The sequence below is a fragment of the Pseudomonas sp. lyk4-R2A-10 genome, assembly GCF_030209075.1.
GTDB classification, from domain to species: domain Bacteria; phylum Pseudomonadota; class Gammaproteobacteria; order Pseudomonadales; family Pseudomonadaceae; genus Aquipseudomonas; species Aquipseudomonas glycinae.
Map to the genome: position 1 here is coordinate 173015 of NZ_JARVSR010000004.1, position 55695 is coordinate 228709.

General features: G+C 59.5%; 55 protein-coding genes (2 of these 55 only partly in view). 28 read left to right on the plus strand and 27 right to left on the minus strand.

Annotation, left to right across the window (positions count from 1 at the left end; translation table 11 throughout):
• From QRN46_RS08290 to QRN46_RS08310, 5 genes are all read right to left on the minus strand, one after another.
• Positions 1-810: the 5' portion of a hypothetical protein gene (locus QRN46_RS08290; protein WP_285354515.1), read on the minus strand. 339 nt of this gene lie to the left of the window's left edge; only the first 810 of its 1149 coding nucleotides appear in the window; the start codon lies at positions 808-810; its stop codon lies off the left edge, out of view.
• A 442-nt stretch (positions 811-1252) separates the two neighbouring features.
• Complete coding sequence (locus QRN46_RS08295; RefSeq protein ID WP_285354516.1) at positions 1253-3112, minus strand: DUF3732 domain-containing protein; 1860 nt, start codon at positions 3110-3112, stop codon at positions 1253-1255.
• Positions 3109-3567, minus strand: coding sequence for a three component ABC system middle component (locus QRN46_RS08300; RefSeq protein ID WP_285354517.1), 459 nt, complete (start codon positions 3565-3567; stop codon positions 3109-3111). The genes QRN46_RS08295 and QRN46_RS08300 overlap by 4 nt, the downstream gene beginning before the upstream one ends.
• Positions 3568-3569: 2 nt before the next feature.
• Positions 3570-4784 carry a dsDNA nuclease domain-containing protein gene (locus QRN46_RS08305; RefSeq protein WP_285354518.1) on the minus strand — a complete coding sequence of 405 codons (1215 nt, stop codon included), beginning with the start codon at positions 4782-4784 and terminating at the stop codon, positions 3570-3572.
• A gap of 502 nt (positions 4785-5286) precedes the next feature.
• The gene (locus QRN46_RS08310) at positions 5287-5718 is read right to left on the minus strand and encodes a type II secretion system protein N (RefSeq protein ID WP_285354519.1); all 432 of its coding nucleotides are present in this window, start codon (positions 5716-5718) and stop codon (positions 5287-5289) included.
• Between the two features lie 133 nt (positions 5719-5851).
• Between QRN46_RS08310 and gspH the strand changes: the two genes are divergently transcribed.
• Both gspH and QRN46_RS08320 read left to right on the plus strand, forming a co-directional pair.
• A complete protein-coding gene (gspH, locus tag QRN46_RS08315) occupies positions 5852-6304 on the plus strand; it encodes a type II secretion system minor pseudopilin GspH (protein ID WP_011334577.1) in 453 nt (150 codons plus the stop codon).
• Positions 6301-6909, plus strand: a complete 609-nt coding sequence (locus QRN46_RS08320) for a type II secretion system protein GspJ (protein ID WP_285354520.1) — start codon at positions 6301-6303, stop codon at positions 6907-6909. Before gspH ends, QRN46_RS08320 begins: the two co-directional genes overlap by 4 nt.
• Here QRN46_RS08320 and QRN46_RS08325 read toward each other — a convergent pair whose 3' ends face one another.
• From QRN46_RS08325 to QRN46_RS08335, 3 genes are read right to left on the minus strand one after another with little or no spacing between them, the layout of a single operon-like run.
• Positions 6910-7848, minus strand: coding sequence for a FecR family protein (locus QRN46_RS08325; RefSeq protein ID WP_163975562.1), 939 nt, complete (start codon positions 7846-7848; stop codon positions 6910-6912).
• Positions 7849-7881: 33 nt separating this feature from the next.
• Positions 7882-8433 carry an RNA polymerase sigma factor gene (locus tag QRN46_RS08330; RefSeq protein ID WP_011334580.1) on the minus strand — a complete coding sequence of 184 codons (552 nt, stop codon included), beginning with the start codon at positions 8431-8433 and terminating at the stop codon, positions 7882-7884.
• The gene (locus tag QRN46_RS08335; RefSeq protein WP_221614976.1) at positions 8430-9104 is read right to left on the minus strand and encodes an STN domain-containing protein; all 675 of its coding nucleotides are present in this window, start codon (positions 9102-9104) and stop codon (positions 8430-8432) included. Before QRN46_RS08335 ends, QRN46_RS08330 begins: the two co-directional genes overlap by 4 nt.
• A gap of 195 nt (positions 9105-9299) precedes the next feature.
• Here QRN46_RS08335 and QRN46_RS08340 point away from each other — a divergent pair, with 195 nt between their 5' ends.
• Complete coding sequence (locus tag QRN46_RS08340) at positions 9300-9614, plus strand: hypothetical protein (RefSeq protein WP_085703559.1); 315 nt, start codon at positions 9300-9302, stop codon at positions 9612-9614.
• Positions 9615-9690: 76 nt separating this feature from the next.
• On the opposite strand, the gene QRN46_RS08345 is transcribed toward QRN46_RS08340, so the two are convergent.
• On the minus strand, positions 9691-10131 hold the full coding sequence (locus QRN46_RS08345) for a carboxymuconolactone decarboxylase family protein (protein ID WP_007959341.1): 441 nt from the start codon (positions 10129-10131) through the stop codon (positions 9691-9693).
• Positions 10132-10329: 198 nt separating this feature from the next.
• Between QRN46_RS08345 and pdxR the strand changes: the two genes are divergently transcribed.
• The 4 genes from pdxR to QRN46_RS08365 all read left to right on the plus strand — a co-directional run bounded on the left by pdxR (position 10330) and on the right by QRN46_RS08365 (position 13784).
• On the plus strand, positions 10330-11766 hold the full coding sequence (gene pdxR / locus QRN46_RS08350; protein ID WP_285354521.1) for a MocR-like pyridoxine biosynthesis transcription factor PdxR: 1437 nt from the start codon (positions 10330-10332) through the stop codon (positions 11764-11766).
• Between the two features lie 120 nt (positions 11767-11886).
• Positions 11887-12180, plus strand: coding sequence for a putative quinol monooxygenase (locus tag QRN46_RS08355; RefSeq protein ID WP_007959339.1), 294 nt, complete (start codon positions 11887-11889; stop codon positions 12178-12180).
• 229 nt (positions 12181-12409) lie between these two features.
• Positions 12410-12829 carry a cupin domain-containing protein gene (locus QRN46_RS08360; protein WP_041475570.1) on the plus strand — a complete coding sequence of 140 codons (420 nt, stop codon included), beginning with the start codon at positions 12410-12412 and terminating at the stop codon, positions 12827-12829.
• A 241-nt stretch (positions 12830-13070) separates the two neighbouring features.
• The gene (locus tag QRN46_RS08365; RefSeq protein WP_201819230.1) at positions 13071-13784 is read left to right on the plus strand and encodes an ATPase; all 714 of its coding nucleotides are present in this window, start codon (positions 13071-13073) and stop codon (positions 13782-13784) included.
• A gap of 268 nt (positions 13785-14052) precedes the next feature.
• Here QRN46_RS08365 and QRN46_RS08370 read toward each other — a convergent pair whose 3' ends face one another.
• A complete protein-coding gene (locus QRN46_RS08370; RefSeq protein ID WP_201819229.1) occupies positions 14053-18939 on the minus strand; it encodes an NAD-glutamate dehydrogenase in 4887 nt (1628 codons plus the stop codon).
• 517 nt (positions 18940-19456) lie between these two features.
• Here QRN46_RS08370 and QRN46_RS08375 point away from each other — a divergent pair.
• From QRN46_RS08375 to QRN46_RS08405, 7 genes are all read left to right on the plus strand, one after another.
• Entirely contained in the window at positions 19457-19810 is a 354-nt protein-coding gene (locus tag QRN46_RS08375; RefSeq protein ID WP_011334588.1) for a hypothetical protein, read from the plus strand.
• A 211-nt stretch (positions 19811-20021) separates the two neighbouring features.
• Positions 20022-20981, plus strand: a complete 960-nt coding sequence (locus QRN46_RS08380; RefSeq protein ID WP_011334589.1) for an AAA family ATPase — start codon at positions 20022-20024, stop codon at positions 20979-20981.
• Positions 20982-20986: 5 nt separating this feature from the next.
• Complete coding sequence (locus QRN46_RS08385) at positions 20987-21931, plus strand: DUF58 domain-containing protein (protein WP_041475312.1); 945 nt, start codon at positions 20987-20989, stop codon at positions 21929-21931.
• The gene (locus tag QRN46_RS08390; RefSeq protein WP_039766825.1) at positions 21928-22425 is read left to right on the plus strand and encodes a DUF4381 domain-containing protein; all 498 of its coding nucleotides are present in this window, start codon (positions 21928-21930) and stop codon (positions 22423-22425) included. Before QRN46_RS08385 ends, QRN46_RS08390 begins: the two co-directional genes overlap by 4 nt.
• Positions 22418-23497: a vWA domain-containing protein gene (locus tag QRN46_RS08395; RefSeq protein WP_201819227.1), complete on the plus strand. Its 1080-nt coding sequence runs from the start codon at positions 22418-22420 to the stop codon at positions 23495-23497. The genes QRN46_RS08390 and QRN46_RS08395 overlap by 8 nt, the downstream gene beginning before the upstream one ends.
• Positions 23494-25230, plus strand: a complete 1737-nt coding sequence (locus QRN46_RS08400) for a tetratricopeptide repeat protein (RefSeq protein ID WP_285354522.1) — start codon at positions 23494-23496, stop codon at positions 25228-25230. The genes QRN46_RS08395 and QRN46_RS08400 overlap by 4 nt, the downstream gene beginning before the upstream one ends.
• Positions 25227-26867, plus strand: coding sequence for a BatD family protein (locus QRN46_RS08405; protein ID WP_285354523.1), 1641 nt, complete (start codon positions 25227-25229; stop codon positions 26865-26867). Before QRN46_RS08400 ends, QRN46_RS08405 begins: the two co-directional genes overlap by 4 nt.
• A gap of 109 nt (positions 26868-26976) precedes the next feature.
• Here the strand turns inward: QRN46_RS08405 and QRN46_RS08410 are convergent, their stop codons facing one another.
• From QRN46_RS08410 to QRN46_RS08420, 3 genes are all read right to left on the minus strand, one after another.
• Complete coding sequence (locus QRN46_RS08410) at positions 26977-27561, minus strand: hypothetical protein (RefSeq protein WP_201819220.1); 585 nt, start codon at positions 27559-27561, stop codon at positions 26977-26979.
• Between the two features lie 13 nt (positions 27562-27574).
• Positions 27575-27976 (minus strand): hypothetical protein, encoded by a 402-nt coding sequence (locus QRN46_RS08415; protein ID WP_201819217.1) that lies wholly within the window; start codon positions 27974-27976, stop codon positions 27575-27577.
• 119 nt (positions 27977-28095) lie between these two features.
• A complete protein-coding gene (locus QRN46_RS08420; protein WP_041475315.1) occupies positions 28096-28311 on the minus strand; it encodes a hypothetical protein in 216 nt (71 codons plus the stop codon).
• A 109-nt stretch (positions 28312-28420) separates the two neighbouring features.
• On the opposite strand from QRN46_RS08420, the gene QRN46_RS08425 reads away from it, so the two are divergent.
• Genes QRN46_RS08425 through QRN46_RS08435 form a run of 3 tightly spaced genes read left to right on the plus strand, consistent with a single transcriptional unit; the run spans position 28421 to position 33884 of the window.
• Complete coding sequence (locus tag QRN46_RS08425) at positions 28421-29665, plus strand: exonuclease SbcCD subunit D C-terminal domain-containing protein (RefSeq protein ID WP_011334597.1); 1245 nt, start codon at positions 28421-28423, stop codon at positions 29663-29665.
• The gene (locus QRN46_RS08430; protein WP_285354524.1) at positions 29662-33303 is read left to right on the plus strand and encodes an AAA family ATPase; all 3642 of its coding nucleotides are present in this window, start codon (positions 29662-29664) and stop codon (positions 33301-33303) included. Before QRN46_RS08425 ends, QRN46_RS08430 begins: the two co-directional genes overlap by 4 nt.
• Positions 33300-33884 carry a glutathione S-transferase gene (locus tag QRN46_RS08435; protein ID WP_011334599.1) on the plus strand — a complete coding sequence of 195 codons (585 nt, stop codon included), beginning with the start codon at positions 33300-33302 and terminating at the stop codon, positions 33882-33884. The genes QRN46_RS08430 and QRN46_RS08435 overlap by 4 nt, the downstream gene beginning before the upstream one ends.
• A gap of 5 nt (positions 33885-33889) precedes the next feature.
• Here the strand turns inward: QRN46_RS08435 and QRN46_RS08440 are convergent, their stop codons facing one another.
• The 8 genes from QRN46_RS08440 to QRN46_RS08475 all read right to left on the minus strand — a co-directional run bounded on the left by QRN46_RS08440 (position 33890) and on the right by QRN46_RS08475 (position 40466).
• The gene (locus tag QRN46_RS08440; protein ID WP_011334600.1) at positions 33890-34147 is read right to left on the minus strand and encodes a hypothetical protein; all 258 of its coding nucleotides are present in this window, start codon (positions 34145-34147) and stop codon (positions 33890-33892) included.
• Positions 34144-34356, minus strand: a complete 213-nt coding sequence (locus QRN46_RS08445; RefSeq protein ID WP_011334601.1) for a hypothetical protein — start codon at positions 34354-34356, stop codon at positions 34144-34146. Before QRN46_RS08445 ends, QRN46_RS08440 begins: the two co-directional genes overlap by 4 nt.
• A gap of 254 nt (positions 34357-34610) precedes the next feature.
• Positions 34611-34790: a hypothetical protein gene (locus QRN46_RS08450; RefSeq protein WP_011334602.1), complete on the minus strand. Its 180-nt coding sequence runs from the start codon at positions 34788-34790 to the stop codon at positions 34611-34613.
• A 156-nt stretch (positions 34791-34946) separates the two neighbouring features.
• The gene (locus QRN46_RS08455) at positions 34947-36122 is read right to left on the minus strand and encodes a lactonase family protein (protein WP_285354525.1); all 1176 of its coding nucleotides are present in this window, start codon (positions 36120-36122) and stop codon (positions 34947-34949) included.
• Complete coding sequence (locus tag QRN46_RS08460; RefSeq protein WP_285354526.1) at positions 36119-36427, minus strand: DUF5629 family protein; 309 nt, start codon at positions 36425-36427, stop codon at positions 36119-36121. The genes QRN46_RS08455 and QRN46_RS08460 overlap by 4 nt, the downstream gene beginning before the upstream one ends.
• Before the next feature lie 98 nt (positions 36428-36525).
• On the minus strand, positions 36526-38106 hold the full coding sequence (locus QRN46_RS08465) for an aldehyde dehydrogenase (NADP(+)) (RefSeq protein WP_285354527.1): 1581 nt from the start codon (positions 38104-38106) through the stop codon (positions 36526-36528).
• A gap of 9 nt (positions 38107-38115) precedes the next feature.
• Positions 38116-39108 (minus strand): AraD1 family protein, encoded by a 993-nt coding sequence (gene araD1, locus QRN46_RS08470; protein ID WP_285354528.1) that lies wholly within the window; start codon positions 39106-39108, stop codon positions 38116-38118.
• Between the two features lie 35 nt (positions 39109-39143).
• Complete coding sequence (locus tag QRN46_RS08475) at positions 39144-40466, minus strand: MFS transporter (protein ID WP_201819208.1); 1323 nt, start codon at positions 40464-40466, stop codon at positions 39144-39146.
• 193 nt (positions 40467-40659) lie between these two features.
• Here QRN46_RS08475 and QRN46_RS08480 point away from each other — a divergent pair, with 193 nt between their 5' ends.
• Entirely contained in the window at positions 40660-42396 is a 1737-nt protein-coding gene (locus QRN46_RS08480; protein ID WP_011334608.1) for an IlvD/Edd family dehydratase, read from the plus strand.
• Positions 42397-42548: 152 nt separating this feature from the next.
• A complete protein-coding gene (locus QRN46_RS08485) occupies positions 42549-43268 on the plus strand; it encodes a FadR/GntR family transcriptional regulator (RefSeq protein WP_201819207.1) in 720 nt (239 codons plus the stop codon).
• Between the two features lie 82 nt (positions 43269-43350).
• Here the strand turns inward: QRN46_RS08485 and QRN46_RS08490 are convergent, their stop codons facing one another.
• Together QRN46_RS08490 and QRN46_RS08495 are read right to left on the minus strand one after the other, a co-directional pair.
• Positions 43351-45735: an efflux RND transporter permease subunit gene (locus QRN46_RS08490; RefSeq protein WP_007957414.1), complete on the minus strand. Its 2385-nt coding sequence runs from the start codon at positions 45733-45735 to the stop codon at positions 43351-43353.
• Between the two features lie 28 nt (positions 45736-45763).
• Entirely contained in the window at positions 45764-46792 is a 1029-nt protein-coding gene (locus QRN46_RS08495; RefSeq protein WP_201819205.1) for a WD40/YVTN/BNR-like repeat-containing protein, read from the minus strand.
• A 325-nt stretch (positions 46793-47117) separates the two neighbouring features.
• On the opposite strand from QRN46_RS08495, the gene QRN46_RS08500 reads away from it, so the two are divergent.
• Genes QRN46_RS08500 through QRN46_RS08530 form a run of 7 tightly spaced genes read left to right on the plus strand, consistent with a single transcriptional unit; the run spans position 47118 to position 52328 of the window.
• Entirely contained in the window at positions 47118-47708 is a 591-nt protein-coding gene (locus QRN46_RS08500) for an amino acid synthesis family protein (RefSeq protein ID WP_007957412.1), read from the plus strand.
• A gap of 32 nt (positions 47709-47740) precedes the next feature.
• Positions 47741-48574, plus strand: coding sequence for an alpha/beta fold hydrolase (locus QRN46_RS08505; protein WP_201819203.1), 834 nt, complete (start codon positions 47741-47743; stop codon positions 48572-48574).
• Positions 48571-50052, plus strand: coding sequence for an aldehyde dehydrogenase (locus QRN46_RS08510; protein WP_085603065.1), 1482 nt, complete (start codon positions 48571-48573; stop codon positions 50050-50052). The genes QRN46_RS08505 and QRN46_RS08510 overlap by 4 nt, the downstream gene beginning before the upstream one ends.
• A 12-nt stretch (positions 50053-50064) precedes the next feature.
• Entirely contained in the window at positions 50065-50550 is a 486-nt protein-coding gene (locus QRN46_RS08515; RefSeq protein ID WP_007957406.1) for a flavin reductase family protein, read from the plus strand.
• Between the two features lie 12 nt (positions 50551-50562).
• The gene (locus QRN46_RS08520) at positions 50563-50952 is read left to right on the plus strand and encodes a carboxymuconolactone decarboxylase family protein (RefSeq protein WP_007957404.1); all 390 of its coding nucleotides are present in this window, start codon (positions 50563-50565) and stop codon (positions 50950-50952) included.
• A 58-nt stretch (positions 50953-51010) separates the two neighbouring features.
• On the plus strand, positions 51011-51763 hold the full coding sequence (locus tag QRN46_RS08525; protein ID WP_011334614.1) for a GntR family transcriptional regulator: 753 nt from the start codon (positions 51011-51013) through the stop codon (positions 51761-51763).
• 1 nt (position 51764) lies between these two features.
• Positions 51765-52328, plus strand: a complete 564-nt coding sequence (locus QRN46_RS08530) for an NUDIX hydrolase (protein ID WP_011334615.1) — start codon at positions 51765-51767, stop codon at positions 52326-52328.
• Positions 52329-52385: 57 nt separating this feature from the next.
• On the opposite strand, the gene QRN46_RS08535 is transcribed toward QRN46_RS08530, so the two are convergent.
• From QRN46_RS08535 to QRN46_RS08545, 3 genes are all read right to left on the minus strand, one after another.
• On the minus strand, positions 52386-52745 hold the full coding sequence (locus QRN46_RS08535; protein ID WP_236676608.1) for a hypothetical protein: 360 nt from the start codon (positions 52743-52745) through the stop codon (positions 52386-52388).
• Between the two features lie 91 nt (positions 52746-52836).
• Positions 52837-53535: a hypothetical protein gene (locus tag QRN46_RS08540; protein ID WP_052912742.1), complete on the minus strand. Its 699-nt coding sequence runs from the start codon at positions 53533-53535 to the stop codon at positions 52837-52839.
• Positions 53535-54041, minus strand: coding sequence for a PAAR domain-containing protein (locus tag QRN46_RS08545; protein ID WP_074688595.1), 507 nt, complete (start codon positions 54039-54041; stop codon positions 53535-53537). Before QRN46_RS08545 ends, QRN46_RS08540 begins: the two co-directional genes overlap by 1 nt.
• Positions 54042-54564: 523 nt before the next feature.
• Here QRN46_RS08545 and QRN46_RS08550 point away from each other — a divergent pair.
• A complete protein-coding gene (locus QRN46_RS08550) occupies positions 54565-54831 on the plus strand; it encodes a short-chain dehydrogenase (protein ID WP_201819201.1) in 267 nt (88 codons plus the stop codon).
• Between the two features lie 117 nt (positions 54832-54948).
• Here QRN46_RS08550 and QRN46_RS08555 read toward each other — a convergent pair whose 3' ends face one another.
• The gene (locus QRN46_RS08555) at positions 54949-55242 is read right to left on the minus strand and encodes a DUF1330 domain-containing protein (RefSeq protein WP_201819200.1); all 294 of its coding nucleotides are present in this window, start codon (positions 55240-55242) and stop codon (positions 54949-54951) included.
• 65 nt (positions 55243-55307) lie between these two features.
• Here QRN46_RS08555 and ribBA point away from each other — a divergent pair, with 65 nt between their 5' ends.
• Positions 55308-55695: the start of a bifunctional 3,4-dihydroxy-2-butanone-4-phosphate synthase/GTP cyclohydrolase II gene (ribBA, locus tag QRN46_RS08560; protein WP_064380429.1), read on the plus strand. 722 nt of this gene lie beyond the right edge of the window; 388 of the gene's 1110 nt are visible here — the first part of the coding sequence; it begins with the start codon at positions 55308-55310; its stop codon lies beyond the right edge, outside the window.

Genomic DNA, 55695 nt, shown 5'->3' on the forward strand with positions numbered 1-55695 from the left:
CACAACCTTGGCTGCTCTGGCGACACCTTCTGCGTGAGTGGCGTACCCGGGAATCTGTCCCGGAGCACCGGCCAGAGTCCAGTGATGCACTAGGCTTTTGCTTGAGATGCCGAGGGCAGATTTCAGACTTGGATGATCAGGGAAACCGATGCCCTTTCTGGTTAACCCGGTGAGCTGTCTATCAAGCTTGGCGAATAGTCGTGCACGCTCGTTGAAAAACTCCGAACTACGCAAGTGACCGTCACGCTGAAAGCTTTTCTGATGCAGCGTTTCGATTTCCTTTAGCGACGTTTTCACGTCTTCAAGGTTCTTGGCGAAGATCGATTCCCCCACACCGATTGATGTTGAGCCTTGCGAAAGAACGGATTCTATCTGGCTCCGATAGCGGACCATGAAACTCGCTTCTTCGTCGGACATGGGCTTGAGTGCCGCGTCCACTTTCTGAGCCGCTTCCATGAGCAACGCTTCTTCACGTGTGCACTGGGGATTGTTCGGATCGCTCAATACGATGAGCTGCCCGGGCTTGGCGTAACCGGTGACGTGAGGGTTGAGGCGCGAGAATTTCTCAAGCGTTGCGCCGTCCGGCTTATCGAACAACGCAGCTTCCAGTGCAGAGCGCGGCATGACTTGCTGAACAATGTAGAAACCAGGTTCAGCTATTGGCTTTGCAGCCGCCGGTTTCTCAGCCGGAGCCTCAGGGTATTCCGCCCAGTGCTTGGCGTGCAGGTCGGTCGGTTCTACGCCACGGTAGACCTTTTTTCTTGGCGGGTTAGGTTGCGCGGGCCTCGGTACGTTTCCAACTTCACTCATGAATCATCCTTGTTCACTTCGGGAATCCCGGCTTGGGTTTCTGACTGTCCGACGCTATCGAAAAGCCCAAGTGCCGGCTGTAAGACAAAACCTAAAAAGCTGTGCCCAAACGGCTGATTCCTGTCATTCGCGGGGTGCGCAGGATAACTGGTGAGGGAGGATCGTTGTATAGCAGCAGATGGCCATCCACGGTGATTGCGGCCCGACTATTCTGTGTTTAGCTGCCATTACGTCCAATAACGACAGCTACTTTCGGCCAGAAGCAGATTCCACAAGCAGCCTCTTACGACCAGAAACTGCTACTCCCCTTGGCCGCTCCCTACGGTCAGACGACCTGACTAGATGTTTTAGAGATTTTAATTAGATCTAATCAGGTTCTCGGATAGCGTTCAGTCTGAGGAGTAAGCCGCTCTGCAATTTCTTGCTGGCCCGGCCAGCTATATTAGCTTTGCGATCGATCTTTCCATGCCAACGGAATTAAGGCATTAGCCTCTCGAAATTCCGGTAGCACATGTACGTTTTTTAGATTGCTGAAAACATCGACCGGTACGTGTTCAAGAACAATCATCTGAAACTCTGTGTCATGCTTCGATTTCATCCGAGTTATAAAGTTATCCAGCATCACAAAAGCTTGACTGACCCGGGCAGCATCGGAACTTTTTAAGTGAGCCTCATCCTTAACTTTCTCCTCACCATAGTACGGGCGACTAGGTTGATCAATAAATAGAAAGTTTGGAACAAAGCGGGAGTTATTGACTACCGATGCCTCATGCAATGCGAGAAACAAAATCAGATGCATGAACATATGATTAGAGCTGCTTCCAACATTTTCAACAAGTGAGGACTGGGGCTTTCTAAGCTGTAAGACATTGTGCTTAAAACTAAACGCCGGGTGCCAAGTAATGTAATTATCCATGACAAAATCGGCTTCTACCAGCAAAGCTTGTGCGATATCATCTATTTGACGATTGATATTTTGTCGAACTTCGATTACATCTTGAACATTGATCTCATCGGCTGCTTTCTGCAACTCTAAAATCTTACCACTATAACTCTCTCGATCATCGCTTGATACCTCATGATACGACTCCAACTTGGCCTCGATCTTCCCGATAAACCTAGCGTGATCAATCACGGTAGTAAATGACTTCGCTTTTTTAGGTAAAGAGTCTATGAGTTTTTGGTGCTCATTCTTCTCAGCTTCCAAATCCCGCAGCATATTTGCAACCTGTGTGTCTACAGGTTGCTTAGTCGCAGTGGCTAGCTTTAATGCACGCAGATCAGCATTTAGACCACTTATCAAGTCATCAAAAATTTCTGTTTTGACAAGCTGATCTGTCTGATTAAGCAGCGTTTCTAGCGGTTTTAAACTGTCGAGCGTGAGTTTAAGCGTCGCCTTGTATTGTTTGTGCTCATCGGTAAACTCTCGAAGCTTTCGCATTTTTCGGTTGAGCTCAAACATTTTTGCCTTCGCGTCGGCAAAGCGTTTTGCATCTTGGCCAGAGGCTTCTGGAGAGGGGCACCTATCTACAATGCTTTTCAAAAAATCGATGTCGACGACTTTTGGGACTTTTTCGATTAAGCCATATTCGGCAGCGGTAGCAGCGATTTCTCTCGCTTCACCCTCGAACAGACTCTTTCCGCTTGAAAGTTTTTCCTTCTTTTTCTCTAGGCTGTCAATCTGCCGCAGGATGTCTTTTTTTCGTTCGCGAGCACCGATATTATCGAGACTATCAATACCTAGGCTAAGATCTAGAACTTGAGGAAGTGCCACCCGATACCGGTCTTTCTGCTGATTATCAAAATAAACCTCGCTGTTGGTAATAGTGTTTTCCGAAATTGTATTCATTAGCATGAAATATCGGAATGACATCTGTGTTCCTTGCTTAAGTCCACGTCCGCCCCAGAGAACAACGCTACTATCCAACCCAAACTCTGCTTGAAGGATGGCTTTGATATCGTCGCTCTTAGCGTTAGGCTCAGGAACATCAGGCATTGTACCAATGCCTGAAAAATAAAGTTGATCAGATACGTTTTGGGCAGTCGGGCTTTTTCTAGCCACGACGAAGGTCTTGTCATTGATATAGAACTGCAGGCCGTACCACGCGACATTATCATTGATTACATCGTGGGGCAGCTTATGTTCGCTAGAAAGTAGACAGTAATCAATAATATGCAGCAGAGAGGTTTTGCCGCGACTGCTCCCCCCTGTAAGGATATTAATCCTTCCACGCTCAAAATCTACATCACGCACTTCTTTATATTTAGACCACAGGCGGATTTTATCAATACCAAATTTCACAATTGAACTCGCAAATTTAGATATAATTCTTCTTCGGAAGATTTGAGAAGGTGAGAAATCTCTCGTGCTGCGTTTGCAATAAGTTCTGCTCGCTTCCCAAGCGCATGACTCGCTTCAAAAGGTTTTGCTTTACAGATATTACCGTCGTAATTAATTACGCCTAATTCATATAGTAGCTGCAGGCCATTAAGTGTATGAGTTAGACTTGCATGAAAACGCTGACTGAAGTTATGTACAAAGTCAGGTCTAATTGCTGTCAGGGATGAAATCTCTCGCGAACGAGTATTCCCATTTGCTAAATATTTTATGGTGGGGGAATGCATTGCGAGAGGCATTACAAGTAATGCCTTAGGAAGAGAGAGTGTGTGGCAATGATTCAGTGTCATTCCGATAGCCACCGCTGCGATGCCGGAGTTATTGTATCCACTCCAAGTCAAAGTGCTTTTTTCGCTCATGCTCAAAATTTCTCCCAGTCTCTATGCCAACCAATTCGCCCTATATCTGAAAGCTCATATAATTCACCATTGGAATACTCGGTGCTAAGCTCGTCCTCGCCAAGCTTGTATTTTTCCTGGCGCATTTTATTAACAATTGCCTGCCCCTTTTCTTTGACTTCATCCGACTTACACCCCCGGTAAGCCATGCGGTGATTATTTTTCCATCTTAGATGCACTTCGTGGTGGAGCGCTTGCACTTCATCATAAACCACCTCTCCACTCTGTTCCCACTGCTCTAAGCTACGCGCCAATCTTACTTTATGCGTAGAGTACTCAGTGATGATCTCATCTTCGTGATCATATACGTCATCGATTGATAGTAATTGTTGAATGAATGGCTGCCTGAGCAAATCATCAGGAAGAGCTGGTTCAAATCGAAGACTGGAGAGTTTGTTATTCCGCGCATCTTGAAAAATATTACAATACTTATTATTAAAATCATCAAAAAATACGGAAAAAGCCTTACCACTCAATATTGTTATGTAGTTACTGTCTCGTATATTGGTATTAAGGCGCTCGTAAACCTCATCAATTTTTCGAGGTGGAATAAATTTTTCAGCGATTGAGTTTTTTATCTTTTGAATGATTTCTGTCTCAGAAAGCTCAAAATGAATCTTCTTGAGAAAATCCCGCTTTACTGCTGCGGAAAGATCGCCAACTGTTCTTATATATCCCTTAATTGCGTCGTCAGATGTTGACGCCTGCAGCTCGGAGATCCTTGACAGAACTTTCTGGAGATTCTCTGGTGTATCATCTTCAACGTAAAAAGCTAATAGCTTCCCGAACTTGTTAGAGCTGCTTTCGCTTTTGTTAGTTACAAGATGAAATTCAGTTTTAGAGATAAATTTTAGCTGAGCTATTTCGTCTGCGCGGTCGGCATTTGGATCAGAGATGACTTTTGCCCAATTATGAAGCGTCTTCCAAAGATCGACATCGAGCTCTGTGAGGGCGACAGGATTTCCATCAGCTTGTTTCTGAATTGTATGTTTCAGTTGAAAAAGGAGCTGTAGATCACCATCAACATCGGTGTGAACATCGTCCTTGATTTCTAGACCAACAGACTGACCTTTCCTTAGGTTTAATATCTTGTAAAGAAAATAGTAGTACTGGTAGTCGAAGCCCGCGCTAGCACCTGGTGCGGCAGTCTTCTCCATGAATGTTTTTGATGTTCCCATTCATATATCTCAGTGTGTGCATTTCCGTAAGGCCATGATTGACAATTACTGAGAACGCCATCCATGACTTATTCATCGGAACATGAGGCCATGGTTACTGAATAGATGCAACTATTTTGACATCACTTTGCTTGAATTCGTAATTGAGCACAGCCGCGCAGGCAAAAAAATGTATATGCATACAGTGTTTAGCAAATTAACTGTACATATATACACATCTCGTACGATTGCGTCTGATCTGCCAGTTTGGGTATTTGCCAAGCACTCCCTCCGTGGAAATTGATCTTTAGCAAAAATTTGTCCTAAAGAAGAATCCCCCACTTTTCCTAAATTAAACGACTGTTTCTGGTCGAGGCCAGTCGTTCATAAACGTCCGCTGTGGGCCAAAAGCGGACATCTAAGGAACGCTTCTTTCGGTTGGTCAAAAGCAATCAAGCACGCCCCCTGCGATCCAGTCCCCACCACCCGACTGAGACATCAAACAACTGCCTCCCCGAAAAAATCACGGCCTAACCAACCTAGGCATCTCCACCCCCTCCCCCAACCTCTCCACCTCCAACCGCACCCGCTCCCCACCCTGCTCAATCACCACCCCATCCCCCTCCACCGCCACCAACTTCACCCCAGGACTCACCCGTTCCCCCTGCAAAAAACTCCTCGGCGGCCCGTCGTTCAAACTCAAAATCGCCACCGCCCCCCGACTCCCCGCCATCACGCCACTCACCTTGATCTCCACCGGCGCCGTGCGGTTGGAAAACCACTGCAACGCCGGGTTATCGCTGCGCGCCGCAAACAGTTGCGGGGCGGCGGCCGGGGTGTGGGATTCGGCGGTGGTCAGGAGCAGGGATGACCAGGTGGCGATGCCGATCAGGGCGGCCAGCAGGGCGGCGGCCTGGATGATTTGGGGTGGGGAAAAGCGTGCGGTGTATCTCATGGGCTGAATCTCCTTTTAGTCCCGGTGACCAGACTACGCGGCAATTCTCACGGTTTTATTTCACACGCCTTACATGTTGGCCGTGCAGGATGGTTTTTTGGGACGGGGCTGGACGCAAGGGAGTGCGCATTCGATGAACCGGTGCAGGCAGCAGGGTTTTACGCTGATCGAGTTGATGGTGGTGCTGGTGATCATCGGCATCGCCAGTGCGGCAATCAGTCTGAGTATCAAGCCCGATCCGTTGCAGTTGCTGCGCAAGGACGCCGAGCGCGTGGCGCAGTTGCTGCAGATTGCCCAGGCTGAGGCCCGCGCCGATGGCCGGCCGATTGCGTGGTTGAGCGATGGCAAGGGGTTTCGGTTCAGTCGGCGCAGTGACAGTGGCAAGGGCTTTGATCATTTCGATCGGGACCCGCAGTTGCGGCCGCGTCCCTGGCAGAGTCCGAAGCTGGAGGTGCGGGTGGAGCCGAAGCAGAAAGTGGTGCTCAACGCGGAGTGGATCAATCCGCCGCTGCAGTTGACGCTGTCTGACGGGCTCAATCGGTTGAGCGTGCTGCGCGATGCTTCGGGCCGGATTAGCGTGCAATGAACAGACAACACGGTTTTACGCTGATCGAGGTGATGGTCGCGATTCTGTTGATGGCGGTGGTCAGTCTGATTGCCTGGAAGGGGCTGGACAGTGTCACCCGCGCCGACAGCCATTTGCAGGCCAGTGGTGAGCAGAGCGACAGCCTGTTGCGGGCGTTGAATCAGATGCAGCGGGATGTGGAGATGCGCGCCGGGATCGAGCTGACGGAGCCGAAGAAGGTCGGCACCGAGGATGAGCCGGCGACGGCCCCGCCTGCCGTTACGGTGCGCAGCAGTGACAGCAAGGGGTTTCGGCTGGACATCATTCGGAGCGCGGCGGATCAGCCGGGGGCTTTGCAGCGGGTGCGCTGGTGGCTCAAGGGGGACACGTTGTATCGCGCGGTGGCACCGGCGCGCAGTCGGTATCCGTTGCCGGCGCCGACTGCTGGGGTGGCGGTGTTGGGCGGGGTGAGTGATTTGCAGGTGCGGGTTTGGGAGGCGGACAAGGGGTGGCGGCAGTTGAGCGGGAATCGGCGGGAGGATCCGTTGGGGTTGGAGGTGCGGTTGACTCGGGAGACGGCGCAGGGGGTGGAGAAGTATCGGCAGGTCATGGGGCCCTTGCAGTGATCAGCTGAGGACGACTACGCCACCCGGCAACTCGGTGCATTTGACGCCGTAGGCATCGCGGATCAGCGCGCCTACGCCGGCCAGTTGGTCGAGGGAGAAACGTGCCTGAACCCGGCGTTGGCCGAGTTCGCGGTTGAGCAGCAGCAACATGCCTGGGCGATAGCGGTTGATCTCGTCGATCATCTGGCTGAGGGTTGCGCCGTTGAACACCAGCACCTGCTGCCGCCAGTTCATCACCGCTGCGGTGTCGACGCTTTGCACGGTGCCGACCTGTTGCGCGTCGTAGGTCAATTGCTGGCCCGGTTCCAGGCGCAAGCTGCGGCCTTCGACTTCCACATCCACCGCACCATCGAGGCAGGTCACGCACACCTGTTGATCGAGGTTGCGCAGGTTGAACCGCGCCCTGCTCGCCCGCAGCCAGCCGCCACCGGCCTGCATCGCCATCGGCAACCGCGCTGTCTGCACTTCGACTTCGCCGCTGACCAGTTCAAAGCCTTGCACGCCCTCATCCACCGAACGCTGGTTGATGCGGGTCTGGGTGTTCAATTCCAGGCTCAAGCCGTCGGCCGGTTCGACCCGGCGTTGCTGGCCGACTTCGGTGATGTAATCGGCGCCGAGCCCGGAGAACCCGCCCGGAATCGTGCCGCGTACCAGCAGGAATGCGGCCGATGCGGCAATCGCGCCGCCAAGAAACGCCCTTCGTCCAAACCGGCGTGGCGCCTGTGTCGCTTCCGCCGCCGGCTGCAGCAGATGCCACAAGGCCTTGCACTCTTCAAAGGCGCGGGCGTGTTCCGGGCTTTGCGCACACCACTGGCGCAGCGCTCGGGCGTCGGCGACCGTGGCGCGGCCGGAGGTCAGGAGGATCAGCCAGTCGCGGGCTTCGCTTTGCAGACGCTCGGCAGGCGTGGGCTCGGCAGGTGTCAGACGGAAGATGTTCAAACGCACAGGTACTCGACGGGTTGATCGGGAGCTTCATTCACTAGACGGTTTTCCGGCCCCGCGACCGAACCGCTGAAACACTTTTCTTTCCAGTTTGGCCGCGCAGTGTCCGAGGGCAGCCTTGATTTCCTTCTCGACCATGCGCGTGGAGATGCCGAAACGCTGGGAGATTTCCAGGTGCGGCGCTTCTTCCAGGCGTGCGGCGATGAAGATCCGGCGGCGCCGGGCCGGCAGTTCGTAGAGGGCGCTGAGCAGGGACTGGATTTCCTTCTGGCCGCCGACCACGCGCATCGGGTCCAACGCTTCGTCGCTGACTTGCAGCAGTTCTTCGACTTCGCTGCCGGTGAGCAACCGCGCATCGGCCTGGCGGCGGTCGGCGGCGATGTTCAGGGCCATGCGATAGAGGTAGGCGTTGGGCCGCAGCAGGTTCGGCGGCGCTTCCATGCGGTCGACCCGCAGGTAGGTTTCGTGCAGCACGTCGTTGGCCAGGTCCTCCGAGCCGAGACGGCGTCGCAGGCGCACCCGAAAGTCCTCGTAGGACGTCAGGAACAGCTGGACCATCGAACTTTGTCCGGCGTCTTTCATCCCCCGGAAACTCCTTCCCATTGTGTGCATTCCATGCGCTTTCCTGACGATTCGGGTAACAACAGCAACGTGACTGGCTGGCGCAATGCGCCGGGTGTCGGCCGGTCGATCTTGAGCGTGTGAAAACTGTCGACCAGCGCGGCATCGCGCCGAACATCGCCGGTCGAGGTGACCAACCGGTTGTGCTGCACCACGCCGTCGCGGCCGATCCACAACTGCAACACCGCGCGAAAACTGCCGGGCCGGGTCAGCGGCGAACGGCACAGGTTGCGTTCAATCGCGGCCTGCACCGCCGTGGCGTAACTGCGGGTGACGGCTGCGCTGGCGGGGGTCGGTTTCTCCGCCGGCATTGGCACGTCCTCGACCTGCGCAACCTGCAAGGTGAACGCGTCGTCGCGGCTGTACTTGGCCATCAACCCACTGCCGCCGAGCATCCGGCGCAACGCTTCGGCGGCGGTGAATTCGCCATCCACCGCCAACGAACGTCGACCGCGACTCAACTGACTGTCGACCAGCACCGCCATACCAGTGGCGCGGCTGAACTGTTCAAGGGCGCGGGCCAGTTCCTGGGCCGGGATGTGCAGCGTCATGCGCATCGTCGCCGGCACCGGGTCGGCGCCGGCTCGGCTCAGAAACAAGCCAAGCAGCAGCCCCAGACAGAGCTGGCGCATGAGCGCTGAGCGCACAACATCCTCCCTGGCACGGCCTCGCTGCACGGCTGATGTATTCCTGAAAACCGTCATCCTGAGGGCTGTTTATGAATCTGGTGTGACGGCCACTGCAAAAAAACCATCACGGGATCGGCGCCGCCGTTGCACTAGACTCTTGAGCCAGAGCGGCCCCTTCGGGCCGGCCAGGAGGCAGGCATGAAATCAGTCTGGAAAGTTGCCCTCGGCGGGTTGCTGCTGACGGTGTTTAGCGCTGCACACGCGGAGGAACCGCTGGGCTGCGTCGAGGTGACGGTGGGTGGCTACAAGGCGCCGAATTACGACTGCCTGAGCCAGCAGATGGGCAACAACCCCGATGGCGCGGCGGCTGCGCAGAAGAATCAGGAAGCGATGAATGTGCCGGTCAATAAACGCCCGCCGAATCAGGTGGGGCTGGCGACGCCGGCGGCCACCAGTACGCGGATGGGCAACACGTTTGGTACGTCGGTGAAACCGCAGCGGCCGCCGAACTAGCTTTCACTTGATCGTTCCCACGCTCCCGCGTGGGAACGATCAGCGTGTAGAGGGCGGAGCGATTGATGGCTCGTGATCAATCGCTGGGAATCTGGCGGAAGCTCACCGCCAGCCTATTCCAGCTGTTGATGGTGCTGACGGCCATGGTCAGGTCCACCAGTTCCGTCTCGTTGAACTGTTCCCGCGCCTGCTGGTAAACATCGTCAGGCACCCGGCTGTCTGCCAGCAGCGTGACGGCCTCGGTCCAGGCCAGCGCCGCCCGCTCGCGCAGGTTGAAGAAGCCGCTGTCGCGCCAGACCGCGATCGCGTACAGCCGCCGATCCGTCTCCCCTGCCCGCCGTGCTTCCACCGAATGCATGTCGGTGCAGAACGCGCAGCCGTTGAGCTGCGAGGCGCGGATCTTGATCAGGTGCAGCAGCGGCGGTTCGATGCTCAGGCTGCTGGTCAGCGCTTCCAGGGCAATCATCGCTTTCATGGCTTTGGGTGAAGCGCTGTAGTAATCCAGACGCGGTGACATGGGCGGGCCTCGGGCAGCAGAAGAGTGATTTCACGGTAAGCGCTGGCTCGGCAAGGTTACAGCCCCAATTCTGCGAAAAAACGGAAGACCACTGAACCGGAGGCCAATTCACGGTTTTTCGAGCACACAACTTCTGCCCCGCCCGCATTCGGGAGTAATCTGGCCGGCACACTCAATCGCCCGGAGCGCCCCGTCGGTATGGAACTGCATGTCGTAATCAACGGCCGCAAGGATCTGGCCGGTCAGTTGTACCAGCAACTGCGCGGCGCCATTGAATCCGGGCGCCTGGCCGCCGGCACCCAGTTACCGCCCAGCCGTTTGCTCGCCGAGCAACTGGGGATCTCGCGCAAGACCATTTCCGACACTTACGCGCAGCTCACCTACGAGAATTTCCTCACCGGCGTCATCGGCAAAGGCACTTACGTCAACGCCCGCTCGACGCCGGTACAGCGCAAGCAAAGCCATTCCGAACTGGCCAGTTCCGAGGTGATCGAGAGCTGGCGCAATCTGCCGGTGTTCCTGCGCCATCCGACGCTTGAGGGTTCGCTGCGCTACGACTTCATCGGCGGCGCCACCAGCAAGGGCCAGTTTCCCCATGATGACTGGCGCCGCTGCGTCTCTCACGCACTGCGGCAGATGGCCCATTCCAAAGGCTTCTATAGCGTGCCGGAAGGCCTGCCGGCGCTGCGCAATGCGATTGCCCGGCACATCGCGTTTTCCCGTGGCGTGAACTGCCAGGACGAGGACATCGTGGTCTGCAACGGTGCGCAACAGGCGCTGGACCTGATCACCCGCGTGCTGATCCGCCCCGGTAGTCTGGTGGCGATGGAAGATCCCGGCTACCCGCCGGCGCGGCTGCTGTTCGGCACTCACGGGGCGACGGTGGTCGGCGTGCCGGTGGATGCCGAGGGCATTCAGGTCGAGCGGATTCCCGAGGGCACGCGGCTGATCTACGTGACGCCGTCGCACCAGTTCCCGCTGGGCATGCCGATGAGTCAGGCGCGGCGCGAGGCTCTGCTCGAACGCGCCCATGAGCTGGGCGCAATCATCATCGAGGACGACTATGACAGCGAATTCCGCTACGAGGGCCGCCCGACCGATTCGCTGCACAAGCTCGATCAGCGCGGCATCGTCGCGTACGTCGGCACCTTTTCGAAAACCCTGCTGCCCGAGCTGCGCCTCGGCTACGCGATCCTGCCGCCGGCGATTCTCGAAGCGGTGATCCGCGCCAAGCAGCTCACCGACCTGCACGCTTCCACCCTGCCGCAATGGGCGCTGGCCAAGTTCATCGCCGAAGGGTGTCTGCTCAAGCACATCCGCCGCTGCCACACCATTTATGCCCAGCGCCGCGAGCGGATTCTGGCGCGCATGGCCACCGACCTGTCGCCGTGGCTGCAAGCCGTGCCGCCCAGCGCCGGTTTTCACATGGCGGTGTTCTGCAAGGTCCCTATCGATTTGCCGCTGGTGATCGAACTGGCAAAAAAGGTCGAAGTCGGGCTGTACGCCATCGATGGTTTCTATTATCAGCAGCCGGCCAAAAGCGGGATGTACTTCGGTTTCGGCGCCATCGAGACGCTGGACATCGATATCGCGCTAGACCGCCTGCGCGACATTCTGCAACAGGTCGCTGGTTAGATTGGACTAAACGATTAACCGCCGATTGGTTATTGGTGATCCGGGGGTGCAGGCCTATCCTGCACAAGCGTTATCCCTCAATGAGCAGGATTCGTCCGGCCTGATTCAGGAGTGTGAGCAATGTCCAACGAAGTGATCAACACCGTACAGGTGCAGGCTGCCGCCGGCCGATCGGAGGAGCTGGGCAAGCAGTTGCAGAAGATCGTCGAAACCCTGCGCGAAACGCCGGGCTGCGATTCCTACATGGTCGACCGCTGCCCAGAGGACAGCCACCGCTGGACGGTCAGCGCCCGCTGGCAGTCGGAAGCGGCAATGCAGGCGCATTTCAATCGCCCGGAAGCTCAGGGCTTCATCGACCTGATCGACAGTCGTCTGGCCAATAGCGTGGATTTCAACTCTTTTCCAATCGTTTGACTTACTGACGCCATCGCTGGCAAGCCAGCTCCCACAAGGTTTTGTATCGTTCACAAACCATATGAACGACACAAAAAAACTGTGGGAGCTGGCTTGCCAGCGATGGCGTATTTGAATGCGCGGACATCCCCCAGATTGGTCACCCAAACTTCCCGAATATTGGCCGTTTGAATACCCCGGCACGCGGACTACTGTGATGACCGACTCCCCACTTAATCAGGTGATCTCCATGAAAGTCCTGCACTTGCTTGCCGCCCCGCTCGCCGCTCTGGCCCTCACCATCAGCGCTTCGGCACTGGCCCACGGTACCGATTCCCCGTCCGAGAAAATCTCGGTGCTGCAGGACCAGATGCTGAAAAACGTCCCCGGCAAAAAAGCCATGATGATCGAAGTCGATTACAAACCCGGCCAGTCCTCGATCGCCCACAAACACGACGGCACCGCCATGGCCTACGTGCTCGAAGGCGAGATCGTTTCCCAGGTCAAGGGTGAGCAACCGATCACCTACAAGAAGGGCCAGTACTGGTACGAGCCGGCCGGCTCCGAGCATTTGATCTCGAAAAACGCCAGCAAGAGCAAGCCGGCCAGGTTGCTGGTGTTCATGGTGCTGTCACCCGACGAGCAAGTGCTGATCCCATTGAAAAACTGATGGTTGTTTAACCAGCCATAAATGAAAGGCGGAAATTTTTGATTTGCGCCTTTTTTATTTCACGCGGCAATTAATCAAAAATGCTTACAACCAATAAAACTATGACATGACAGTCATTCAGCAAATTGTCAGGTTGTTTTCGTTTTGGCGGGAGTAGTCTGAGGCGACTGTCGCCGGTTCCATTTAATCAACCCCGACATGCCTGACTTTCCGACTGAAGTTGCTTCACGGGAGACTCACCATGAAACTTGCCTTTGCCAGTACCTTGGCGATATCAGTTTTAGCGTTGTCCGCCTGTTCTGTTCCTACCGCTCCGAAAGCGGTTTCCTCTCTCGACACGCTATTCACCCAACCGGTGGGACGCAGCAGCGCCACCCAGGTGAAAAGTGGTCCCGGTGTCTCATTGGGCGTGATCTACAGCCCGAGCACCCAAACCAACCGCGACTACCTGCGCAACTACCAGGCCAATGCCGGCACCGGTTTCGGCCAGAGTTTGCTGGTGCAGCCGATCCACGACGCCTACGTCGCCACCTCGAAACCGGACATGGCGGTGGATTGGGTCAAAGCTTCGCTGCAACGTCAGTTTGGCTCGGTGACGGTGTACCCGGACATGCAGAGCCTGCGTGCGGCCAATCCGGATGTGGTGGCGGTTGTCGATACTCACAGCCAGTTGATTACCTCGCGCAGTTCGAACATCAAGGCGGATGTGAGTGCGGATTTTTATGATGGGAAGTTCAACTATATCGGTACGGCCAAGGGGTCTGAGGCAAAAGAATTGACGCCGGTGTGGGCGGACTTCAAGCGTTCAAAGGAGATTGTTGCGGATATTAATCAGCAACAGGAAGTTCAGGTTCGGGCGTTGCAGAAGTTTGACCAGTCGCTCAGTAATTTGCTGACCAGGCCGGCAGGTAATGTGTCGATGCTTGATAGTAAACAACTACATAAGTTGCAGTGACTGTCAGGCCGCTGCCCTCACCCTAGCCCTCTCCCGGAGGGAGAGGGGACTGACCGAGGTGTTTGTTAGAGTTACGCCGACGTGAAATACCGAGTCGAACTCAAGTTTCGAAAAACACACAAATCGGCTCCCTTTCCCCCTCGCCCCATTGGGGAGAGGGCTGGGGTGAGGGGCTGGATTTGTGCAGCAACACACAAATACCGCCAAACAACAGGCATAAAAAAGCCCCGCCTCTTTCGAGAGCGGGGCTTTTTCATTCAACGGTTACTCAAGCAAGCTCAAGCTCCGCAGTCGCCGCAGCAGGCACAACTGCCTGACCGCTCAGCGCCACGTCGTTCAGCTCACGGTTGGCCACCGCGTACATGGCGTAGTCGGTGCCGCTGGCGGCACGGATTTCCACCAGCATGGCGCGCCAGCGTTCGATCATGGCGTCGTTCTGCTTCATCCACAGTGCCAGACGGGTTTCCACGTCCGAATCACCGCCGCCCGCTTGCAGAACGGCGATGGTGATCGCGCGTTGCTGCCAGTCGACGTCGTCGCGGAACGCTTCACGGGCCAGGGCCTGCCAGTTGTTTTCAACCGGCAAGGCGCTGATCTGCGAGATGTACCAGGTGATGTCCAGCGCGCTGCCCACGGCGAAGTACGCCTTGGCCACTTCGGCTGGATCCTGGCCGGTCACGTCGGCCGCTTCGATGATCGGCAGCAGCGTGTAGAGGTGGGTCGTCCCCGCCACCATACGCGCCAGCAGTTCCGGAACACCGGCGGCGACGTACGCCTGATAACGCTCTTGCCAGTTTTCGCGGATTTCGCCGCTCAGCAGCTCGTCCAGCTTCAGGCCCAGCTCTTTGAGGTGCGGACCGAAATGCGCGACGTCACGGGCAGCGTTCTGCTCGTTGCGACGGGCACGCAGGAACCAGCGCGTAGCGCGACGGCCCAGACGCATCAGCTCGTCCATCAGCTCCAGCTGCACGTCAGCGGAAACCTGGTAGTCCAGCGCTTCGATCTGACGGAACCAGTGCGGGAGGTGGAAGATATCCCGAACAATCACATACGCACCGGCAACATTCGCCGGGGTCATGCCGGTGGACTCTTTGAGCCTTTGAACGAAGGTGATGCCCATGTGGTTGACCAGATCGTTGGCGATCTGGGTGCTGACGATCTCGCGCTTCAGACGGTGACGACGCATGGCTTCGGAGAACTTGCTGACCAGGGTCGGCGGGAACGCCGTTTCCATGTCGCGGGTCAGGTAGTCGTCGTCCGGCACCAGGGAGCCCAGCAGCTGCTCCTTGAGGTCGATCTTGCTGTACGAGATCAGCACCGACAGCTCAGGACGGGTCAGGCCATGGCCTTCGGCAACGCGTTCGGCCAGTTGCTCTTCGGTCGGCAGGAACTCGATGGCGCGATCCAGCTTGCCACGGCCTTCCAGGTCGCTCATCAGACGCTTGTACTCGGCGATGCGCGCATAAGCGCGACGGGCCGCCAGGGACAGGGCCTGAGTCTGCTTGTAGTTGTTGCCCAGCACCAGACCACCGACTTCGTCGGTCATGCTCGCCAGCAACTGGTTGCGTTGCTTGTCGGTCATGTCACCGGCCTGAACCACTTCGTTCAGCAGGATCTTGATGTTCACTTCGTGGTCGGAGCAGTCCACGCCACCGGCGTTGTCGATGAAGTCGGTGTTGGAACCGCCGCCATTGAGACCGAACTCCACACGACCCAATTGGGTCATGCCGAGGTTACCGCCCTCGCCCACCACTTTGCAGCGCAGTTCGTTGCCGTTCACGCGCAATGCATCGTTGGCCTTGTCGCCGACATCGGCGTGGCTTTCGGTGCTGGCTTTGACGTAAGTACCGATACCGCCGTTCCACAGCAGATCCACCGGCGCCTTGAGCAAGGCGTTCAGCAGTTCGGTCGGGGTCAGCTTGTCGGCCTGGATGTCGAAGCGCTCTTTCATCTGTGGCGAGATGGCGATGCTCTTCGCGCTGCGCGAGAAGATGCCGCCGCCTTCGGACATGATGCTGGTGTCGTAGTCGGACCAGGCCGAACGCGGCAGGTCGAACATGCGCTGACGCTCGGCGAAGCTGGTGGCCGGGTTCGGGTTCGGGTCGATGAAGATGTGCAGGTGGTTGAACGCAGCAACCAGTTGCAGCTTGTCGGACATCAACAGGCCGTTGCCGAACACGTCACCGGCCATGTCACCCACGCCGACCACCGTGATGCTGTCTTCCTGGACATTGATGCCGCGCTCGCGGAAGTGGCGCTGTACGCCGACCCACGCGCCCTTGGCGGTGATGCCCATTTTCTTGTGGTCGTAACCGGCCGAACCACCGGACGCGAACGCGTCACCCAGCCAGAAGCCGTAGTCGATGGCGATGCCGTTGGCGATGTCGGAGAAGGTTGCAGTGCCCTTGTCCGCCGCGACCACCAGGTACGGGTCATCGTCGTCATGCCGCACGACGTTGGCCGGCGGAACCAGTTTGCCGTCCTTCAGGTTGTCGGTGATGTCCAGCAGACCCGAGATGAAGATGCGGTAGCAGGCGATGCCCTCGGCCGCGATCTCGTCACGGCTGCCGCCCAGTGGCAGGCGACGCGGCAGGAAGCCGCCCTTCGCACCCACCGGCACGATGACCGAGTTCTTCACTTGCTGGGCTTTCACCAGACCGAGGACTTCGGTACGGAAGTCTTCTTCACGGTCGGACCAGCGCAGGCCACCACGAGCAACGTTGCCGAAGCGCAGGTGCACGCCTTCGACGCGTGGCGAGTAAACGAAGATTTCGAACTTCGGAACCGGTTTCGGCAGCTCAGGGATCAAGTGCGGATTGAACTTGAAGCTGAAGTACGACTTGTTCTGGCCGTTGGCGTCGGTCTGGTAGAAGTTGGTCCGCAGGGTCGCTTTGATCAGGTCCAGGTAACGACGCAGGATGCGGTCTTCGTTGAGGACTTGAACGTCGTCCAGCGCGGTCAGGATGGCCTGTTCCAGACGTTGTTGCTTGTCGTCCAGATCATCGCTGCCCAGCTTGCGGGCCAGGTAGAAACGGGTCTTGAACAACCGGGTCAGTTCGCGAGCGATGTCGGTGTGGTTGTTCAGGGTGCTGGCGATGTAGCCGAGGTCGAAGCCCAGGCGGATCTGCTTCAGGTAGCGGGCGTAGGCACGCAGCAGCGCCACGTCGCGCCATGGCAGGCCGGCGGTCAGCACCAGACGGTTGAACGCATCGTTTTCGGCATCGCCACGGACGATGTGGACGAACGCGTCCTGCAGGGTGTCGTTGAGTTGCTGGATGTCCAGGTCCAGGCCTTCGGCAGCGGTGAACGCGAAGTCGTGGATCCAGAACTCGCGGCCGTTGGTATGACGCAGGCGGTACGGGAACTCACCCAGCACGCGCAGGCCGAGGTTTTCCAGGATCGGCAGCACGTCGGACAGGGCCAGCGGGGTATCGGCGTGATACAGCTTGCAGTGCAGCTCGCGTGGGCCGGAGGCCAGCGGCTGGTAAAAGCTCATGGCCAGCGGCTTTTTCTCGCTCAGATTGAGCAAGTGCTGCATGTCGACCACGGCCGAATGCGCTGCGAAACGCTCGCGGTAGCCGGCCGGGAAGCCTTTCGGGAAGTCGGCCAACACGTTGGTGCCGTTGGCTTCGCCGAAGGTTTCAACGGTCAGGGCAGCGTAGTCGTCCTGCCAGCTGCGGCAGGCCTGGATCACTTCGTTTTCCAGTTGCAGCGGGTCGATGTCGATGCGGTTTTTCGGGTCGACGCGCAAGATCAGTTGCACGCGGGCCAGCACGGACTCGGAGAAGAACGTCCAGAATTCGCAGTCGGAGGCTTTCAGGCGCTCCATCAGCACTTGCTGGATCTTCTGGCGAACTTCGGTGGAGTAGATGTCACGCGGCACGTAGGCCAGGCAGTAGCAGAAACGACCGTACGGGTCTTTACGCAGGAACACGCGGATCTTGTTGCGTTCCTGGATCTGCACGATCGACATCACGGTGCTGAACAGTTCGTCGACCGGGGTCTGGAACAGATCGTCACGCGGCAGCACTTCCAGAACCTGAGCCAGTTCCTTGCCCAGGTGAGCCTTGGCCTGGAAGCCGGAGCGACGCTCGATTTCCTCGACCTTGCGGCGGATGAACGGGATGACACGCACGCTTTCGCCATACACCGACGAGGTGTACAGGCCCATGAAGCGGTGTTCCTTGATCACTTTGCCGTCGGCATCGATTTCGCGGATCGACACGTAGTCCGGGTAGGCCGGACGGTGCACGCGGCTCGGATGCGCCGCCTTGGCGAACGACAGCAGTGTCGGTTCGCGCAGGTACTTCACGGCATAGTCTTCGATGTGGCGGTCTTCGTTGGTCAGACCGGTGCGCAGCATCTTGGTCAGGCCGAGGAAGGAGTTCTGGTCGTATTCGATGTGGCCGCCATCGGCCTGATCGACAACGGTGAACTCTTCGTAGCCGAGGAAGGTGAAGTGGTTGCCCACCAGCCATTCCAGGAAGCTCTTGATTTCATTCTTTTCGTCGGCATCGACGGCGAATGCGCTGTTATCGAGCTTGGTGAGGATTTCCTGCACCTTGGCCTTCATCGGCTCGAAATCGGAGACCGCGACGCGGACTTCACCCAGGACCTGCTCCAGTTCCTTGGACAGCACATTCAATTCGGCCGCATTGGCGCAGCGGTCGATTTCCAGGTACATCAGCGACTCGTGCAGAACGCCTTCGCCGGTGGTGCCTTTTGGCAGGATTTCCAGCAATTCGCCCTTGCTGCCACGACGCACGCTCAGCACGGTGGTCTGCAGGGTGTGGATGCTGTAGCCGCGACGGTTCAGCTCGGTACGCACCGAGTCCACCAGGAACGGCAAGTCGTGGTGCAGCACTTCGACCGCGGTGTGGGTCGACTGCCAGCCGTGACGTTCGTAATCGGGGTTGTAGACGCGCACTTGCGGTTGCGCGTGATCGAAGCGCTCAAGCAGGCGCCACGCAGAGAGAGTACAGCCAGCGAGGTCGGAGAGGCGACGTTGGGTCAGCTCGTCCAGGGAAATGATGCCGAAGAATTGTTCAGCGAACAGCGCCACTTGTGGCAGTGCCTGTTCACTGATGTGCTGCGCCAGTGCCGCTTGCAGTTGGTGCTGGAAGTCGGCTTTGCTGGCTGCGGTGAAGAACGCCATCTGTGGTACTCCGCTTGGGCTTGTTATTGATGGAAAGCGTCGCGTGCAAAACCCCTTTCGGGGCGTTCCGTCGCCCTGTTCCTGAATCTCGGGCAGAGGAAACAGGGTGACAGGTGGGTGAAGCTGGACGAGACACTCAGGTCACATTCACCTTCCATGAATGGGCATCTGCAAAAACGACTGCCGGGCGCCGCTCGCGGGGCCATGGCAATGCCTTTACGGGTGCTCATCCGTTGCGCAGCTTAATGGGTGCGACAATGTGTCTGCTTGCGGTGCTGCGACATATTCGGTCATTGGCACGTAAACAAAGGCCTGCGCATCGGTAAACACTAGCATTCATGGGGCGGAACGCCGGTCTGAATGCCCGTTTTTACGGTACAGGCGTGCCAGGAATGACCATTGATCTGTGTCGCGTTCACGACACATCCTCTGACACTCTCACATGCAGAAATTCCCGGGGGCTGGCAGAATCGCGCCCAATTGCGACCAACAAGCCCGCCGAGGCAGGAATTCCCCCATGCAAATGACCACCGCCCTTTTGATCGTCAACCCGTGCGACGACGAAGAAGACAACATGGCCATGCTCTGCTGCCACAGCGACAAGGGCGACATGTTCCTGATGAGCCGCTATCCGGACGAGGACGAGCTGGAGATCACCCTGGATGGCGAGCCGTCGACCCTTGATGGCGTCAAGGTCACCCTGAGCAAGACTCTGCTGAAGATCGAAATCGCCGCGGCGGATGCCGATGCGTTGAACGGGGACGATGTGCTGGAAATCACCTTCAATCCGGACATGGTGGATCTGGCTGAGGTTGAGGAAACCCTGAAGAACATTCTGGATGGTACTGGCACCTATATCAGCCAGATTTGATGGCGTCTGGGCCGGCCCTTTCGCGAGTGAAAGGGCCCGAAAGCACACCGCACCTCCCCCGCCCTACAAAATTCCAACAATTGCCCCGGTCATTTCCCGCACTTTGCGCAAAATGCCGTTAGTCGCCACCCCCTGCGATGGATTAAAGTAACGCCCCCAGCCCCGGCGTTATCCGAACGCCTGTGGCCACCCTTTCCAGGAACAGTCATCGATGGAACATCGTGAAGCGCTGCTGGCGCTGCGAACCTTTCTTTCAACGCAGATTCTCGGCCAGGAAAAACTCATCGAGCGCTTGCTCATCGCCCTGCTCGCCGACGGCCACATGCTGGTCGAAGGCGCTCCAGGTCTGGCCAAGACCAAAGCGATCAAAGAGCTCGCCGAGGGCATCGAAGCCCAGTTCCATCGCATCCAGTTCACCCCGGACCTGCTGCCGGCCGACATCACCGGCACCGAGATCTATCGCCCGGAAACCGGCAGCTTCGTGTTCCAGCAAGGCCCTATCTTCCACAACCTGGTGCTGGCGGACGAAATCAACCGCGCCCCGGCCAAGGTTCAGTCGGCGTTGCTCGAAGCGATGGCCGAACGTCAGGTCAGTGTCGGGCGTAGCACTTACGAGTTATCGCCGCTGTTTCTGGTGATGGCCACGCAGAACCCGATCGAACAGGAAGGCACCTATCCGCTGCCCGAAGCCCAGCTCGACCGCTTCCTGATGCACGTGAAAATGGGTTTCCCGGACGCGGCCGTCGAACGCCGGATCCTGCAACAGGCCCGGGGCGAAGCCCTGAACGGCGAAACCAAGCCCGAACGCCGGGTCAGCCAGCAGGCGATCTTCGCCGCGCGCAAGGAAATCCTCGGCCTGTACATGGCGGACGCCGTGGAGGAATACCTGGTGCAACTGGTCATGGCCACACGCAACCCGGCCAAGTTCGACCCGGAAATGGCCGAATGGATCGCCTACGGCGCCAGCCCGCGTGGCTCCATTGCCCTCGACCGCTGCGCCCGCGCCCACGCCTGGCTGGCCGGTCGCGACTTCGTCAGCCCGGAAGACATCCAGGCTGTGCTGTTCGACGTGTTGCGTCACCGCATCATTCTGTCGTTCGAGGCCGAAGCCGCTGGCATCGACCAGGATCGGGTGGTGCAACGGATTCTCGACGTCGTAGCCGTCGCTTGACCCCGATGAACGCCTCCCTGCCGTTCGAACCGGGCATCCGCATCAGCCTCGCCGAGCTGATCGAGATGCGTCACCGCGTGCGCGAAGTGCAGCTGTTTTCGACGCCGAGCCAGCGCAGCCCGCTGATCGGCCTGCACCACTCCAAGTTTCGCGGTCGTGGCGTCGACTTCGATCAGGTGCGGGTCTATCAGGCCGGCGACGACGTGCGCACCATCGACTGGCGCGTCACCGCTCGGACGCAGGAACCGCACACCAAACTGTTCCATGAAGAACGTGAACGGCCGATTTTCATCATGGTCGAGCAAAGCACGCGGCTGTTTTTCGGCTCCGGACTGATGTTCAAGTCGGTGCTCGCAGCACAGGCTGCGGCGCTGATCGGCTGGGCAGCGCTCGGTCACAACGACCGGGTTGGCGGGCTGGTGTTCGGCGACAACGAGCATTACGAAATCAAACCGCGCCGTAGCAAGCAGAGCCTGTTGCAACTGCTCAACCGATTGGTGAAGGTCAACCAGTCGCTGCACAGCGAGCGGGAGCCGGATCGCGATGCATTTGGCGTGGCGTTGCGCCGGGCCCGCGAGGTGCTGCGACCGGGCAGCCTGGTGATCGTGATCTGTGACGAGCGCGCGCTGTCCGACAGCGCCGAGCAGCAACTGAGTCTGCTGTCGCGTCATTGCGATCTGCTGATGCTGCCGCTGTCCGATCCGCTGGACCACGCCCTGCCCGCTGCCGGGCTGCTGAGATTCGCCGAACGCGGCGCGCAGCTGGAACTCGACACCCTGAATTTCGACCTGCGCCAGACCTACCGCGCCCAGGCCGAAGCGCGGATCGCCCGCTGGGAATTGCTCGCGCAGAAGCTGCGAGTGCTGCTGATGCCGCTGAGCACTCAGAGCGAAATGGTCGAGCAGATGCGCGAATTCCTTAACCCGCAACGTCCGGGGAAAGGTCGATGAACGGCCTCGAACAACTGCAACCGCTGATATCCCCGCCACCGATTGCCTTCTGGCCGCCGGCACCGGGCTGGTGGCTGCTGCTTTTGCTGTTGCCGGTGATTGGTTTTGCAGTCTGGCGGCTGCGGCGTTTCATTCCGATCAAGAAAAAACCGGTCGTGCGCGCCGAGCTGCCGCTCGACCCGGTGCGCATCGCCGCACTCGCCGAACTGGCGCAGATGCCCAAACCCTACGACGGCGCGCCAGCCGGGGCCTGGCTGCAGCAGCTCAACGGCCTGCTCAAGCGCCTGTGCCGCAACCACTATCCCTACAGCCAGAGCCACACCCTCAACGGCCGCAAATGGCTGGCGTTTCTCGACAACCGTTGCCCCGCCGCCGGCCTGACCCGCTGGATGGTGCTCGTCGAAGGCGCCTACAAACCCGAGTGCAAACTCGACGACAAAGCCATCGCCGGCCTGACCCAGGCAGTCGACACCTGGATCCGCAAACATGTTTGAGTTCGCCTGGCCGTGGATTTTCCTGCTGTTGCCGCTGCCGTGGCTGATGCGCCTGGTGCTGCCGGTGGCCGACAGCGGCGAGCCAGCGTTGAAAGTGAGTTTCCTGGGTGACCTGGAAGGCCTCGCTCGCCGTCGCGCCCGGGCCAATCTGCCAGCGTGGCGCCAGCAAGCACCGTTCATGCTGCTGTGGCTGTTTCTGCTGATCGCCGCCGCACGCCCGCAATGGCTCGGCGAACCGCTGCCGATTGCCGCCAGCGGTCGTGATCTGCTGGTGGCGGTGGACGTGTCCGGCTCGATGGATTTCCCGGACATGCAATGGAACGACGAAGACGTCAGTCGCCTGTCGCTGGTCCAGCATTTGCTTGGAGATTTTCTGGAAAGCCGCGATGGCGACCGGGTCGGTCTGATCCTGTTCGGCAGCCAGGCTTATCTGCAAGCGCCGCTGACGTTTGACCGGCGCACCGTTCGGGTCTGGCTCGATGAAGCGCGAATCGGCATCGCCGGCAAGAACACCGCGATTGGCGACGCCATCGGCCTGGCCCTGAAGCGCCTGCGCATGCGTCCGGCCCAAAGTCGGGTGCTGATTCTGGTTACCGACGGCGCCAACAATGGCGGCGAAATCGACCCGCTGACCGCCGCAAAACTGGCCGCCAGCGAAGGCGTGAAAATCTATCCGATCGGCATCGGCGCCGATCCCGAAGAAAGCGGCGCCACGGCGTTGCTCGGCGGCAACCCGACCCTCGATCTCGACGAACCGGCACTCAAGGCCATCGCCGAGGTCACTGGCGGCCGTTACTTCCGTGCCCGCGATGGCCAGCAACTGCAAGCGATCAAGGACACTCTCGACCAGCTAGAGCCGGTGACTCAACAACCGACCCAGGCCCGTCCGGCGCAGGCGTTGTATCAGTGGCCGCTGGCGTTCGCGCTGCTGCTGAGCATCTTGCTGGTGGCCCGAGTGTTGTGGCCAGACAACCCGCTGCAACGGCTGTTCACCAAGGAACTGTATTTGCAAAGCCCCCTGCCTGACTGGCGCGAGCGCCTCAAGCGCCTGCGTTTGCGGAGGCGCCGATGATCGCCCTCTGGCCGCACTGGTTCCGTCCCTGGTGGCTGTTGCTGCTGCCGTTGCTCGGCTGGCTGATCTGGCAGCTCTGGCACCGACAGAAACGTGCTGGTCGCTGGCAGATGATTCTACCGCCGGCCTTCCACGCCACCCTGCTCAGTGGCGGCAGCGGTCGTGACAGCAAGTTGCCTTGGGTCGCCCTGAGCGTGGCCTGGCTGCTGACGATCCTGGCGCTGCTCGGGCCGAGCTGGGAACGGGTCGAACAGACCAGCCAGAAACCCGCCGACCCGTTGGTGGTGGTTTTGGAACTGACCCCGGAAATGCTCGCCACCGACTCGCCGCCAACGCGACTGGAACAGGCCCGGCGCAAGCTGTTCGACCTGTTGCAGGTGCGCAGCGATGCCCAGACCGCCATCGTCGTTTACGCTGGCAGCGCCCATACGTTGGTGCCGCTGTCGGATGACCTGGCGACCAGCCGCAACCTGCTCGATGCGCTCAAGCCTTCGCTGATGCCGGAAAGCGGCCATCGCGCCGATCTGGCGGTGAGCACGGCGCTGGCGCTGCTCAAGCAGGGTGCGTTGGGCCAGGGGCGGATTTTGCTGATTGGCTCTTCGCTGTCGGAAGAAGAACGCCAGGGCATTCGTCATGCGCTGAGCGGCCAATCGGCGCAGTTGTTGATGCTCGGTGTCGGCACCGCCGAGGGCGCGCCGATTGCGCAGGAGGACGGCAGTTTCCTCAAGGATGCCCAGGGCGCGATCCGGGTGCCGCAACTTGACAGTCCGGGCCTCGGCGCATTCCTCAGCGCGGTCGGTGGCGAGTACCGCAGCGCACGGCTGGATGAATCCGATCTGGGCGACCTCGGCCTGCTCGATGGCCCGCGCAGCCTGCGCGACGATGGCCAGACCGTACGCCTCGACACCTGGGCCGATCAGGGTTACTGGCTGCTGTTGCCGCTGTTGTTGCTCGCCGCGTGCGCCGGGCGGCGTGGCTGGCTGTTCTGCCTGCCGCTGCTGCTGGCATTGCCGCAACCGAGCCATGCCTTCGACTTCGAAGACCTGTGGCTGCGTCCCGATCAGCAAGGCCTGCACCTGCTCAAACAGAAGCGCCCGGCCGAAGCGGCGAAGCATTTCGAGGATCCGCAATGGCAAGGGGTGGCGTTGTACGAGGCCGGCGACTACAGTGGCGCCGCTCAGCGTTTCGCCGAGGGCAATGACGCCCACGCCCACTACAATCGTGGCAACGCCCTGGCCAAAAGCGGCGAGCTGGAAGCGGCGCTGGATGCCTATGAACAGGCTCTGGAACGCCAACCGGATCTGCGCCCGGCGCTGACCAACAAGGCGCTGGTGGAAAGCCTGCTCAAACAGAAAAACGCCCCTCCGCCGGCCGAACCGCAAGACAAACCGGCGCAGCCAAACATGCCGGGCGATGAACCACCGCCAGCGACCGCTCCGCCGCCAGCGGTCAAAAGCGAAACCCAGAGCGAGCCGCAAACCGGCGAGTCCGCCAGCGAACCGCCGCCGACCACCCCGCCGCTGCCGGGTGCCAACGAGCTGCCGGACAGCGAACCGGGCAAGGAACAGAACACCCCGCCGCTGCTGCGCCCCAATGAGGACACCCTCGAAGGCGAGCAGCAGCAGGCGTTGGAACAATGGCTGGGCAAGATCCCGGATGATCCGGGCGAACTGCTGCGACGCAAATTCTGGTACGAACAGCAACAACATCAGGATCAGGAAAACATTCGATGACCCGTTTCACCGCTCTCTTGCTGCCCCTGCTGATCTGTACGGCCACCGCCCAGGCGGCCGAGCTGACGGCCAGTGTGGATCGCAGTCGCCTGAACTCCGGCGAGACGGTCGAACTCACCCTCGAATCCAACGATGTCACGCAGTTCGGCAAACCGGACCTGAGCCCGCTGGAGCCGCTGTTCGAAGTGCGCGGCACGCGGCAGGTCAACCAGTTGAACACGCTCAACGAAGACAATCGCGCCACCACTCGCTGGATCATCACCCTGCTGCCCAAGCAGAACGGCAGCGTTGAAATTCCGCCGCTGAAACTGGGCGACGTCGAGAGCCAGCCGATCACCGTGCAAGTGATTGAAAGCGACACCCGCGAAGAGAGCAGCGCCCGCGAACCGGTGTTCATCGAGGCCAGCCTCGACCAGACCAGCGTTTACGTGCAGGCCCAGGCCATCCTGACGTTGCGCATCTACCATTCGGTGTCGCTGTACGACGACAGCAGCCTGACGCCGTTGCAGATCGCCGATGCGCGCATCGAGCAACTGGGCGACATGCGCACTTACGAAAAAGACATCAACGGTGTGCGCCATGGCGTGATCGAGATGCGCTACGCGATCTATCCGCAGCACAGCGGCTTGCTGAGCATCGCCCCGCAGACGTTCAGCGCCACACTGGTCGATACCCAGCCCTCGCAGGACGCCACGGCGCAGGGGCCGAAACCGGGCAAACTGATGCACATCAGCTCCGCCGCGACTTCGCTGACGGTCAAACCCAAACCGATGACCTACCCCAGCGATGCGCCGTGGCTGCCGGCCCGCAGCCTGAGCCTGAGCGAAAGCTGGAACCCGGAGCCGGAACACACTCAGGTCGGCGACTCCCTGACCCGCAGCCTGACCCTCAAGGTCGAAGGCCTGGCCAGTTCGCAACTGCCGGCCCTGCCCGCCACCGAAGCCAACGGCCTGCGCCGCTACCCGGACCAACCGGTGCTGAACAACCAGAGCAGCGATCGCGGGCTGATCGGCAGTCGTGAAGAACGTGAAGCGCTGGTGCCGAGCCGCAGTGGCTCGATCGAATTGCCAACAGTAGACGTGGTCTGGTGGAACACCTTCGAAGATCACCTGGAACACACCAGCCTGCCGGCGCGCACCCTGCAAGTGGCGAACAACCCGAGTCTGCAAGTCGACACCCCGGCGGGCAACGCACTACCGCTCAGCGCCGCCGACAGCGAAGCCTTGTGGTGGTGGAAACTCAGCACGTTCGTTCTCGCCTGCACCACCCTGCTCGGCTTCGGCCTGTGGTGGCGTGCCCGCTGGCAACCGGCGATCCTGCGCGCCGCGCAAACCGGCCCGAGCCCGCGCACCCTGCTCGACGACATCAAACGCGCCAGCCAGGCCAACGACCCCCACGCCACCCGCCAGGCCCTCGACGCCTGGGCCCGTCAGCAGCCGGAAACACTGGCGGACATGGCGGCGCGGTTTGTGCCTCTGTCGGATGCGCTCGATGGGCTGAACGGCGCGCTGTACAGCGAGACCGGGCAGCATTGGCAGGGTGAGGATCTGTGGCGGGCGATCCGGACGATTCCGACCGCGGAGCGGGTGCAGGATCCGGTCGGGGATAGTGGGTTGCCGCCGCTTTATCCGAAGTAGGGTCGCGATAAACATTAGGTCTGGGGCTGCGCTTGAAAAGCCCCTGCAAATATTACGTAGTGGATAAATGGCTAAACTCGAGTTTTGTCCACCCGGACACCTTCCTGTTTTATAGAAACCTCAGCTTCCAATAATCACTTCCGTCCTTTACCCAATATCGCTCTCTATCGGGAATCAGGAAACTGAAATCCACGCACTGAGCAATCCAGCCAGGGTATACGGATTCTTCGTGACAGCGGCCATAGTCCATATGCATGTATATTTTTCTGTCAAAGTTCACATAGAACTTAGAAAGCCGCGAAACAAAAATATTAGCCAACTTGAATTCGTCAACACTCAGCGCTTCACCCGACAAATAATGCTGCTCTATTCGCTCAAATAACTTCCCGTCGGGTTCAAACAGGGCATCCAGCTCCAGTGGAGAGAGAACCTTTCCCTCTGAAGCCTCGAGATACTGCGGAAAGTTGTCTGCAGTCAACCTCAGCAACCCTCCTCTAAAACTCTTGCACGCCAGCTCATACTGCTCTTGCGTTATATCCCCGCTTTCCAGGTAGGTGCGATAATCTTTTTCCGCATCAAGGCAGAAATTATATTTCTCATCAACAACCCAGAAACAGCTACCGTGACATACAAAAAAACCAATACTTTTTTCGCCTTCCCAGAGACCATCACAAACTGCTTGATTCAATATCACTTCCCGAACCCTTTTAAGAATCCATCTTCATTCTTTTCTGTTGCGGAAATTTGTTATTCAAGTAAAGCCTATAACTTAAAGGTGCCGCCTCAATGAGAGCGGCAACATTATCGCCTCGAGCTGAAAAACAGTCGACTACGGACTCTACAAAGTAATAACGCTGTTCCGCCCCTTCACCCAGGCAAAGTTGAAAATCCTTAAAGAAAATCAAAAGACTTTGGAATGAATGGGCAGACACCAATGCACTACCTAAAAGTTCATACGCTGAAATATAGTATGCATTTTCCAAAACGCCCTGCGCGCCGCCCAGATCAGACAATGCCATCTCCAAGGATTCGATCGAGAGCAGACCCGAAGAGTTCAGCAACTGCAAAAATTCTTTAAAAAGATCATGAGGCAAACATTTAGTCGACATTCTCTCTCCCCCGAAAACCATTACTTTTTTTACCCGGGCGAGTCAGGCCCACACTTCCTGGAGATCAACTGGGACAAATTTATTTAATAACCACCCGCCTTTTTTACTCTTCGCCACATTTACAAATTTTCTGAAATAACTTCTAATTCATCCCAAAGTCTGGAAAGACCAATCCCTTCCATATAAGTCACGTAATCTACAAAACCGGGAAACGTAATCTTCTCGATCGAGTTGAAGCCGGCGGACTGCTCGAACAAAATTGATATCAATTTAGTGGCCAGATGGTAGATACCCGATGTATGGCCGTCAATTGAAGGATCAACGGCGATCGCCACCCCGACCTCCCGGACAAGCCTACCCGTCGCAATAATCTGTAAACTCTCCCCTCTTTCGCCGCCCTTCTCATTCCGGCGGCCACCACCTCTTTATATTGCGGAGTCAGCCTTGCGTCTGTTTCACACCTCCGACTGGCACCTTGGGCAGAACCTCCACGGCCAGGAGCGCGATTTCGAGCACGCCTGTTTTCTCGAGTGGCTGCTGCGCCAATTGAAGCTGGCGCAGCCGGACGTGCTGCTGATCGCCGGCGACATCTTCGACACCGTCAACCCGCCGGTCAAAGCCCAGGAACGCCTCTACGATTTCATCGTCAGCGCCCACGAACAACAGCCGTTGCTGACCATCGTGATGATCGCCGGCAACCACGATTCCGGCTCGCGGATCGAACTGCCGGCGCCGTTGATGCGGCGTTTGCGTACCCATGCGCTGGGCCGGGTGTTGTGGCTGGATGACGGGCAGCTGGATGCGGAACGTCTGCTGCTGCCGCTGCCGAATGCTTCCGGCGAGATCGCCGCGTGGTGCCTGGCGCTGCCGTTCCTGCGGCCTGCCGAAGTGACCGGCGCGCATCTGGGCGATAACTATTTGCGCGGGATCGGTCAGGTGCATGAATGGCTGATCGAAGCGGCGAACGCCAAACGCCAGCCGGGCCAGGCACTGGTCGCCATCAGCCATGCGCACATGGCCGGCGGCTCGGTGTCGGAAGACTCCGAGCGCAGCCTGATCATCGGCAACGCCGAAGCCCTGCCTGCCAGCCTGTTCGGGCCGAGCATCAGCTATGTCGCCCTCGGCCATTTGCACAAGCCGCAGAAGGTCAATGGCGAAGAAAGAATTCGCTACAGCGGCTCGCCGATCCCGTTATCGTTCTCGGAAATCGCCTATCAACATCAGATTCTCGACATCGTGCTCGACGGCGAAACCCTGGTCAGCGTCGAGCCAAAACTGATCCCTCGCGCGGTCAATCTGCAACGCCTCGGCCCTGCGCCGCTGGCCGAAATCCTGCTGCAACTGGCGGATCTGCCGAACATCGACCTGCTGGCCGAAACCCAGCGTCAGCCGTGGCTGGAAGTGCGGGTGCGCCTCGACGAACCGCAGCCGGATCTGCGCCATCAGGTCGAAAGCGCCTTGCAAGGCAAAGCCGTACGACTGGTGCGGATCGCCGCCGAATACGCCGGCAACCGGGGCGCTGACGGCGCCGAGGACGGCAGCGCGCTGATCGAGCTGGACCAGCTCACGCCGCAGGAGTTGTTCAGTCGCGCCTGGCTCGACAATTACGGCAACGAGGTCGACGAGCAAACCCTCAAGGACTTCGCCGAACTGCTGCAAGACGTACAAATGGAGGGCGAGCAGCCATGAAGATTCTCGCCATTCGTTTGAAGAACCTCGCGTCGCTGGCCGGCCCTTTCGAAATCGACTTCACCGCCGAACCGCTGGCCAGCGCCGGTCTGTTCGCGATCACCGGCCCCACCGGCGCCGGTAAAAGCACTCTGCTCGATGCCTTGTGCCTGGCGCTGTTCGGCGCCGTGCCGCGTCTGAACAACACCGGGCGTGACGCCAAGGTGCCGGACGCCGACGGCGAAATCGCCACCGGTGACCCGCGCACCCTGCTGCGTCGTGGTACGGGCGAAGGATTTGCCGAGGTTGATTTTGTCGGCGTCGATGGCCGTCGCTATCGCGCGCGCTGGGAAGCCAACCGCGCCCGGGAAAAGGCCGGTGGCAAGTTGCAGGCCAGCCGTCAGAGCCTGCGCGACATCGATCAGGATCAACTGCTCGCCAGCCAGAAAGGCGAGTACAAGACTCAGCTCGAAGCTGCGCTGGGCCTGAACTTCGAACAGTTCACCCGCGCCGTGCTGCTGGCCCAGAGCGAGTTCAGTGCCTTCCTCAAGGCCGATGACAACGACCGCAGCGAACTGCTGGAAAAGCTCACCGACACCGCGCTCTACACCCGCCTCGGCCGCCGCGCGTTCGACAAGACCAAAGAGGCCCGCGAAGCCCACAAGCAGTTGCAGGATCAGGCCACCGGCGTGACCCCGCTGGCCCCTGAAGCCCGCGCCGAACTCGACGAACGCTTCAATGCCGCCCAACAACAATTGAAGTTGCAGCAAGCGCAGCTCAAGCAGATCGAGCAACAGCACGACTGGCTCAAAGAGCTGCTACGGCTGCAAGACTCCCAACTAGCCGCCGCCGAACAACTGCGCAGCGCCGAGCATGAGCGAGAGTCGCTGGCCGGTGAGCGTTTGAAGCTCACCCGCCTGGAACAACTCGCGCCGCAACGGCACCAGTTCGCCCGCAAAACCGAACTGGATGCACTGCTGACGCCACTGGCGGAACAGATCAGCGCGCACACCCGGCAAGAAAGCGAACTGACCGAGCGCCAGACGCGACTGGAACAGGATCTCGCCGCCGCGCAGATCGCCCTGACCCAGGCGCAAACGCAGTTGAGCGAAAGCGCGCCGCTGTTGCGCCAGGCTTTCGAGGAGCAAAGCACCCTCGCCCGCCTCGCCAAGGACGTTGCGTCCGGCGCCGAAGCGAAGCACGCCGCAGAGCAGGCCTGCACCCAGGGCCAAAGCACAATCCAGTCCCTGCTCGATCAGCAAAAACAGGTCGCCGAACGCTTGCAGCGCATTGCCGCTGATCTTGAGCAAAGCGCTCATCTGGCACCGTTGAGCGAAGCGTGGAATGCCTACCGCGACCGCTTGCAGCAACTGATGCTGATCGGCAATCGGTTGAACAAGGGTCAAGGCGAACTGGCGTCCCTCGAAGAAAACGCCACCCGCGCCAGCGAAGCGCTCGCCACGCAGAAGCAGCAGCTGGAAGTGCTGTTCAAAGAGGCCGGTGCCGAACCGGACGCCGTCGCCGAACAGATCGGCATCCTCGGCAATCTGTTGCAGGACAACCGCAAGCAATTGCGCGCCGTCGAGGACCTGACGCGCCTGTGGGCCAGTCAGCAGGAGCTGGACAAGCGCAGTGCCGAACTGCAACAGCGTCAGCTCGATGCGCAACACGAACGCGAGCGCCTTACCCAGGACGGGGTGAAAACCAAGTCCGAACTGACCGTCGCCGAACAGACCCTCAACGTCACCCGCGAACTGCTCGAACGCCAGCGTCTGGCCCGCAGTGCCAGTGTCGAAGAGCTGCGCGCGCAATTGCAGGACGACCAGCCGTGCCCGGTGTGTGGCAGCAACGAGCATCCGTATCACCAGCCGGAAGCCCTGCTGCAAAGCCTCGGCCGTCACGATGAAAGCGAGCAGGCCAGCGCGCAGCAAGCGGTCGATCAGTTGAAAGAAAAACTGACCGAGCTACGTGCCAGTGTCGTTGGCGTGATTGCCCAACAGAAAGAGTTGCTGCAACAGCAGGAACAACTGGCTGCTCAGCAACAATCGCTGACGCCGAGCATCGAGGCGCATCCGCTGGCGGCATCGTTGCTGGATCAGGACAGTGACAAGCGCGCTGCGTGGCTGACCCGCCAGAATGAACAACTGAACCGGAGCATCACCCAGGACGAACAGCGCCAGACCGCCCTGCTCACCCTGCAACAGGATGCGGCGCGCCTGACTCAGCAGTTGCGTCAGGCCGAAACGGCGCACCAGCAAGCGTCGCAGCACCTGAGCAATCAACAGCGCGAACTGAGCGCTGACCGCCAACGCCTGGACGAAGAACTGGCGGCCTTCGCCACACTGCTGCCGAGCGACACGCTCGAAGCCCTGCGCGCTGAACCAGCCGCAACATTCATGCAGCTTGACCGGCAAATTGCCGAACGTCTGGCGCAAGTCGATCAGCAGAAGGAAGAGCTGGCCGAACAGCAACAACGCCAGCAGACGCTCGAGAAAGAACAGGACCGCCAACAGGGCCGTGTGCAGCAGCTGCAAAACGCTGAGCAGCAGCTCAACGCGCTGACCGGGCAACAACAGGCCAGCCAGGAAAAACTGGCGCACTTGTTGGGCGATCATAGCTGCGCCGAGCATTGGCAGCAGCAACTGGAACAGGCCGTGGAGCAGGCGCGCAACGCCGAATCCACGACGACTCAGGCGCTGCAGGAGGCGCGTACGCAGCGGGTGCAAATCGCCGCCGAACTGAAAGCGCAGCAAGAGCGTCTGCAAGCGCTGGAAACCGAAGATCGTGATCTGGCCGGCAAGATTGCCGACTGGCGTGCGCGCCATCCGGAACTGGATGACGGTGGCCTCGAAGACCTGCTGCGGATCGATGACGCGCAGGTCGACGAACTGCGCCAGTGCTTGCAGCACAACGAAAAAGCCGTTGAACAGGCCAAGGTGTTGTTGCAGGAACGCGATCAGCGCCTGCGCGATCATCAGGCCCAACACAACGGCAATCTGGATGCCGAACAACTCGCCAGCGCCCTCGCCGACCTGCAAAACCAGTGCACGGCCAGCGAACAGCAATGTGCCGAACTGCGCGCCGAGCAGGCCGAAGACCAGCGGCGCCAGAACGCCAATCAGGCGCTGGCGCAGCAGATCGCCGATGCCTATGCCGAGTATCAGCGCTGGGCGCGGCTCAATGCGATGATCGGCTCGGCGACCGGTGACACCTTCCGCAAGATCGCCCAGGCCTACAACCTCGACTTGCTGGTGCATCACGCCAACGTGCAGTTGCGGCAACTGGTCAAGCGCTATCGCCTCAAGCGCGGCGGCAGCATGCTCGGCCTGTTGGTCATGGACACCGAAATGGGCGACGAACTGCGCTCGGTGCATTCGCTGTCCGGCGGCGAAACCTTCCTCGTGTCGCTGGCCCTCGCACTGGGCCTGGCCTCGATGGCATCGAGCACGCTGAAGATCGAATCGCTGTTCATCGACGAAGGCTTCGGCAGTCTCGATCCGGAATCCCTGCAACTGGCCATGGACGCCCTCGACGGCTTGCAGGCACAGGGGCGCAAGGTTGCGGTGATTTCGCACGTGCAGGAAATGCACGAGCGGATTCCGGTGCAGATTCAGGTACAGCGCCAGGGCAACGGTCTGAGCACACTGGAGGTGAAATGAACACGCTGTATTCCTTCCGCCGCTGCCCGTATGCGATGCGGGCGCGGATGGCCCTGCGTTATTCGGGTGTGCCGGTGGAGATCGTCGAAGTCAGCCTCAAGGCTAAACCGGCGCAGATGTTGGCGATCTCGCCCAAGGGCACGGTGCCGGTGCTGGATGCGAGTGGTCAGGTGATCGATGAAAGCCTGGAGATCATGCGCTGGGCGCTGGCGCAGAATGATCCGGATGACTGGTTGCTCAATGGTGATTCAAGGATCGCCGAGTTGATCGAAGCCAACGATCGCGTATTCAAGATTCACCTGAATCGCTACAAGTACGCCGAGCGTTATCCGGAACAGCCGATGGAGGTTTATCGCGCAGAAGGTGCGCTGTTCCTGCACAGGCTCGATGGTTTGCTGGAGAGTCGCGATTACTTGCTGGCCGGGCATCCAAGCCTGGCCGATATCGCGCTGTTGCCCTTCGTTCGCCAGTTTGCTCACGTTGATCGTGACTGGTTTGCGCAGACGCCTTACGTGCGGTTGCAGGCCTGGTTGCAGCGGTTTCTGGAATCGGAGCTGTTCACCGGCATCATGAAAAAGTAGGCGCGTTACGCCAGCACTTCGCACATGCCGATGGCCGAGCAATCCACTTCGAACGGGCCGAGAAAACCGCTGGCGGTTTTCACTGGTGGGTTGCCGGCCAACAGCCCCAGCGCATTGGCCCGTTCGATGTTATGAGCAATGCTGTGGTTGGCCTCTATGGCCCTTGCCAGCCCGCCGACCGAACCCTGGCCGAATCCCAACAGGGAAGCGCCGTTGGTCATGAACGCCAGCCCGGCGATGACCCAGAGTCTGTAGCCTTTCATGCTCCGCCGACTCCCGCGAGTTCAGCTGAATCCACCGACGCGTTTTGCGAGCGGAGTTCGAACTGGATGCCGGGATGGGCGACGTCGATCGGTGCTTCGAAGCTGTGTTGCGACTGCGATGCCAGACTGACAAACAGGACCATGACCAGGTACAGACCGATGGCCACGTAGGCGCCGCGTTTGGCGGAAGTGATGATTGAACTGGCCATGATGTGTGCTCCGTGGACAATGTTTCGAGGTCCACAGAATCGATCAAAAAAGCCGGGGTAACCACTCAGGGTTTTCCATAGTAACCATCAGCTTCGTTGATTATTTAGCCGGTCTATCTCGCCGTTTGAAAATGGCTATCGCCGATCGCTGCGCAGACAAAAACTGCCCAAGGCTGCGATCTTTTGATTTTGCTTTTTGGGAAACAAGATCAAAGGATCGCAGCCTTGGGCAGTTCCAGGGCGTGACTGAAATTTCAGTGTTGAGCTTTGTGATCCAGCGCGGCGTAGAAGTTGGCGCTTTGTTGCAGGTATTTCTGGGTGTAGCTCTGGGTGTGGGATTTTTTATCGCTGATTTCAACGTTGGCGCTGGCTGGCAGAGCCACGGTGGCGGAGATGGCGGAAGCGGCGATGATCGAGAAGAGATTGAAGTTCATGGCGGTAACCCTCGTGTTCAGTTGGCTGGCTTGCCCGGTTGGGCCGTGAAGCAAACTTAACGCTCGAGGGTTGATCGCTTGAAATGCTTTGCAACATTACCTGTTATCAGCAGGATTAATACAAAGCTTCAGGCCCCGTAGACCGGGGCCTGCGGCTTATTGACGCACGAGAAACTTGAGATCGCTCGGGGCGTCCATCGGCAGTTTTTGCACGGTTTTGCCCAGCAGACCGGTCTTGCCGTCGCGCTCGACCACGACAATCTGGTTGCTCTTCTGATTGGCGATCAGCAGGAATTTGCCGCTTGGATCGAGGCTGAACTCGCGCGGGTGATCGCCTTCCACCGAACGTCGTTGCAATTCCTTGAGCTGGCCACTGGCCGGGTCGATGGCGAACACCAGCAGCTGATTGGCGGTACCGCGGTTGCTGACGTAGAGGAATTTGCCATCGGCGGACGCGTGCAGCGCGGCGGCGGCTTTGTCCGCGGTTGGCTGGCCGGCCGCCAGATCGACCAGTTGCGTCTGGGTCAGCACGCCGTCCTTGTAGTCGAATACCGCGACCTGAGCACTCATTTCCATGGTCAGCCAGGCATGTTTGCCGTCCGCGCTGAACAACAGATGACGCGGGCCGCTGCCGGCTGGCAGTTGCACCGACGCGGTTTTCGCCGGGGTCAGCGGCAGATCCGGGTTGGCTTTCGGGTCGAATTGGTAGATGAAGACCTTGTCCGCACCCAGGTCATTGGAGAACACGTAACGGCCGTCCGGCGAGGACACCGTCGAGTGCACGTGGTTCGAGGCCTGACGCTCGGGATTGACCCGGCTCGCCGGGTGCGCGCTCATCTGCACCACCGGTTTGAGCTTGCCGTCGCTGCCCACCGGCAATACCGCGAGGGTGCCGCCCGGATCTTCAACCACCGAGTAGTTGCTGACGAACAGATGGCTGGCGTCGCCGCTGAGGCTCGAATGGGTCGGCTCGTTGCCCAGGCTCTGGACCTGATTGATCAGGGTCAGCGCGTGGGTCTTCGGATCGATGGCGTAGCTGCTCACACGACCGACCGGATCTTTCTGGCCTGGGCCGTTTTCGTTGACCACGAACAACCGGCGCTGATCCTTCGACAGGGTCAGCCACGACGGGTTTTCGCTCTTGATCACTTGCAGCGGCTTGGCGTCGATCTGTCCGGTGGCGCTGTCGAAGTTCATCCGGTAGATGCCTTCGCTGGTGCCGGCGGTGTAGGAGCCCACCAAAAACTGGAAGCTCTCGGCCGAGGCACTGGAAAGTCCCATCGCGCCGACGCTGCCGGCCATCAGCAATGGCCAGAATTTACGCATGTTCATTCGACTTCATCCTCGTCGTCGGCGCTGCTCAGTACATCCCCGAGGCAGACCAGACGGTGTTCGCCGACGGTCTTGGTGTCGCTGGAAAAACCGACGATCAGCCAGCTCTGCAGGTCTTCATCAAACGTCGCCGCCGCCACCTGGGCCGGGGTGAATTCCCAGTGCTTGGCTGTTCGGCCATCGATGCATTCGATGTGCAGGTTGTCGTCTTCGTCGAGGGCGAATTCGAAAGCGTGCAGGCCGTCGATTTCGACCATACCGCAGTGTTCGAGGGCGTTGAGAAGGGTGTCGGTTACGGCAGTCATGGCAATCATGTCTTTCAGGGGGAAAGGGGCAATGATAGCTCAAAGCCCCGCGCTTGATCGCTCCCACGCCCCGCGCGGGAACGATCATGTGGCGTAAGTCAGAGGGCTTCGCGCGATGGCTTGCCGTCCACCAGCCGCTGAATGCGCAGCGGATTACCGTTTTTCAGCGGTTCCGGCAGCAGACTGTCGGGGTAGTTCTGGAAGCACACGGGGCGCAGGAAACGATCGATGGCCAGGGTTCCGACCGATGTGCCGCGAGCATCGGACGTCGCCGGATACGGCCCGCCGTGAACCATCGAATCGCACACTTCAACCCCGGTCGGGTAGCCATTGAGCAGAATCCGTCCGACCTTCTGTTCCAGCAACGGCGTCAGTTCCGGGAACAGCGCGAAGTCTGCCGGCTCGCCGATGATCGTCGCCGTGAGCTGCCCGTGCAGGCCATGCAGTGCAGCGCTCAACTGCGCCTGATCGGCCACTTCGACGATCACCGTGGTCGGGCCGAACACTTCTTCCTGAAGCACTTCATCGCCATCGATCAACAGGCTGACATCGGCCTTGAACAACTGCGGCTGCGCCTGATTGCCCTGTTGCGGATTGCCCGCCAGATGCTCGATGCCGGCGTGGGCCAGGAGTTTTTCCAAGCCTTTGCCGTAGCTGCCGAGGGTGCCGGCATTGAGCATGGTTTGCGCCGCTTGATCTCCGATCAGCGCCGCGACTTGCTCAACAAACGCGGTGAACTGTGGCGAACGGATGCCGATCACCAGACCCGGATTGGTACAGAACTGACCGCAGCCCTGCACCACCGACGCAGTCAGATCGCGAGCGACGGTGTCCGAACGCACGGCCAAAGCCTGGGGCAATACGATCACCGGGTTGATGCTCGACATCTCGGCGAACACCGGAATCGGTTGAGGGCGCGCGGCGGCCATGTCACACAGTGCCCGTCCGCCTCGCAGCGAACCGGTGAAACCCACGGCCTGAATGGCGGGATGCTTGACCAGCCATTCGCCGACGCCACCGCCGTAGATCATGTTGAACACACCGGCCGGCATGGCGGTTTTTTCCGCCGCGCGGATCAGCGCATCAGCGACGAGTTCGGCCGTAGCCATATGACCGCTGTGGGCCTTGAACACCACCGGGCAACCGGCCGCCAGCGCCGACGCGGTATCACCGCCGGCGGTGGAGAATGCCAGTGGAAAGTTGCTTGCACCGAACACCGCCACCGGGCCGAGGCCGATGCGGTACTGGCGCAGATCCGGACGCGGCAGCGGCTGACGATCGGGCAACGGCAGGTCGATGCGTGCACCGTAGAAATCACCGCGTCGCAGGACTTTGGCGAACAAGCGCATCTGGCCACTGGTGCGACCTCTTTCACCTTGAATTCGCCCGGACGGCAGTGCGGTCTCGCGGCAGACCACGGCGACGAAATCATCGCCCAGCGCATCCAGCTCATCGGCAATCGCATCGAGAAACTGCGCGCGGCGTTCGGCGCTGAGGCTGCGATACGCCGGATACGCCGCCGCAGCGGCTTTTGCGGCGGCGTCGACTTCCGCTTCCGTGGCCTGAATGAAATCGTGGGGCAGTGCTTCGCCCGTAGTGGCGTCGACGCTTTGCAGCTTGACGTTGCCCGCCGCGCTGCGACGACCGCCGATGTAGTTGTGACCGAGAATCTGAGTCATGGGATCTCCTTAAAGGGTGCCAATGCTGTCCGGTTCGAATGCCGCTGCGACCGGGGTGATGCCGTTGACCAGCGGTGCGCCGAATTCGGCCTGGCTGATCTCGAACACGTCGCCCGGCTGAGTGCGGATGCCATCGGCGAACGACAGGGTCGCGGTGCCGAAGAAGTGAATGTGCACATCGCCCGGACGCAGGAACTGGCGGTACTTGAAGTGGTGGTATTCGAGGTTCGCCAGGCTGTGGCACATGTTGGCCTCGCCGCTGAGGAACTCGTTCTGCCACAGCACTTCGCCGTCGCGCAGGATGCGGCTGGTGCCCGCCAGGTGTTGAGGCAATTCACCCGTGCGAAGTTCCGGGCCGTAGCTGCAACTGCGCAGTTTCGAGTGGGCCAGGTACAGGTAATTCTTGCGCTCCATGACGTGATCGGAGAACTCGTTGCCCACCGCAAACCCCAGGCGATACGGCTTGCCATCGTGGCCGATGATGTAGAGGCCGGCCATCTCCGGTTCCTCGCCGGCGTCTTCGGCAAACGGCGGCAGCGGGAACGGCTGACCGGGACGCACAACGATGCTGCCGTCGCCCTTGTAGAACCATTCCGGCTGCACGCCCGCCTGCCCCGCTACCGGTTTTCCGCCCTCCACGCCCCACTTGAAGATGCGCATGGTGTCGGTCATCGCCGCTTCGTCGCCAGCCTGCTGATGCATCTTGTCCCGGGCCGACGCGCTGCCGAGGTGCGTGAGGCCGGTGCCGCTGACCAGCAGGTGCGCCGGATCCGGGTGATCCAGCGGCGGCAGGATCCGCAGTTTGGCGAGCAATTCGGCGTAATCGTGGCTGATGCCCAGACCCAGGGTTTGCACTTGCTGCGCGAGGGTGCTGCCGGCCTCGATCGCGGCCAAAGCAAGATCGCGGACTGTGCGCGCATCCTGCACTTCACGCACCAGACCGCCCTCGACCACCCCGACACGGCGCTCGCCGCTACTCAATTCGAATTGAACCAGATGCATGATGTTCTCCTGTTAAAACAAATCCCGGATCGAAATCAGGTGCGCGTCGCGCCGCGCGCGCTCGCTGCAAATTGCTCGACTGGCAGCACATGCTTGCGCTCGAGCAAGCGATAGACGACACCCGTCAGAATCAGCCCGCACACCATCACCCCGGACAGGAAGTACAGGCCCGAAGCGAGGTTGCCGGTGTATTCCTTCAAGGCGCCGATCACGAACGGGCCGATGTAGCCGCCGAGGTTGCCCACCGAGTTGATCAAGGCAATCCCGGCTGCAGCACTGGCACCAGCGAAGAACCGCCCCGGCAAAGTCCAGAACACCGCCGTGCAGGAAAACAACGCGAACGCCACCAGACACAACGCCGCCAGTTGCGCCACCGGCAACGACAGCCAGGCGCTGAGGAACAGGCCGATCGCGCCCAGCACATAAAGCACCGCCAGATGGCCGTAGCGATCATTCAAACGGTCGGAACTGCGCGGAATGATCAGCAGGCCGATGATCCCGAAGATGTACGGCACCGATGACACGAAACCGGTCACCAGATCGCTGCCGCCGAACTGTTTGATCAGAGTCGGCAGCCACAAGCCCAGGCCATAGATGCTCAGAGTCACCGGCAGATAAAACAGCGCCAGCAGCAACACACGTTTGTCTTTCAACGCATGCAGCGGATTGCCGTGACGGGTCTGGCCGTATTCCTGCAGGTCCTTTTTCAGCTCGCCGGTCAACCAGTCCTTCTCGGCCTGGTCCATCCATTTCACTTGCTGCGGGCCGTCCGGCAGCCAGCGCAATACCGGCCAGGTCAGCAAGATCGCCGGGGTGCCGATGACGATGAACAGCCACTGCCAGCCATGCAGGCCGAGGATGCCGTCCATGCCCAGCAGACCGCCGGACACGGGGCCGGTGATCATCATCGCGATGGGTTGGGACAGGATGAACAGCCCGAGGATCTTGCCGCGATGGCGCACCGGGAACCATTGGGTGATGTAGTACAGAACGCCGGGAAAGAACCCCGCCTCCGCCGCGCCGAGCAGAAAGCGCATCACGTAGAAACTGTGCGGGCCCTGGACGAACGCCATGCCGATGGTGATTGCGCCCCAAGTGATCATGATCCGCGCGAACCAGCGCCGCGCGCCGAAGCGTTCGAGCATCAGGTTGCTAGGGATTTCAAACAGAAAGTAGCCGATGAAAAACAGCCCGGCGCCGAGGCCGTAGGCGGCATCGCCAATGCCGATGTCGGCGCCCATGTGCAGCTTGGCGAAGCCGACGGCGGAGCGATCCACATAGGCGATCAAGTACAGCAGGATCAGGAAGGGAATCAGTTTCAGCGTGATGCGCCGGACAAGCCGCAGTTCCTGGCTCATGAGATCGGTCTCCGATTGTTGTTTTTATGGAACCTCGGGGGACGCCTCTCGCAGAAAACCGCCAGGGCCATCCCTTCGTCGAAAATGACTATATAGTAATACTAATTGCGCAACAACACTTCCAAAGCGGCGATTTTGCGCTTATGTTTAGCCGAATCCCGTAAACAATAGTCTTACAATAAGAGAATCGATCATGTCTGATAAGAAACCCACCCTGCGCTCCGCCCAATGGTTTGGCACGGCCGACAAGAACGGCTTCATGTACCGCAGCTGGATGAAGAATCAGGGCATCGCCGACCATCAGTTCCACGGCAAGCCGATCATCGGCATCTGCAACACCTGGTCGGAACTGACCCCGTGCAACGCGCACTTCCGCCAGATCGCGGAGCACGTCAAACGCGGGGTGATCGAGGCTGGCGGATTCCCGGTGGAGTTTCCGGTGTTCTCCAACGGCGAATCGAACCTGCGCCCGACCGCCATGCTCACCCGCAACCTGGCGAGCATGGACGTCGAGGAAGCGATTCGCGGCAACCCGATTGACGGCGTGGTGCTGCTGACCGGTTGCGACAAGACCACCCCGGCCCTGCTGATGGGCGCGGCCAGTTGCGACGTGCCGGCGATCGTCGTCACCGGCGGGCCGATGCTCAACGGCAAGCACAAGGGCAAGGACATCGGTTCCGGCACCGTGGTCTGGCAGCTCAGCGAACAGGTCAAGGCCGGCACCATCACGATTGACGATTTCCTCGCGGCCGAGGGCGGCATGTCCCGTTCGGCCGGCACTTGCAACACCATGGGCACCGCGTCGACCATGGCCTGCATGGCCGAAGCACTGGGCACTTCCCTGCCGCACAACGCGGCGATTCCGGCGGTGGATGCGCGACGTTATGTGTTGGCGCACATGTCCGGCATGCGTGCGGTCGAGATGGTGCGTGAAGACTTGAAGCTGTCGAAGATCCTGACCAAGGAAGCCTTCGAAAATGCGATCAGGGTCAACGCAGCCATTGGCGGTTCGACCAACGCGGTGATCCACCTCAAAGCCATCGCCGGGCGCATTGGTGTCGAGCTGGATCTGGACGACTGGACGCGCATCGGTCGTGGCATGCCGACCATCGTCGACCTGCAACCGTCCGGGCGTTTCCTGATGGAAGAGTTCTACTACGCGGGCGGCCTGCCGGCCGTGCTGCGGCGTCTTGGTGAAGCCAATCTGATTCCCAATCCGAACGCGCTGACCGTCAACGGCAAATCCATCGGCGAGAACACCAAGGACGCACCGATCTATGGCGAGGACGAAGTGATCCGCACCCTCGACAACCCGATCCGCGCTGACGGCGGGATCTGTGTGTTGCGCGGCAACCTGGCGCCGCTGGGCGCAGTGCTCAAACCGTCAGCCGCCACGCCGGAACTGATGCAGCACCGTGGCCGCGCCGTTGTGTTCGAGAACTTCGACATGTACAAGGCGCGGATCAACGACCCGGAACTGGACGTCGATGCGAACTCGATTCTGGTGATGAAGAACTGCGGGCCGAAGGGTTATCCGGGCATGGCCGAAGTCGGCAACATGGGCTTGCCGGCCAAGCTGCTGGCGCAGGGCGTGACCGACATGGTGCGCATCTCCGACGCGCGGATGAGCGGCACGGCTTACGGCACCGTTGTGTTGCACGTTGCCCCAGAAGCCGCAGCGGGCGGGCCTTTGGCGGCGGTGAAGGAAGGTGACTGGATCGAGCTGGACTGTGCCAGCGGGCGTCTGCATCTGGATATTCCGGACGCTGAACTGGCAGCGCGGATGGCGGATCTGCAACCGCCGCAGCAGCTGTTGGTGGGAGGGTATCGTCAGTTGTATATCGACCATGTGCTGCAGGCGGATCAGGGTTGCGATTTCGACTTCCTGGTAGGTTGCCGAGGGGCTGAAGTCCCGCGCCATTCCCACTAACACCGTCATCCCCTTGTGGGAGCCAGCCTGCTGGCGATGGCGATCTGTCAGTTGATATTCATATTGACTGATACACCGCTATCGCGAGCAGGCTCGCTCCCACATTGCTATGATGCGCGGCATCTCCATCGCTCAGGATCGCGCCACTCCCCATGGATTACCGCAAACCTTCCGACCGTAAAAGCATGCACTCGCGCATCGTCCAGGAACTGGGCATGCAGATTGTTTCCGGACGCTTTCTGCCCTGCGACAAACTGCCCGCCGAAGCCCTGCTCTGCGAGGAGTACGCGGTCAGCCGGCCGGTGTTGCGCGAAGCCACGCGAGTGTTGGTCGCCAAGGGCCTGGTGTATTCCAAACCCCGCGTCGGCACCGTGGTCAAGCCGCGCCGCGAATGGCACATGCTCGACCCGGACGTGCTGCACTGGCTGATGCAAAGCAGCCCGCAGAACGAGTTCTTCAACGTCCTGACCAGCGTGCGCAGCATCATCGAACCGGCCGCCGCCGCCCTCGCCGCCCAGCACGCCACCGATGCCGACATTGCGTCGATTGCCGAGGCTTACCAGCGCATGGAAGCGGCCCCAACGCCTGAGGCGTTGCTGCAGCCGGATCTGGACTTTCACAGCCGGATTGCCGACGCGACCCACAACGATTTGCTGGCCAACCTGTGCAACATGCTTGCGGTGGCGATTGCCGAGGCGCTGAAGCACTCCAACCAGCGGCCGAACCTGCATGAGCTGGCGTTGCCTCGACACAAGGCGATTTTGACGGCGATCGAGAATCGGGATGCGTTGGGGGCGCGGCATGCGACGTTGGTGCAGCTGGATGATGCGCGCAGTGCGCTTAGCGCCGTGCTAGGCACTGAACTTTCCTAAGCCTAGAGACCGCTTGCCCTCACCGCAGGCGTAAAAAAGCCGCAACCCAAAGATTGCGGCTTTTTCGTTTCAGCCAAATGGATCAGTGAGCAAACAGAGAATTGCCCTTCTGCCCCGCGAGTTTCTCCGGCTTGATCAGGAACTTCGCCAGTGCCGGCAGCAGCCACAGCGCACCGAACATGTTCCACAGCAGCATGAAGGTCAGCATCAGGCCCATGTCGGCCTGGAACTTGATCGCCGAGAAGATCCAGGTGCACACGCCGATGGCCAGGCACAGACCGGTGAACAGCACCGCTTTACCGGTGGATTTGAGGGTCTGGTAATAGGCTTCCTGCAACGGCAGGCCGGCACGCAGGAAACTTTCCAGGCGGCTGTAGATGTAGATGCCGTAGTCCACGCCGATCCCCACGCCCAGCGCCACCACCGGCAGCGTCGCCACTTTCACGCCGATGCCCATGAACGCCATCAGCGCGTTGCCCAGCACCGAGGTCAGCACCAGCGGCAGCACGATGCACAAGGTCGCCGCCCACGAGCGGAAGGTGATCATGCACATGACCGCCACGCAGATGTACACCAGGATCAGGATGGTCAGCTCGGACTTCTTGATCACCTCGTTGGTAGCCGCCTCGATCCCGGCGTTACCGGCGGCGAGGATGAATTCCAGGCCTTCCTTGTTGTTTTCCTTGGCGAAGTCCTGCACCGCATGCACTGCGCGGTCGAGGGTTTCAGCCTTGTGGTCGTTGAGGAACACCAGCACCGGCGCCAGCGAGCAACTGTTGTTGTACAGGCCGTCGGCCCGGGCGATGGAGTTGTTCAGCACGTCCGGGTTGCGCGACAGGGTTTCCCATTTCAGGTTGCCCTCGTTCATGCCCTTGATCATCTGCTTGGACACGGTCACCAGCGAGATGGCCGACTGCACGCCCTCGGTGTTCTGCATCTTCCACATCAGCTCGTCGATCGGCGCCATGGCTTCATAGCGCGAGCAGCCTTCGGACTTGGTCTTGACCATCACCACCAGCACGTCGGAGCTGGTCGAGTAGTTGCTGATGATGAAGTTGTTGTCCTTGTTGTAGCGCGAGTCTGGACGCAGTTCCGGCGCACCCTGGTCGAGGTCGCCGATCTTCAGGTTCTGGCTGTACCAGAGGCCGCCACCGAAGGCGACCAGCGCCAAAGCGATGGAGATCGGGGCGACTTTCGGGTTGGCGAAGTTCGACAGCAGGCGCCAGAACGGATGTTCGCGGTGCGCGTCCTTCTTGCTCTTGGCGATGGCGCGCTTGCTGATGCCGACATAGGAAATCGCCACCGGCAGCAGGATCAGGTTGGTGAACACGATCACCGCCACGCCGATGGAGGCGCCGATGGCCAATTCGCGGATCACGCCGATGTCGATGATCAACAGCGTGATGAAGCCGACGGCGTCCGCCAGAATCGCGATCATCCCCGGCAGGAACAATTGACGGAAGGTCCGCCGTGCGGCGGTCAGGGCGTTGTCCGCCTCGCCGGATTGCAGGGCGATCCCGTTGATTTTCTGCACGCCGTGGGAAATGCCGATGGCGAAGATCAGGAACGGTACAAGCATCGAATACGGATCGAGGCCGAACCCGAAGAAGTGCATTAACCCCAACTGCCAGACCACCGCCACCAGCGTGGTGCTCAACACCGCCACGGTGCTGCGCAGGCAGTTGGTGAACCACAGCAGCAGGATCAGAGTGATGACGAAAGCGATGCCGAAGAACATCACCACCATCACCAGGCCGTCGATCAGGTCGCCGACCTTCTTGGCGAAACCGACAATGTGGATCTTGACGTTGGGGTTCTGCGCTTCGAACTTGTTGCGGATCTTGTCTTCGAGCTCATGGGAGAACTGGCGATAGTCCAGCGCCAGCAGCTTGCCCTGGTCCTGCGGGTCCGGGTAGGACTCCAGCAGCGGGATGTCGACGATGCTCGACTTGAAGTCGTTGGCCACCAGACGCCCGACCTGACCGGACTTGAGCACGTTGTTGCGCAACAGATCGAGGCTGTCCTGGGAGCCGTTGTAGCTCTGCGGGATCACTTCGCCGCCGGCAAAACCTTCCTCGGTGACTTCGGTCCAGCGCACGCTCGGGCTCCACAGCGACTTGAGGCCGGAACGGTCGACGCCGGAGATGTAGAACACCTCGTCGTTGATCTGACGCAGGGTCTCCATATACTCCTTGGAGAAGATGTCGCCATCCTTCGCTTCCACCGAAATGCGTACGGTATTGCCCAGGTTCGCCAGATCGTTGCGGTGCTCCATCATCTTTTCAATGAACGGATGCTTGAGCGGGATCATCTTTTCGAAACTGGTGGACGGACGGATCAGCGTGGCCTGCCAGAACAGGAAAATGCTGACCAGCAGGCAGATCACGATCACTGCCGGGCGGTTGTTGAAGATCAGGCGCTCGAGAAACGTCGCCTTGTCCTGATGATGAGTGCTCAAGGAAGTCATAGCCCCGCCTTCTTATTATTGATTCGGCTCATTTGCCCAGCTCGGCGCCGTTCGACGAAGTGACCCGAACGCCACCCTGCCCGCTCAGGATCAGATTGCCGTTGCCGGCGGCGGTGACCGACGACAGCGAGATGCGATCCGGACGGTTGAATACGCTGAAGGTTTCGCCGTTGTCACTGCTGCTGACCACCGAGCCGCCGTTGCCGACGATGACGATGGAGCCGTCTTCGAGCAGTGTGGCGCCGGACAGGCCGAACTCCAGCGAACCGCGCGCAGCTTTCAGTTCGACCTGCTCCCAGGTGCTGCCGAAATCGGTGGAGCGGTAAAGGTTGCCGCGCAGACCGTAAGCCAGCAGGGTTTGCGGTTGCGCCGTGCCGATCACGCCGAACAGCGAGCCTTCGTACGGGCCTTCGAGTTTTTCCCAGGTCTGGCCCCAGTCGGCGGAGCGGAACATGCTGCCCGACTCGCCGACGATGAACAGGCCGGCGTCTTTTACCGAAGCGATGGCGTTGAGGTGGAACTGGTCTTCGTTGTCGAGGCGATCGCTGACGTCTTCCCAGTTTTTGCCGCCGTCGGTGGTTTCCAGCAGCGCGCCGTAGGCACCCACGGCCAGACCACTGTTGACGTCCTTGAACCAGACGTCGAGCAGCGGCGATTCGCGCTTGAGGTCTTCGAACTGTTTGGTCCAGGTCAGGCCGCCGTCTTCGCTGGCGAGGATCTGCGCGTCGTGGCCGACGGCCCAGCCGTGCTTGTCATCGACGAAATACACGGCGGTCAGCAACTGGCGGCTCGGCACTTTCGCCTGGGTCCAGGTCTTGCCCTTGTCGTCGGAATAGAGAATGTGCCCGCGATCCCCGACCGCCACCAGCCGGGTTCCGGCGTGAACGACATCGAGCATCAGGCTTTTCGAGGCCTTGGCCGATTCGGTGGAATAGACCACATCGGCAGGCGCTTCGGCGGCGAGAACCGGCGCCGACAATGTGGCAAAGCCCAGCAGAGAGAGTGCTGTGGCCAGCAACGCGGTGTTGCGTAACGCCGGCGGGCGGCAACGACTCATAGACCTTCCCCTGTTTATTATTGTTGGTCATGGACCTTAAAGGGCGCCGCAAGGGTGCTCACGGTGACTGCCTGGTCACAAGCATAGTCCTGAAACCCGCCATCCAGAGCCCCTTCGGAAGCTGGCTCATCCTATCGGGCATTCGAAACGTCTGACAATCGGCGCAACGTTATCTTTTGTTAACCGAAAGGGACTACAGCGGCAGCTGAATGCGCGGGCATTCGTCCGACTGATGGCAGGGATTCTTGCGAGGGGGACTTGCACGATCGGTATTATGGTATACCATCAGACGCACAGACACTCTTTATCCCCTACGGAGCAGCTCATGAGTTTCGAAATCCGCAAGATCGTCAGCTATGTCGAAGAGACCTTCATTGAAGGCGGCAAGGCGTCCGACACCCCTGTGACCATGGTCGGGCTGGCCGTCGTGATGAAGAACCCGTGGGTCGGCAATGGCTTTGTCGAAGACCTCAAGCCGCAGATCCGCGCCAATTGCTCCGACCTCGGTGCGATGATGGTCGAGCGTCTGGTGGGCATCATCGGCGGCGCCGAGAAGATCGAGGCCTACGGCAAAGCCGCGGTGGTCGGCGCTGATGGCGAAATCGAGCACGCATCGGCGGTGATCCACACCCTGCGGTTCGGCAACCACTACCGTGAAGCGGTCAAGGCCAAGAGCTACCTGAGCTTCACCAACAAGCGCGGCGGCCCGGGCACTTCGATTCAGATCCCGATGATGCACAAGGATGACGAAGGCCTGCGCTCGCACTACATCACCCTGGAAATGCAGATCGAAGACGCCCCGCGCGCCGACGAAATCGTCGTGGTGCTCGGTTGCGCCGACGGTGGTCGCCTGCACCCGCGCATCGGCAACCGCTACATCGATCTGGAAGAACTGGCCGCCGAAAAAGCCCAGTAATCACAATAAAAAAGGCATTGCAGGAGCGCTCCATGATTCGGCTCACCGCTGAACTCACCCCGGCCGGCACCAGTTATCTGGCGACAGGCATTGGCCAACCCGTGGTGTTGATCCACGGCGTGGGCTTGAACAAAGAAATGTGGGGCGGCCAGATCGTTGGCCTGGCCACGCAATACCAGGTGATCGCCTACGACATGCTCGGCCATGGCGCCAGCCCGCGACCGGCCAGCGGCACCGCCCTGCTCGGCTATGCCGATCAGTTGCTGGAGCTGCTCGACCACCTGCAATTGCCCGAGGCATCGGTGATCGGCTTTTCCATGGGCGGTCTGGTGGCGCGGGCGTTTGCCCTGCATTACCCGGAACGCCTGAAAAGCCTGGTGGTGCTCAACAGCGTGTTCAACCGCAGCGAAGAGCAGCGCGCCGGGGTCATCGCCCGCACTGCGCAGGCCGCCGAGCACGGGCCGGACGCGAATGCCGAAGCGGCGCTGTCGCGCTGGTTCAGCCGCGAATATCAGGCGGCCAACCCGGCGCAGATCGCTGCGATCCGCCAGACCCTGGCCGGCAATGATCCGCAGGGCTACCTGACCACCTACGAACTGTTCGCCACCCAGGACATGTACCGCGCCGACGACCTGGGCAGCATTCAGGCGCCGACGCTGATCGCCACTGGTGAACTGGACCCCGGATCGACCCCGGAAATGGCCGAGCAACTGGCCGCGCGCATTCCCGGCGCGAAGGTTGCCGTGCTGCCCGAGCAACGGCATATGATGCCGGTAGAGTCGCCACGGCTGGTGAACCAGACGCTGCTGGAATTTCTCGACACCGCACACGCCCGACAAAACCATATAAAGGGGATCGTTGCATGACGCTCGCACGCTTCCAGATGTGCATCGGCGGAGAATGGGTCGACGCCCTCTCCGGCAAGACTTTCGAAAGCCTCAACCCGGCGCTGGCCGAACCCTGGGCCGAACTGCCCGACGCTGACGAAGCCGACGTCGAACGCGCGGTGCAGGCCGCACAAACTGCTTTCGACAGCCCGGCCTGGCGTGGTTTGACCGCAACCGCGCGCGGCAAACTGTTACGTCGGCTCGGTGACCTGATCGCCGAAAACAAGGAACAACTGGCGCAACTGGAAAGCCGTGACAACGGCAAACTGATCCGCGAAACCCGGGGTCAGGTCGGTTATCTGCCGGAGTTTTTCCACTACACCGCAGGCCTTGCCGACAAGCTCGAAGGCGGCACCCTGCCGCTGGATAAGCCCGATCTGTTCGCCTACACCGTGCACGAAGCCATGGGTGTGGTCGCCGCGATTATTCCCTGGAACAGCCCGCTTTACCTGACCGCGATCAAACTGGCACCGGCGCTGGCTGCCGGCAATACCATTGTGATCAAGCCGTCCGAGCATGCCTCGGCAACCATTCTGGAACTGGCGCGCCTGGCCCTCGAAGCCGGGATTCCGCCGGGCGTGGTCAACGTCGTCACCGGCTACGGACCGAGCACCGGCGCCGCACTCACCCGTCATCCGCTGATCCGCAAGATCGCCTTCACCGGCGGCGCGGCCACGGCCCGACATGTGGTGCGCAGCAGCGCCGAGAACTTCGCCAAGTTGTCGCTGGAACTGGGCGGTAAATCGCCGAACATCATCTTTGCCGACGCCGATCTCGACAGCGCGATCAACGGTGCGATTGCCGGGATCTACGCGGCGTCCGGGCAGAGTTGCGTATCCGGTTCGCGACTGCTGGTGCAGGACGAAATCTACGACGAGTTCGTCAGCCGACTGGTGGAGCGCGCCCAGCGCATCCGCATCGGCAACCCGCAGGACGACAGCAGCGAAATGGGCCCGATGGCTACCGCGCAGCAACTGGCGGTGGTTGAGGGTCTGGTGGCTGATGCGATTGCCGAAGGCGCGCGTCTGCGTCTGGGCGGCAAGCGGCCGAGCGGCGTCGGTGACGGCTGGTTCTACGAACCGACGCTGTTCGAATGCGACCGCAATTCGATGAAGATCATGCAGGAAGAAGTGTTCGGTCCGGTGGCTTCGGTGATCCGTTTCAAGGATGAAGCCGAAGCGCTGGCGATTGCCAACGACTCGCAGTTCGGCCTCGCTGCCGGCATCTGGACCCGCGATCTGGGCCGCGCCCATCGCCTGGCCCGGGACGTGCGTTCGGGGATCATCTGGGTCAACACCTACCGCGCGGTGTCGGCCATGGCACCGATCGGCGGCTTCAAGAACAGTGGCTATGGACGCGAAAGCGGCATCGATTCGGTGCTGGCCTACACCGAACTGAAAACGGTGTGGATCAACCTCTCCCAGGCGCCGATGCCTGATCCGTTTGTGATGCGTTAGGAGTCCTGCGACATGATCGAACCCGGCATTTACAAAGACGTCATGAGCTCGTTTCCGTCCGGGGTCACGGTGGTCACCACCCTCGACCCGGACGGCGGCATCGTCGGCATCACCGCCAGCGCCTTCAGTGCGCTGTCGATTGATCCGGCGCTGGTGCTGTTCTGCCCCAACTACGCCTCCGACACCTACCCGGTGCTGCGCGACAGCAAGAAGTTCGCGATCCATTTGCTGTCCGCCGACCAGACCGCCGAGGCCTACGCCTTTGCCGGCAAGGGCAAGGACAAGGCCAACGGCATCGAGTGGCATTTGAGCGAACTGGGTAACCCGATCCTCGCCAAGGCCACGGCGATCATCGAGTGCGAACTGTGGCGCGAATACGACGGTGGCGATCACGCGATCATCGTCGGCGCGGTAAAGAACCTGATCCTGCCGGAGCAACCGGTGACGCCGATGATCTATCACAAGGGCAAGCTCGGCGCGTTGCCGACACTGGGTTGAGCGGAGAAACACATGAGCAACGAAAAGTACGAGCAAGGCCTGAAGATCCGCACCCAGGTGCTGGGCGAAGCCTATGTGCAGCGCTCGATCGAGAACGCCGACGACTTCACCCGCCCGCTGCAGGAAATGGTCACCGAATACTGCTGGGGCCACGTCTGGGGACGCGAGGGTCTGTCGCTCAAGGAGCGCAGCATGATCAACCTGGCGATGATCTCGGCGCTCAACCGCCCGCATGAACTGAAACTGCATGTGCGCGGCGCCTTGCGTAACGGCCTGAGTCGTGAGCAAATACGCGAAATTCTGCTTCAGGTCGGTATTTATTGCGGCGTCCCGGCAGCCGTGGACAGTTTCCGGCTCGCCCGTGAAGCCTTCGCCGAAGCCGACGCCGAGGCCTCCAGTTAACCCCTCGGCTGTTTTGATGCCCGTCTGGCATGGACAGCCACCTTAAAGAGCGGACCCCATGAAACGCCTGCCACTCGACGACAGCTTCAAGGTCAATCGCAACCCCGTCACCCTGCGCGAAATCGTGCTGGATAAACTGCGAAGCGCCATCATGAACTTCCAGCTGCTGCCGGGCGATCGCCTGGTGGAGCGCGATCTGTGCGATCGCCTGGGCGTGAGCCGTACGTCGGTGCGTGAAGCCTTGCGTCACCTGGAATCTGAAGGCCTGGTGGAGTTCGCCGACGCCAAGGGCCCGCGGGTAGCGATCATCACCCTCGCCGATGCCGTCGACATCTATGAACTGCGCTGCGTGCTCGAAGGCCTGATCGTTCAGCTCTTTACCCTGCGCGCCAAAGCCAAAGACATCAAGGCCCTGGAAAAAGCCCTCGACGAGAACCGCAAGGCGCTCAAGGACGGCGAGCTGCAACAGGTGATCGACTCGGTGCAGGGTTTCTACGACGTGCTGCTGGAAGGCTCGGGCAACCATGTCGCGGCCACTCAACTGCGTCAGTTGCAGGCGCGCATCAGCTACCTGCGGGCGACGTCGGTGTCACAGGAAAACCGTCGCGGCGCGAGCAACCAGGAAATGGAAAAAATGGTCGAGGCGATCAAGAGCGGCGATCCGCTGGCGGCGCATCAGGCGTGCGTCGATCACGTTCGCGCCGCCGCTGCCGTGGCCCTCGATTATCTGAAGCGCAAACAGGAAGAGACAGGCGCCACTCCACCGATCACCCTGCCCATCGCGCTGAAAGAACCGCGCATAGGTCACTGACATGTTCAGCCCGAGCTTTTGCCCGAAATGCGGTGGCGCTGACCTCGGTCAGCAGGTGCCGCCGGGCGATACGCACGAGCGCCTGATGTGCCGCGGCTGCGGCTACATCCACTATGTAAACCCGAAGATCATCGCCGGCTGCATCATCGAGCAGGACGGCAAATACCTCTTGTGCCAACGGGCGATTCCCCCCCGCCCCGGCACTTGGACCCTGCCCGCCGGTTTCATGGAAAGCGGCGAAACCACCGAACAGGCCGCCCTGCGCGAAGTCTGGGAAGAAAGCGGCGTACGCGCGGAGATCGTCTCGCCTTATTCAATCTTCAGCGTGCCGAAGATCAGCGAGGTCTACATCATCTTCCGCGCACTCGCGCTGGAAATCACTGGCGAGTACGGTCCGGAAACCCTCGCCTGCAAATTCTTCGCCCCCGAAGACATCCCCTGGGAGCAGATCTACTACCCGGCGATCCGGCAGATCCTCGAACGCTACATCGAGGAACGCCAAGCCGGGGTGTATGGCATGTACATGGGCAATGACGACAGCGGCAAGATTCATTTCATGCGTTGATCAGCCGTCACTTGCAAGAGATACAGAGCCCGGCCCGATTCCTCGGTAGATAGGTGCTCAGTCCGGCATCGCACGAATAATATCCGCCAGATCATCTTTGGTGATTTCATTGGCTTTGAGAGCAGCGGAGATGTCTTTCTTGGAGAGCGGGAAACGCTTGAAAATGTCTTTCAAGGTATCGGCATCAATATTGGCCAGCCAAAGAGGATCGATAAAAGAACCGCCATATTCAGGTTTCATTGGGACTTCTTCGTGGGCAATGGCACCTTTGTGATTCAGATACACAACATAACGATCGTGCCCTTCAGGAAAGCTTTTATCGTGATATAGCGTTGTTCCCATCGGCAGGACATAGTAATTGTCATCGCCACCTTGCCCTTCGATCAGCAGTGGCTCTTTAGTTTTAATCATCTTCATAGTGTGTTCCTTTGCAGTATCGCCAAAAATCAGAAAAGCCATAAAGACTGCATTTACAAATAAGGCCGCCGTCAGCCAAAAGCCAATCTGCCTATTTGTAAACATTCTTTTTATCATAGTGCGCCTCAGTATTCCCTTCGAGCATGGCTTGTAAATCCGCAGGCATGAAAATCCCGTCCTGAGGTTTGGTCTGCGTGCGCGCAGCCTGCCTTTCCAGGAATGACAATCCACGCATTTCGCTATATTTGGACGGATTCTGCACGATTGGCTTACCCGAAATTTTGGCTCCCGCTATCGTTACAGTTGTGCAGTTATTGGTGGTTGGATGATAGTTGGACGGCAATACATAGCGCGCAGACGTTGCTGTCTTTCTTCTCAGCTCCTTTTTCTGGGCGACAATACCGTCGAAGTGAGCGATAACGGCCTCAGCGGTTGCACTATCCAAAAAATAAACAAATCCAGTTGTTGTGCGCCCCAAGCTGTTCTCACCCGAGATGTACGCTTTGAAGGATGTCCAAACGTTCAGCACTCCCTCCCCTTCGCTATCAAACGTCCCCCAGGTTTTTCCATAGCGCCCAAAGTCATAGGTGATGTCTTTAGAACCAACCACTACGTGTAAAGCAGCATGTCCGAAAGGATGCTCTTCCTTGTCACGGGTGTAAGGGCCACCCACAAGTATCTCCATATATGCACCCGACACGACTACTTGGTTGGTTTTTGTAGTTTTCCCCGATGCGCCTGTACTTTTTGCTGCCTGTGTCGTGCTGGTAGTTTTAGTAGGCTGAACCATTAAAGATGTTCCGTATCTTCAAGTTTCGGGAATTTAATACTGCAACTTCCCCTAGGGATGTTTGCAACATGCACGAAGCCGTTTTCGTCAAGGACACCTGTCATCAACGTTCCATCGGGGAGTGTCAGTTCGTACGCCTCGTTGGCAACAGGCTCATCTCTATCGTTCAGCAACTGAAACTCGACAAACGTCTTTTCTTTCAGGAACTGCGAGAAAAAGCTAGTGGGCGCCCCCCCACCGGATTCACCCACGAAGGTATCGGGAGACCCGGCAGTGATCGTCGCTCCGCAGGCTGTCTGCGAGCCTACGTGTGCTACATCTTTTCCCAGACCGAACACGTGAGGAGCACCCGTCGTTATGGGATTACTGCCGTGAACCGGGCAGGAATATGTGTCTCCTACCAAAGCAACAGGCATTGAGTTAACGAAAATAGGGCTCGATCCAGTGGTGATATTTCCGCCGTGACTTCCTGGGTCTCCAAGTCGTGCGACTGGCTTTCCTGCCATCGTTTCTCTCCTTTGAACGTCACAATGGCTGGATAGTAACCGATCCTTGATCACTCCTGAACGAGCAAAATACGAAACGGAACCGGCTTACAGGACTGGTTGCGTTTTCCGGCGTGCCGCTGGTTGACGGCCCTAGCCCCACTCCCTATCCTCGCGCCTGTCACGACTCATTCGTGATCGGGTTTGACGGCCCGTAATCTTCTCACGACGTGCATAGCCTTCTCTGCTCGAGCACTCCTGTGTCCGATGCATTCTTTATGGCGACTGTGCGCGGGGCATCTTCGGGTGCGCCGGTGTCCGTGAGAGCCGGTCCGTCAACCCACGCACAGTTGCCACCCAATTTCGTTTGACGGCGTTTTTGTGGCAGCTCTACTGGATCTTACGGAGCTACACCCATGACGGAATCGACCATAGAACTCATCCCCTACACTCGCCGCGATCGACTCAGACAATTCCTAGTCGACAATATGTCGATAGCGCTGAGAAGAACCTTCACAGGCAATCTTCAGGCAGGTGCTGGCGTATGAATACCCACATTTCAATGACCCACAACGAAGACAGCATTCCAGTGCTCCTGGTCTCAACACTGGCACCGCTGGACGTTTTGCACAGCAGCGCGGCGAGCAGGTTTTTGGCAGCTACACAGATGATGGAAAGCCTCGCCAGCCTGGATATTTCAGCTGCCAAGGGTGTCGATGTGCAGCAACTCGCCCACGCAGCAGCGATTTTGCTTCGTGACGGCTGTGATGTAATGGATGTATTAGGGCGGCAGATTCAAGCACAAGCCTGAGCAAAGAATCACAGCCCTTAACCGCTGATAGCTGCGATCTTCTGATTACGAAAAAGAGCATCAAAAGATCGCAGCCACCATCGATTCGCCAGTTCCTCTGGAATCGTAAACAAGCGCTTACGGCGCCATCCCTTCCACAATAACGATCTCCGCCCGCGCCCACTCCTCGCGATAGCTTTTCGCTTCCTGATACGCCGCCGAGCGATAGCACGCCACCGCCTTCTCGTAGCTGTCGAACTCGATCACCACGCTGCGCTGCGGCGTCGTCCGCCCTTCCATTGCTTCGCTGCGCCCGCCTCTGGCCAAGAACTTCGCGCCGAACTCGGCGAACGCTTTCGGCGCGCGCTGGGTGTATTGGCTGTAGTGATCGGGATCGGTGATGTCCACGTGAGCAATCCAGTACGCCTTCATAGTGACCTCTTGGTTGATTTTGTATTATGGTATACCACAAATTTCATCCACATCGAGAGTCCAGCATGGCCTTCAACAGCATCGAAGAAATCATCGAAGATTATCGCCTTGGCAAAATGGTGTTGCTGGTCGATGACGAGGATCGGGAAAACGAAGGTGACCTGCTGCTGGCCGCCGACCGTTGCACGCCCGAGGCGATCAGTTTCATGGCCCGTGAGGCTCGAGGGCTGATCTGCCTCACGTTGACCGACGATCATTGCCAGCGCCTGGGACTGGAGCAAATGGTGCCGAGCAATGGCAGCGTATTCAGCACCGCGTTCACGGTTTCCATCGAAGCGGCGGTCGGCGTGACTACCGGCATTTCTGCTGCCGACCGCGCCTGCACGGTGGCCGCGGCGGTGGCGCCAAATGCTCGCGCAGAAGACCTGGTGCAGCCCGGTCATATCTTTCCGT

What these genes read in the sequence shown, in the direction of transcription:
- QRN46_RS08300 (WP_285354517.1), bottom strand. Translation starts at nt 3,567, where the DNA reads ATGAGCGAAAAAAGCACTTTGACTTGGAGTGGATACAATAACTCCGGC.
- QRN46_RS08305 (WP_285354518.1), bottom strand. Translation starts at nt 4,784, where the DNA reads ATGGGAACATCAAAAACATTCATGGAGAAGACTGCCGCACCAGGTGCT.
- QRN46_RS08310 (WP_285354519.1), bottom strand. Translation starts at nt 5,718, where the DNA reads ATGAGATACACCGCACGCTTTTCCCCACCCCAAATCATCCAGGCCGCC.
- gspH (WP_011334577.1), top strand. Translation starts at nt 5,852, where the DNA reads ATGAACCGGTGCAGGCAGCAGGGTTTTACGCTGATCGAGTTGATGGTG.
- QRN46_RS08320 (WP_285354520.1), top strand. Translation starts at nt 6,301, where the DNA reads ATGAACAGACAACACGGTTTTACGCTGATCGAGGTGATGGTCGCGATT.
- QRN46_RS08330 (WP_011334580.1), bottom strand. Translation starts at nt 8,433, where the DNA reads ATGAAAGACGCCGGACAAAGTTCGATGGTCCAGCTGTTCCTGACGTCC.
- QRN46_RS08335 (WP_221614976.1), bottom strand. Translation starts at nt 9,104, where the DNA reads ATGCGCCAGCTCTGTCTGGGGCTGCTGCTTGGCTTGTTTCTGAGCCGA.
- QRN46_RS08340 (WP_085703559.1), top strand. Translation starts at nt 9,300, where the DNA reads ATGAAATCAGTCTGGAAAGTTGCCCTCGGCGGGTTGCTGCTGACGGTG.
- QRN46_RS08345 (WP_007959341.1), bottom strand. Translation starts at nt 10,131, where the DNA reads ATGTCACCGCGTCTGGATTACTACAGCGCTTCACCCAAAGCCATGAAA.
- pdxR (WP_285354521.1), top strand. Translation starts at nt 10,330, where the DNA reads ATGGAACTGCATGTCGTAATCAACGGCCGCAAGGATCTGGCCGGTCAG.
- QRN46_RS08355 (WP_007959339.1), top strand. Translation starts at nt 11,887, where the DNA reads ATGTCCAACGAAGTGATCAACACCGTACAGGTGCAGGCTGCCGCCGGC.
- QRN46_RS08360 (WP_041475570.1), top strand. Translation starts at nt 12,410, where the DNA reads ATGAAAGTCCTGCACTTGCTTGCCGCCCCGCTCGCCGCTCTGGCCCTC.
- QRN46_RS08365 (WP_201819230.1), top strand. Translation starts at nt 13,071, where the DNA reads ATGAAACTTGCCTTTGCCAGTACCTTGGCGATATCAGTTTTAGCGTTG.
- QRN46_RS08370 (WP_201819229.1), bottom strand. Translation starts at nt 18,939, where the DNA reads ATGGCGTTCTTCACCGCAGCCAGCAAAGCCGACTTCCAGCACCAACTG.
- QRN46_RS08375 (WP_011334588.1), top strand. Translation starts at nt 19,457, where the DNA reads ATGCAAATGACCACCGCCCTTTTGATCGTCAACCCGTGCGACGACGAA.
- QRN46_RS08380 (WP_011334589.1), top strand. Translation starts at nt 20,022, where the DNA reads ATGGAACATCGTGAAGCGCTGCTGGCGCTGCGAACCTTTCTTTCAACG.
- QRN46_RS08385 (WP_041475312.1), top strand. Translation starts at nt 20,987, where the DNA reads ATGAACGCCTCCCTGCCGTTCGAACCGGGCATCCGCATCAGCCTCGCC.
- QRN46_RS08390 (WP_039766825.1), top strand. Translation starts at nt 21,928, where the DNA reads ATGAACGGCCTCGAACAACTGCAACCGCTGATATCCCCGCCACCGATT.
- QRN46_RS08395 (WP_201819227.1), top strand. Translation starts at nt 22,418, where the DNA reads ATGTTTGAGTTCGCCTGGCCGTGGATTTTCCTGCTGTTGCCGCTGCCG.
- QRN46_RS08400 (WP_285354522.1), top strand. Translation starts at nt 23,494, where the DNA reads ATGATCGCCCTCTGGCCGCACTGGTTCCGTCCCTGGTGGCTGTTGCTG.
- QRN46_RS08405 (WP_285354523.1), top strand. Translation starts at nt 25,227, where the DNA reads ATGACCCGTTTCACCGCTCTCTTGCTGCCCCTGCTGATCTGTACGGCC.
- QRN46_RS08415 (WP_201819217.1), bottom strand. Translation starts at nt 27,976, where the DNA reads ATGTCGACTAAATGTTTGCCTCATGATCTTTTTAAAGAATTTTTGCAG.
- QRN46_RS08430 (WP_285354524.1), top strand. Translation starts at nt 29,662, where the DNA reads ATGAAGATTCTCGCCATTCGTTTGAAGAACCTCGCGTCGCTGGCCGGC.
- QRN46_RS08435 (WP_011334599.1), top strand. Translation starts at nt 33,300, where the DNA reads ATGAACACGCTGTATTCCTTCCGCCGCTGCCCGTATGCGATGCGGGCG.
- QRN46_RS08440 (WP_011334600.1), bottom strand. Translation starts at nt 34,147, where the DNA reads ATGAAAGGCTACAGACTCTGGGTCATCGCCGGGCTGGCGTTCATGACC.
- QRN46_RS08445 (WP_011334601.1), bottom strand. Translation starts at nt 34,356, where the DNA reads ATGGCCAGTTCAATCATCACTTCCGCCAAACGCGGCGCCTACGTGGCC.
- QRN46_RS08450 (WP_011334602.1), bottom strand. Translation starts at nt 34,790, where the DNA reads ATGAACTTCAATCTCTTCTCGATCATCGCCGCTTCCGCCATCTCCGCC.
- QRN46_RS08455 (WP_285354525.1), bottom strand. Translation starts at nt 36,122, where the DNA reads ATGAACATGCGTAAATTCTGGCCATTGCTGATGGCCGGCAGCGTCGGC.
- QRN46_RS08460 (WP_285354526.1), bottom strand. Translation starts at nt 36,427, where the DNA reads ATGACTGCCGTAACCGACACCCTTCTCAACGCCCTCGAACACTGCGGT.
- QRN46_RS08465 (WP_285354527.1), bottom strand. Translation starts at nt 38,106, where the DNA reads ATGACTCAGATTCTCGGTCACAACTACATCGGCGGTCGTCGCAGCGCG.
- araD1 (WP_285354528.1), bottom strand. Translation starts at nt 39,108, where the DNA reads ATGCATCTGGTTCAATTCGAATTGAGTAGCGGCGAGCGCCGTGTCGGG.
- QRN46_RS08475 (WP_201819208.1), bottom strand. Translation starts at nt 40,466, where the DNA reads ATGAGCCAGGAACTGCGGCTTGTCCGGCGCATCACGCTGAAACTGATT.
- QRN46_RS08480 (WP_011334608.1), top strand. Translation starts at nt 40,660, where the DNA reads ATGTCTGATAAGAAACCCACCCTGCGCTCCGCCCAATGGTTTGGCACG.
- QRN46_RS08485 (WP_201819207.1), top strand. Translation starts at nt 42,549, where the DNA reads ATGGATTACCGCAAACCTTCCGACCGTAAAAGCATGCACTCGCGCATC.
- QRN46_RS08490 (WP_007957414.1), bottom strand. Translation starts at nt 45,735, where the DNA reads ATGACTTCCTTGAGCACTCATCATCAGGACAAGGCGACGTTTCTCGAG.
- QRN46_RS08495 (WP_201819205.1), bottom strand. Translation starts at nt 46,792, where the DNA reads ATGAGTCGTTGCCGCCCGCCGGCGTTACGCAACACCGCGTTGCTGGCC.
- QRN46_RS08500 (WP_007957412.1), top strand. Translation starts at nt 47,118, where the DNA reads ATGAGTTTCGAAATCCGCAAGATCGTCAGCTATGTCGAAGAGACCTTC.
- QRN46_RS08505 (WP_201819203.1), top strand. Translation starts at nt 47,741, where the DNA reads ATGATTCGGCTCACCGCTGAACTCACCCCGGCCGGCACCAGTTATCTG.
- QRN46_RS08510 (WP_085603065.1), top strand. Translation starts at nt 48,571, where the DNA reads ATGACGCTCGCACGCTTCCAGATGTGCATCGGCGGAGAATGGGTCGAC.
- QRN46_RS08515 (WP_007957406.1), top strand. Translation starts at nt 50,065, where the DNA reads ATGATCGAACCCGGCATTTACAAAGACGTCATGAGCTCGTTTCCGTCC.
- QRN46_RS08520 (WP_007957404.1), top strand. Translation starts at nt 50,563, where the DNA reads ATGAGCAACGAAAAGTACGAGCAAGGCCTGAAGATCCGCACCCAGGTG.
- QRN46_RS08525 (WP_011334614.1), top strand. Translation starts at nt 51,011, where the DNA reads ATGAAACGCCTGCCACTCGACGACAGCTTCAAGGTCAATCGCAACCCC.
- QRN46_RS08530 (WP_011334615.1), top strand. Translation starts at nt 51,765, where the DNA reads ATGTTCAGCCCGAGCTTTTGCCCGAAATGCGGTGGCGCTGACCTCGGT.
- QRN46_RS08535 (WP_236676608.1), bottom strand. Translation starts at nt 52,745, where the DNA reads ATGAAGATGATTAAAACTAAAGAGCCACTGCTGATCGAAGGGCAAGGT.
- QRN46_RS08540 (WP_052912742.1), bottom strand. Translation starts at nt 53,535, where the DNA reads ATGGTTCAGCCTACTAAAACTACCAGCACGACACAGGCAGCAAAAAGT.
- QRN46_RS08545 (WP_074688595.1), bottom strand. Translation starts at nt 54,041, where the DNA reads ATGGCAGGAAAGCCAGTCGCACGACTTGGAGACCCAGGAAGTCACGGC.
- QRN46_RS08550 (WP_201819201.1), top strand. Translation starts at nt 54,565, where the DNA reads ATGAATACCCACATTTCAATGACCCACAACGAAGACAGCATTCCAGTG.
- QRN46_RS08555 (WP_201819200.1), bottom strand. Translation starts at nt 55,242, where the DNA reads ATGAAGGCGTACTGGATTGCTCACGTGGACATCACCGATCCCGATCAC.